This is a genomic window from Mitsuaria sp. GD03876, assembly GCF_029840635.1.
Classification (GTDB): domain Bacteria; phylum Pseudomonadota; class Gammaproteobacteria; order Burkholderiales; family Burkholderiaceae_C; genus Roseateles.
The window spans coordinates 1-57,271 of sequence record NZ_JAOCCU010000038.1 but is presented as its reverse complement, the minus strand read 5'-3'; the positions used below and the strand labels follow the sequence as shown (position 1 = coordinate 57,271).

The window sequence follows — 57,271 nt, the reverse complement described above, 5'->3', positions numbered from 1 at the left end:
TCTCCCGCATCTGGAACAGGCTCAGGTGCAGCGTCAGCATCTGCCCGAGGCCGCCGGCGCCGACCACGCCCAGCACCGTCGCCGCGCGGATGTTGTTCTCCCAGCGGTACAGCGTGTAGCTGAGCAGCTGCGGCGCCGCCTGCGGCAGCGTCGCGAAGGCGAACACCTGCCAGCGCGACGCGCCCGCCCAGCGCAGCGCCTGCGCGGTCTGCGGCGGCGCGTTCTCGAGCGCCTCGGCCATCAGCCGGCCCAGCACGCCGGTCGTGTGCAGCGCCAGCGCCAGCGTGCCCGGCATCGGCCCCAGGCCCGCCGACACCAGCAGGATGGACGCCCACACCAGCTCCGGCACGCTGCGCAGCGCGTTGAGCAGCAACCGCGACGCCCAGCGCAGCGGCCCGGGCGGCCGGCTGGCCAGCAGCGCCACCGCCAGCCCGGCGATCGCCGCCAGCCCGCTGCCGAGCGCCGACATCGCCACCGTCTCCAGCGCGCCCTGCCCGACGCGGCCGAGGAAGGCGGGCGCCAGCTGCGGCGGGAAGAATTCGGCGAGGAAACGGCCCATCTGCGCCAGCGCCTCGGCGCCCAGCAGTTCGCCCCAGCGCAGCGGCAGCGACACGAAACTCGCCACCATCAACGCCAGCAGGCCGAGCAACAGCGCGCGCAGTCCCCAACGCGCCGGCGGCCGCGTCGGCTGGCGCTGGGGGTCGGCGCCGAGGCTGGCCTCGCGGGCGGGCCGCAGCCAGGCGCTGACGCGGTCCGCCAGCGCGACCAGCGCGATGAACACCAGCAGGATGGTCGCGACCTCGGAGCCCGCGAACATCTTGGTCGCGTTGTCCAGTTGCTGGCCCAGGCCGCCAGCGCCGACGAAGCCCAGCACCACCGACGAGCGGATCGCGCATTCCCAGCGGTAGACGGTGTAGCTGACCAGTTCGTCGGCGCAGCCCGGCAGCGTGCCGAACAGCAGCGCCTGCAGCCGGCCGGCGCCGCCGCGCAGCAGCGCCTGCGTCGGCGCGGCGTCGGCGCTCTCGAGGATCTCGGCGTAGACCTTGCCCAGCATGCCGCCGTAGGACAGCGCGATGGCCAGCACGCCGGCGCCGGGCCCCAGGCCGATCACCCGCACCAGCATCAGCGCCCAGACCAGCTCCGGCACCGAGCGCAGCACGACCAGCACCAGCCGCACCACGGCGCGCAACGCCGCCGGCGCGGTGCCCATGCGGCCCGTCAGCGCGGAGACCGACAGCCGCGCCGTCGCCAGCAGCGCCATCGGCACGGCGATCACCCAGGCGAGCGCCAAGCCCACCGTCGCCATCGCCACGGTGCGCCAGGTGTCGGCGGCGAGCATCGAGAGGAACTCGAGGTCCACCCGCGGCGTCAGGAACTGGGCGGCGAAGCGGCCGGTCGCGCGCAGGCTGCGCGGGTCAAGCAGCTCCCAGGGCCGGAACTCGCACCAGACCAGCAGCGGCCACAGCAGCACGAGCAAGGCGACGGCCAGGCCCAGGCGCCGCGTGGCGGCGGGATCGCGGCGCCAGGGTTCAAGGGCGGGATTGGCGCCGCGTGGGCCGCGTGGGCCGCGTGGGCCGCGTGGCCCGGCGGGATCGCCCGGATCGCCCGGCGCGCGGCCGGAGCCGCCGACGGCCCCGTCGCGCCCGCTGAGCGCGCTCATCGGCACATCGCCTGCGGCGGCGCGGCCGGCAGCGGCGCGTCGTCGACCGCGGACGGCGATGCATCCGGCAGGCCGGCGTAGATCTCGTCGAGCTGGCGGGCGCCGAGCTCCGCGGGCGGGCCGTCGTAGACCAGCCGGCCCTCGCGCAGCGCGATCACGCGCGGGAACATCCGGCAGGCCAGGTCGACCTGGTGCAGGCTGCAGACCAGCGTGCGGTCCTGCGCGCGGGCCGCGTCCTGCAGCACCGACAGCACGCGCTGCGCGCGCTGCGGGTCGAGCGCCGACAGCGGTTCGTCGGCCAGCCACAGCCGCGCCTTGGACACCAGCAGCCGCGCGATGGCCACGCGCTGGCGCTCGCCGCCGGAGAGCTGGTCGACGCGCGACCACAGCCGGTCGCCGAGCTCGAGCCGCTCCAGCGCCTCGTGCGCGAGCCGCGCCTGCGCCTCGCTCGGGCTGAACAGCATGCGCAGGCTCTCGCGCATCGAGGCGCCGGGCAGCCGGCCGGCCAGCACCGCGGTGGCGACGCGCTGGCGCGGCGGCAGCGGCGGGTGTTGTGGCGCGAGCATCAACTCGCGGCGCAGCCAGTGGCGGTCGCCGGAGGACAGCGTCCAGGCGTCCTCGCCGACCAGGCGCAGCGCGCCGGCGGCTGGCGGCAGCGCCAGCGCGAGCGCGTGCAGCAGCGAGGTCTTGCCGGCGCCCGAGGCGCCGATCAGCGCGACTTGCTCGCCGGTCTCGATCCGCAGCGACAGCGGCTCGACCAGGGTGCGCGCGCCGGCCTGCAGGCGCAGGCCGTCCAACTCCAGCAAGGGCATCGACGCGGGCTCAGTTCACTTCAACAGGCCGGCGTTCTCGGCGGCGGCCTTGATGCCGGCGTAGTTCTCCGGCTTGGTCGGCACGAACTTCGTCGCGCGCTGCAGCTCGAGGATCTCCTTGCCCTCGGGCGTGGTCGGGCTCAGCTTCAGGAAGGCGGCCTTGAGCTTGTCCTTCATCGCCGCGGGCATGTCGGCGTGGACGCTCCAGTTGTAGTCGTAGTACGGCGGCGTGGTGAAGAACACCTTCACCTCGGCCGGATCGACCTTCTTCTCGGCGACCAGCTTCTCCCAGACGGAGATGTTGAGCGCGCCGGCGTCGACCTTGCCCGAGGCCACGGCGGCGACGGTGGCGTCATGCGCGCCGGAGAACGAGATGCGCTTGAGGTCGGCGTCGGGATTGATCCTGGCGGCCAGCAGGAACGAGCGCGGCATCAGGTGGCCCGAGGTCGAGGACGCGGAGCCGAAGCTCAGCGTCTTGCCCTTGAGGTCCTCGAGCTTGGCGATGCCGGACTTGGCGTCGGTGATGAAGACGGAGCGGAACTTCTCGTCCTCCTCGCGCTGGACCAGCGGGACGATCTTGCCGCCGGCGCGCACGTTGGCCTGGACGAAGGTGAAGCCGCCGAACCAGGCGAGCTCGACCTTCTTGTTGACGACGGCCTCGACGGCGGCGGCGTAGTCGGTGACGGGGGTCCACTCGACCTTGACGCCGAGTTCCTTCTCCAGGTACTTGCCCAGCGGCGCGAACTTGCGCGCGAGCTCGGTCGGCGATTCGTCGGGGATGGCGGTGACGCGCAGGACCTGCGGAGAGGTCTGCGCCTGCGCGACGCCGGCGGCGCCCGCGGCGATCAGCGAGGCGGCGACGATCCCATGCAGCGCACGGCTGACATGCTGGAAGAGGCTGGTCATCGGAGGGCTCCAAAAAGGTTCGCAGTCAAAGAAAGTGCCGCCCCTAGGGCGGCCGCAGGAACCGGCGACGTCGGATCGCCGTGGCGAGCGGCCCGAGGTTGCGCCGAGGCGCGCAGCCGTACTCTCGTACGGCGAGCACCGCAGGCGCAAGATCGGGCCGCGCAGCCGGCGAGCCGATGTTGCTGGCGGAAGGAAATGGGAGTCGAACCCACCCGACGGCGCGTGGCGCCATCCACCGGATTTGAAGTCCGGCCGATCCACCAGGATCGTTTTCCTTCCAGGGATCCTTGCGTGTTCATGCGGCCCGGGCGGCGTCGCCGCTCGCGTCGTCGATGAACAGGCGGCAATCGGCCCGCAGCTTGTGCGCGTCCCCGACGCGCCGCAGCAGGCCGACCTTGTCGAAGAACTCCAGCACCTGGATCGCGCGCTTGCGGCCCAGGCCGCTGCGGTCGCGGAACTCGGCGGCCCGGAGTTCGCCGTCGCCGGCCGAGGCCCGCGCGATCGCGGCCAGGGCCTCGATCGACGGGGGCGCATAGTACAGGTCCTTCACGACCTGGAACAGCTCGCCGCGCTGCGACAACCGCGCCAGCGTCGTGCGCACGAGCGCCTCGGGCTCGGCGGCGGCCTTGGCGAGGTCGCGGGCCCAGGCGCCCTCGACGCTGGCCTCCAGCAGCCGCGGCATCAGCTTCTGCGCCAGCCGCTCGTCCAGCGCCGACAGCTGCACCCCGTGCGCCGGCAGATGCGCGGCGGCGCCGCCGAGCGCGACGCGCGACGACGCGACCAGGCGCTGCACCAGCGCGCGCCACAGCGGCTCGGCCATCCGCGGCGCGGCCAGGCGCCGCCAGCGCGCGAGGTCGGGGCCGAGCTCCTCCGGCTGCTCCTGGTGGTAGCGGGCCAGGCGCTCCAGCGCGACGGCCTCCCACTCGGCGGTGCGCGCGGCGCCGAGCGCCCAGGCCGGACCGTCGGCGCCGGGGACGACTGCCATCGCACCCGCACCCGCCATCGCACCGGCACCCGCACCCGCACTCGCGGCCGCACTCGGACTCGGACTCGCACTGGCACTCGCACTGGCACTCGCACTGGCACTGGCACTCGCACTCGCACTCGCACTCGCACTCGCACTCGCACTCGCGGTCGCACTCGCACTCGCGGTCCCGCCGGCCGCTGCGCTCAGCAGTCCCGCGCGGGCGGACGCCGACACGCCCTGCCCCGCCGCGAAGCGCGCGAGGTCCAGGCCCATCGGCGCCTGCTCGAGCAGGCCCGCGAGGCGCTCAGCGGGCGTCGCCGCGCTCAGGGCGTCCAGTTCGGCCAGGCGCTGCGGCGTGCGCCGGTACCGCGCCGGCGCCTGCGGATCGATCACCGTCCCGCCGGCCAGCGCGCGCGTCGCCGACGCATCGCGCAGCACCACACGGTCGCCGGCCCAGGCACCGATCGGTCGATGCAGCACCAACTGGACGAAGGCCTCGTCCCCGGGCGCGAGCGCGTCCAAGGGCGCGCCGTGTGTCGCGGCGGCCGGCGCGTCCCGTGACACGGCGGATCGCGTCTCTCGCGGCGCGCCGTCGATGCGGCCCAGCACGGCGACCGAGCCGGTCACCTGCTCGGCGCCGAGGTGCACATGCACCGCCGTGCCGCTGCGCAGCGGCTTGGCCTCGTCGGACGACAGCCGCAGCCGCACGTCGAAGCGATCGGTCCACTGCGCGATCTCCGGCGCGGCCAGCCACTGGCCGTGGCGGACCTCGTCCTTCTGGATGCCGACCAGGCCGATGGCCACGCGCTGGCCGGCCGTCGCGCGCTCGGCGGCGGCGTTCTGGGCATGCAGAGAGCGCACCCGGGCGCGAGCCGGCGCCTGGCCCGGCGCGGGCGGCAGCAGGACGAGCTCGTCGCCGACGGCGACCTCGCCCGCATGCGCGGTGCCGGTGCACACCGTGCCCACGCCCGCCAGGCTGAACACGCGGTCGACGGCGAGCCGGAAGCCCTGCCCCGCGACCGCGCGCGGCGGCAGCGCCCGCGCCTGCGCCAGCAGGTGCTCGCGCAGCTCGCGCACGCCCTCGCCGGCCGTCGCGGCGACGTCGAACACCGGCGCGTCCGCCAGCGGCGTGCCGGCCACCAGCGCGCGGATCTCCGCATGACGCCGGGCCCGCAGCGCCTCGTCGGCGCGATCGCATTTCGTCAGCGCCACCGTGCCGCGCGCGATGCCCAGCAGCGACAGCAGCGCCAGATGCTCGCGCGTCTGCGGCATCACGCCGTCGTCGGCGGCGACCAGCAGCAGCGCGTGGTCGATGCCGGTCGCGCCGGACAACATCGTGTGCACCAGCCGCTCGTGCCCGGGCACGTCGACGAAGCCGATGCGCGTCCCCGTGCCCTCGACATCGAGGTAGGCATACCCCAGCGCGATGCTGATGCCACGCCGCTTCTCCTCGGGCAGCCGGTCCGTGTCGACGCCGGTCAGCGCCTTCACGAGCGTCGTCTTCCCGTGGTCGATGTGTCCGGCGGTTCCGACGATCACGCGAGCGCCTCCTTCAGCAGCCCGAGCTGCTCGACGAAGCCGGGTTCCTCGCGCGCCTCGTCCAGGCAGCGCAGGTCCAGCCACAGCTCGTCGGCCTGCACCCGCGCGATGACCGGCAGCGGCAGCGCGCGCAACGCGCCCATCAGCTCGTCGAGCGCGCGCCCGGTCCCCCGCTTGCCTGGCAGCCGCGGCGTCAGCACCAGTCCCGCCGACGGCAGCGTCTCCACCGGCAGCGAGCCCGAGCCGATCTGCCCGCGCATCGCGCTGACGCGCACCGAGAAGCGCGGCGCGACCGCCTGCTCCACGCGCGCCAACAGCCGCTCGGCCTGCGCCTCGATCTGGTCGACCGGCCGCGTCAGCAAGCGCAGCGTCGGCAGGTCGCGCGTCAGCCGGTCCGGCTGCAGGTACAGCCGCAGCGTCGCCTCCAGCGCCGCCAGCGGCAGCTTGGACAGGCGCAGCGCGCGCTTCATCGGGAACTTGCGGATCTTCTGCACCAGGTCCTTGCGGCCGACGATCAACCCCGCCTGCGGCCCGCCCAGCAGCTTGTCGCCGCTGAAGGTCACGACATCGCAACCGTCGGCCAGCATCGCCTGCGGCAGCGGCTCGGCCGGCAGGCCCCACTGCGCCAGGTCCACCAGCGAGCCGCTGCCCAGGTCGGTCATCAGCGGCACGTTCGCCGCCCGCGCGATCGGCGCGAGCTCCGCCTCGCTGACCGCCGCCGTGAAGCCCTGGATCGCGTAGTTGCTGGTGTGGACCTTCAGCAGCAGCGCGGTGTCCGGCCCGATCGCCGCCTGGTAGTCGCGCGCATGGGTGCGGTTGGTCGTGCCGACCTCCACCAGCCGCGCGCCGGCCGCGGCCATCACGTCGGGCATGCGGAAGGCGCCGCCGATCTCCACCAGCTCGCCCCGCGACACGATCGCCGAGCGCCCGCCCGCCAGCGCGGCGATGCCCAGCAGCACCGCGGCGGCGTTGTTGTTGACGACGGTCGCGGCCTCCGCGCCGGTGATCTCGCACAGCAGCGACTCGACCAGGCTGTCGCGATCCCCGCGCTCGCCGCGCGCGAGGTCGAACTCCAGGTTGTTCGGCGAGCCCATGCAGGCGAGCAGGTGCTGCAGCGCCTCGTCCGCGAGCAGCGCGCGGCCCAGGTTGGTGTGCAGCACCGTGCCGGTCAGGTTGATGACCCGGCGCATCCGCGGCGTCAGGCGCTCGACGCAACGCCGTTCGAGCTCGGCCGGCAGGTGTCGCAGCTCATGCGCGCCCAGCGACCCGTCCAGCGCGCGCTTGCGCCATTCGTCCAGCAGCCGGCGCGCCTGCGCGGCGACGAAGGCGTGGCCATGCCGCGCCATCAGGTGCGTCACCTCGGCATCGCGCAGCAGCCGGTCGACGGACGGCAGGTCCTTGGGGGCAGCGGGAGCCGGTGTCGGGACCGGGGAGCCTGCCGTCGGACCATGAACCATGGATGCCTCGGGCTTCATGCTCAGCGCCTTCCCGGATCGGGCGGCGCCGCCGCGCCGGGCGGGTCGCCGGAGGTCTCTCGCGCGGCCTCGGGCTCGCCCAGGACCAGCAGCGGATTGAAGCCCTGGCGCACCAGGCCCAGCTCGCCGACCAGCAGGTCCAGCGTCAGCGTGGCCAGGTCGTCGGCCAGCGGCTCGACCTGCAGGTCCTTCTCCATGTGGACCTGCTTCAAGTAGTGGCCGCAGGTCTCGCAGCACTCGGCCGCGACCGCCTCGGACTTCCGTCCATCGGCGTCGACCAGGCTCTGGAAGCTGATGCCCTTCGTGCCCTGGCAGTGGGTGCACTTGATGCGCACGTAATGCCATTGCGCCGCGCACAGCGAGCAGGCCAGGAAGCGCTGCCCCGACAACTCCGCCGCGATGCGCGTGATCGAGGCCACCGGCCGCGAGCCGCAGCAGGGGCAGACGGTGGGGTCGTCGATCATGCCGAACGGCGCCACGTTCTCGCCCTGGTCGCTGCGGTCGTAGCGCTGCTGCAGCTGCGTCACCAGCCGCGTCCAGTGCAGCTGCAGCGCCGCGGCGACCAGCGGCGCCGCCGCCGGATCGAGCCCCGGCGCGCCGCCGGCCAGCAGCGCGTTGGCCTGCTGCTCCAGCCAGCCGTCGTCGGCGTCGCCGAGCTGCTTCACCAGCTGCCGGGCCGGATCGGGAATCGCCGCCGTGCCGATCAGGCCCAGCAACGCGCGCAACTCCTCGCGCCAGACCGCCTCGCGCGGATGCCGGGTCGCCTCCACCGGCGGCAGCCCGCCGACCATCGCGCCGTTGACCAGCACCTCGTCGGGCAGCCGCAACGCGCGCGGCTGGCTGAACAGCTCATGCTGCGCCTGCGCCAGCGCGGCCACGAACAGCAGGTAGTCCCGCATCGCATGGCCATCGGCGAGCTGGCGCAACCGCAGCGCCCGCTCGGCGAAGACGCCGGGATCGGGCAGCCGCACCGGCGCGGCGCGCGCGCCGGCGTTCACCGCGATCTCCTCCGGCGTCATCATCCGGATCGAGGCGGACGCGGAGGGGGTGGCGGTCGACGCCGGGGTCGAGGGGGAAAAACCGGGAGGGGGACTGGCCGTCATGCGCGGGGACGCTCCTTCGCTGCCTTGTGCCACAGCGGGTGATGGTGCGCGGCCCAGGTGTCGGTGACTGTGCCACGGGTCATCGCCCGGAACGAGCCCTTGACCCAGATCGCGGCGTAGACATGGATGATGATCGTGAGGATCAGGATCGCCGCAGAGGCCGAGTGCAGCACCACCGCCACGCGCCGCATCAGGATGTTCCCGTCGGGGAACCAGGCGTGCCAGAACATGAAGCCGGTGACGAACAGGATCGTCAGCGACACGGCCATGATCCAGAACACCACCTTCTGCCCGGCGTTGTACTTGTGGGCGGGCTGCACGTCCTCCTTGGTGGCGCCGGAGATCATGTCCTTGCTCTGGCGCATCCACTGCGAGTCGGCGTCGGTCCACAGGTTGTCGCGCCACATCTGCGCGGCCAGGAAGGCGAAGGCCACCACCATCAGCACGCCCATGTAGGGATGCAGGATGCGCGCCCACGGCCCGCCGCCGAACAGGTGGCTCAGGAAGTACAGGCTCGGATGGAAGAAGGCCAGCCCCGAGAGCCCGGCGCACAGGAACAGCAGCACGATGAGCCAGTGGTTGATCCGCTGGCTGTCGCGATAGCGTTGCAGCAACATCTCGCTCTCCCGGTGGGTTCAGAGGCCGCCGCCGGCGGGCGGCACGCGCGGATCGCGGGACGCGTCCAGGGGCGGCTCGCCCCGCTTGGCACGCTCGTAGGCCAGTTCCTCGTCGGCGTCGGGCTCGTCGTGCCCGGTCTGCTGCGGCCCGACCTTCATGTAATGGAAGAAGCCGGCCACCGCGGCGCCGATCATCGCGGCCACCGCCAGCGGCTTGGCCGCGCCCTTCCACAGCGACACCAGCGGGCTGATCTGCGGATCCTTGGGCAGGCCGTGATACAGCTGCGGCTGGTCCGCGTGCTGCAGCACGTACATCACGTGCGTGCCGCCGACGCCCTGCGGGTCGTACACGCCCGCGTTCTGGTAGCCGCGCTCCTTCAGGTCGACGATGCGTTCCGAGGCGAACTCATGCATGTCCTCCTTCGAGCCGAAGCGGATCGCCCCGGTCGGGCAGGCCTTCACGCAGGCCGGTTCCAGCCCGACGCCGACCCGGTCCGAGCACAGGCTGCACTTGTAGGCCTTGTTGTCGGCCTTGCTGATGCGCGGCACGTCGAACGGACAGCCGGTCACGCAATTGCCGCAGCCGATGCAGTGCTCGGAGATGAAGTCGACGATGCCGTTCTGGTACTTCACGATCGCGCCCGGCGCGGGACAGCTCTTGAGGCAGCCGGGGTCGTCGCAATGCATGCAGCCGTCCTTGCGGATCAGCCACTCCAGCTTGTTCTCGACGACCTCCACCTCCGAGAAGCGCATCACCGTCCACGACTGCGGCGTCAGGTCGCGCGGGTTGTCGTAGGTGCCGTGCGTGTCGCCGACGTCGTCGCGCAGGTCGTTCCACTGCATGCAGGCGACCTGGCAAGCCTTGCAGCCGATGCACGAGGAGACGTCGATCAGCTTGGCCACCTCCGTCGTCGTGCGCCGCGCGTCGGGACTGGGCAGCGTCGTGGCGGAGCGCTTGGCGATGTCCAGGGATTGCAATGAAGACATGGCGGCGCTCCTCAGGCTTTCTCGATGTTGACGGTGAAGCTCTTGAACTCCGGCGTCTGCGTGTTGGCGTCCCCGACGAACGGGGTCAGCGTGTTCACGAGATAACCGGGCTTGGCCACGCCGACGAAGCCCCAGTGGTTGGGCAGGCCCACCGTGTGGACCCGCTTGCCGCCGACGTCCAGCGACGCCACGCGCTTGGTCACCACCGCCACGGCCTTGATGAAGCCGCGGTTGGAACTGACCTTCACCTGATCGCCATTGGCGATCCCCTTCTCCTTGGCGAGCTCCTCGCCGATCTCCACGAACTGCTGCGGCTGGATCACCGCGCTGGTTCGCACGTTCTTGGTCCAGTAATGGAAGTGCTCGGTGAGCCGGTAGCTCGTGGCCACGTAGGGGAACTTGTCGGGCTTGCCGAACTGCTCCCGGTCGCCCTTGAACACGCGGCCCGCCGGGTTGTTCATCGCCTTGGCGTTGTTCGGGTGCAGCGGGTTCTGCGTCAGCGGCGACTCGAAGGGCTCGTAATGCTCGGGCAGCGGGCCGTCGACCATGCCGCTGGGCGCGAACAGCCGCGCCACGCCCTCGGCGGTCATGATGAAGGGCCGCACCGCGTCCTCGTCGTTCGGGTTCGCGTCCGGACGGATGTCGGGCACGTCCGAGCCGCCCCACTTGTCGGTGAAGCTGACCAGGCGCCGTTTCGGATTCCACGGCTTGCCGGTCGGGTCGCAGGACGCGGCGTTGTAGAGCACGCGCCGGTTCGCCGGCCAGGCCCAGGCCCAGTTCAGCGTCTGGCCGATGCCCCACGGGTCGCTGTTGTCGCGCCGCGCCATCTGGTTGCCGGCCTGCGTCCAGGCGCCGGCGTAGATCCAGCAGCCGCTGGCCGTGCTGCCGTCGTCGCGCAGCAGGCCGAAGCCCGAGAGCTGCTCGCCCGCCTTCTGCAGGACCTTGGTCGGGTCCTTCGGATCGGTCACGTCGGCCAGCGCCTTGCCGTTGTATTCCATCGCCAGCTCCTCGGCCGAGGGGCTGTGCGGGATCTTGTACGGCCAGCTCAGGTTGAGGATCGGATCGGGGAAGGCGCCGCCGTCCTTCTGGTACATCGCCCGCAGGCGCAGGAAGATCTCCGCGATGATCTCGGCGTCGCCCTTGGCCTCGCCCGGAGGCTCGGCGCCCTTCCAGTGCCACTGCAGCCAGCGGCCCGAGTTGGTCAGCGAGCCGTCCTCCTCCGCGAAGCAGGTGCTCGGGAAGCGGAAGACCACCGTCTGGATGTCCTCGCTCTTCACGTCGTTGTGCTCGCCGTAGTTCTTCCAGAACTCGGCGGTCTCGGTGTTGAGCGGGTCGATGATCGCGAGGAACTTCAGCTTGGACAGGCTGTCGACGATCTTCTTCTTGTTGGGGAAGGACCCCACCGGGTTGAAGCCCTGGCAGACGTAGCCGTTGACCTTGCCCTGGCTCATCAGCTCGAAGGCCTGCAGCACGTCGTAGCCCTTGTCCCACTTGGGCAGGTAGTGGAAGGCCCAGTCGTTCTCCTTGGTCGCGTACTTGCCCCACCACGACTTCTGCTGGCTGACGAAGAACTTCGGATAGTTCTGCCAGAAGCTCATCTGGTTGGGCCGCAGCGGCTTGAGCGCCTTGGTCTTGTAGTAGGTCTCGAGGTCCTGCTCCGAGTCCTTGGGCAGCGTCATGTAGCCCGTCAGCGAGGTCGACAGCAGGCCCAGGTCGGTCAGGCCCTGGATGTTGCTGTGGCCGCGCAGCGCGTTCATGCCGCCACCCGGCTGGCCGATGTTGCCCAGCAGCAGCTGCATCAACGCGCCGGTGCGGATGATCTGCGAGCCCTGGCTGTGCTGCGTCCAGCCCAGCGCGTACATCACCGTCATCACCTTGCCGGGGACCGAGGTCTCGGCGATCTGCTTGCAGACCTCCAGGAACTTGTCCTTGGGCGTGCCGGTGATCTCGCTGACCTTCTCCGGCGTGTAGCGCGAGTAATGCTGCTTCATGACGTTGAGCACGCAGCGCGGGTGCTGCATCGTCATGTCGACCTTGGCGAAGCCCTTGTCGTCCATCTCGTAGGCCCAGGACGCGTTGTTGTACGCGCGCTTGGCCTCGTCGTAGCCGGAGAACAGGCCGTCCTCGAACTTGTAGCCCTCATTGATGAGGAAGGTCGCGTTCGTGTAGTTGCGGACGTACTCCGTCTGGATCTTGTTGTTGCTCAGCAGGTAGTTGATGACGCCGCCGAGGAAGGCGATGTCCGAGCCGGCGCGGATCGGCGCGTAGTAATCGCTCATCGCGGCCGAGCGCGTGAAGCGCGGGTCGACGACGATCAGCCGGGCCTTGTTGTGATGCTTGGCCTCGATCACCCACTTGAAGCCGCAGGGATGCGCCTCGGCGGCATTGCCGCCCATGATCAGCACGAGATCGGCGTTCTTGATGTCCACCCAGTGGTTGGTCATCGCGCCGCGTCCGAACGTCGGGGCCAGACTGGCCACCGTCGGTCCGTGTCAAACGCGCGCCTGGTTGTCGAACGCCAGCATCCCCGTCGAGCGCATCGCCTTGTGGGTGATGTAGCCCGATTCGTTCGAGGACGCGGAAGCGCAGATCATGCCGGTCGAGAGCCAGCGGTTGACGGTCTTGCCGTCGGCGTTGGTCGCGATGAAATTGGCGTCGCGGTCGGCCTTGAGCAGCTTGACGAAGCGGTTCATCGCCTCGTCCCAGCTCACCCTCTTCCACTCCTTGGCGCCCGCCTCGCGGATCTCCGGATACTTCAGCCGGTTGGGGCTGTGCACGAAGTCCAGCAGGCCCGCACCCTTCGGGCACAGCGTGCCGCGATTGACCGGGTGGTCCGGGTCGCCTTCGATGTGGATGATCTCCGGGGTGACGTTCTTCGCCTTGTCCCCCAGCGAGTACATGATGATCCCGCAGCCCACCGAGCAGTAGGGACAGGTGTTGCGGGTCTCGGTCGCCCGGGCGAGCTTGAACTGGCGGGTCTCGGCCAGTGCAGCGGTTGGAGAAAATCCCAACGCGACGAGGCTGGAGCCCATGACGGCCGCCCCGCTCACCCGGAAGAAATGCCTCCGGTGCATGTCCATTGCTTGTGCCCTCCTGGGTTCGGCGACGTTGCCGACCTGGGTGAAGTGACGGCCAATTCCCGAACGAGCAAAAAGCCGTTCAGGTATTTCGTCACAAAGGCTGGGCTTTGTCCAATCCGTAGTCACCCTCTCAAGTCCGAGGGAACCACTGGGCGCACAGGGGTGTGGGTTCGGTTTTTTCTGGGGGCGCGGTTTTGTGCGGCGCGGGAGCGTGACACCGAGAAGACCGGTGCCCCCTTGCGCTCAGACGCCTCCGCACGCTCGGCATTCGCTTCAGGGGGCACCGGTCTCCTCGGTGTCCGACACAGTGCTGCACTGCAGCGAAAGGCAGTGCGGGCTGTGGTGGCGTGGGGGTCAGGTGTTCTTCGAGATCGTGATCGTCGGGAACTTCGACGAGTAATCCTTCGCCTGACCCGCCAGCTTCACCGCCACCTTGCGCGCGATCTGCTTGTAGGCCTGTGCGTGCGGTCCATCGGGCTCCGCCACCACCGTCGGCTTGCCGCTGTCGGCCTGCTCGCGGATCGACAGCGCCAGCGGCAGCGAGCCCAGCAGCTCCTGCCCATACTGGTCCGCCATGCGCTGGCCACCGCCGCTGCCGAAGATGTGCTCGGCATGCCCGCAGTTGCTGCAGACGTGGATCGCCATGTTCTCGACGATGCCCAGGATCGGCACGCCGACCTTCTCGAACATCTTCAAGCCCTTCTTCGCATCGATCAGCGCGATGTCCTGCGGCGTCGTCACGATCACCGAACCGCTCACCGGCACCCGCTGCGACAAGGTCAGCTGGATGTCGCCCGTGCCCGGCGGCATGTCGATCACCAGGTAATCCAGGTCGCGCCAGCGCGTCTGGCGCAGCAGTTGCTCCAGCGCCTGCGTCGCCATCGGACCGCGCCAGACCATCGCCTGGTCGTCCTCGACCAGGAAACCGATCGACATCAGTTGCAGGCCATGCGATTCCAGCGGCTCCATCGTCTGGCCGTCGGTGCTCTCCGGCCGGCCATGGACGCCCAGCATCAGCGGCAGGCTGGGGCCGTAGATGTCCGCATCCAGCAGGCCCACCGTCGCGCCCTCGGCCGACAGCGCCAGCGCCAGGTTGGCCGCGGTCGTGCTCTTGCCCACGCCGCCCTTGCCGGACGCCACCGCGATGATGTTCTTCACCCCCGGCAGCAACTGCACGCCGCGCTGCACCGCGTGGGCGACGATCTTCATCGTCACGCCGACGCTGACATTGCCCACGCCCGGCACCGTGCGCGCCGCCGCCACCAGCGCCGCGCGCAGCGCGTCGACCTGGCTCGCGGCGGGATATCCCAGTTCGATGTCGAAGCTCACCGCGTCGCCGGCGACCTTCAGGTTCCGCAGCTGCTTGGTCGACACGAAGTCGCTGCCGGTGTTCGGGTCGACGACCTGCTGCAGGGCCTGCAGCAGTTGGGCTTCTTGGATCTGGGACATGTCGAGGAGGATCGAGCGATCGGAGGAAATTTGGCGGGCAGTCTAGCCGACCGGGCAAAACCCGATATTCGCAGGCGGGAAGCGGGTTCTCAACAAACCCCGCGCGCCAATGACAAAAGGGGTTGCAGCATCGCTGCAACCCCTTCGAGTTGGTGGGCCCTGAAGGATTCGAACCTTCGACCAACGGATTAAGAGTCCGCTGCTCTACCAACTGAGCTAAGAGCCCGAAATTCTTTTCGTTTCGCGTCACCGGAGTGATTTATCGCGAAGCCGAGATTATGTCAGATATTTGGATCTCATTCCACCGATTCCCCTCTGACATCGTTTCGTCTTCCGTGAATCGCACGCGTGTCGCGCGCCGTTCACATCGACGATCCGACAAGGATCGGTTGGTGGGCCCTGAAGGATTCGAACCTTCGACCAACGGATTAAGAGTCCGCTGCTCTACCAACTGAGCTAAGAGCCCCCGAGAAAATCCAAACTGAAGCGGTTTGGTGGGTCGTGCAGGATTCGAACCTGCGACCAACGGATTAAAAGTCCGCTGCTCTACCGACTGAGCTAACGACCCGAAGCCGTGCTTCAAGCAGTGAAGGCCGGGATCCCTTGCGTTTTCCCGACCTCCGCCGCGTCGCTTCGAGGTGTTTGCCCCTCAGCAGAGCCGCAGATTATAGGACGGATTTTTGTGATCGCGCAAGTGCTTTCAAATACCGCGCCACGAGTTCCGCCGCGGCGACCATGCCGAAGCCGGCGGTGACCGCCACGCTCGAGCCATAGCCATGGCAATTCAGGTTGGCGTCGATGTCGCAGGCCTCCACGCCCTCGGGGCGCGTCACCGGCTCGCGCGAGAACACGCAGGTCACGCCCATCGCGCCCTGGCGCGGCGCGGCGTGGAACTTGCGCAGCCGCTGGCGCAGGCTGGCCAGCAGCGGATCGTGCGTGGTCTCGGACAGGTCCAGGATCTCCACCGCCTGCGGCCGGTGCTTGCCGCCGGCCGCGCCGATGCAGACCTGCGGCAGCTTCAGCGCCCTCGCCCACGCGGCGACCTGCGCCTTCGCGCGCACCTGGTCGCAGGCGTCGACGATGCCGTCGACTTGCACGTCGCCGAGCAGGCCGGGCCAGTTGGCCTCGTCCACGAAGTCCTCGATCGTGACGACCTCGCAGCCCGGATGGATGTCGGCGATGCGCTGCTTCAGCGCCTCGGCCTTGGCCATGCCCAGCGTGCTGCCCAGCGCCTGCACCTGGCGGTTGATGTTGGATTCGGCGACGTGGTCCAGGTCGATCAGCACCAGCCGGGCGACGCCCATGCGCGCCAGCGCCTCCACCACCCACGAGCCGACGCCGCCCAGCCCCACGACGCAGAAGCGCGCCGCGCGCAGCCGCGCGTAGTCACGGTCGCCGTGCAGGCGGCGCAGGCCGCCGAAGCGGCGCTCCGCGTCGGCGTCCAGGTCGAGGGGGCCGTGCCCGGTCTCCAGGGTCAAGATCGTTGCGCGCCGAGCGCGTCCTCAGCCGGTCAGCGCAGGCCCGCCGCGCGTTCCTTGGCGGCCTTGGCCGCCTCGCTGCCGGGATAGGCCTTTTGCAGGTCGTCCAGCGTCTTGCGGGCGCTCTTGGTGTCCTTGAGCTCGATCTGGCAGTTGGCGATCGCCAGCAGGCTCTCGGCCGCGCGCGGGTGCTCCGGGTTCGCGGCGACGAAGGCCTTGAAGGTCGCGATCGCACCCTTGTAGTCGCGCTTGCCGTACTGGGCATTGCCCAGCCAGAAGCGCACCGAGTCGGAATAGCCGCTCGCCGGGAAGCGCTGCAGGAACGAGGTGAAGGCGGACACCGCCTCGTTGAAGTCGCCGCGACGGATCAGGCCCATGGCCGCGTCGAACTGGCGCTTCTCTTCCGGATCGGCCTGGAATTCCTTGCCGTCCAGCGACACCTTCTGCGGCTCCAGCGGGCGCAGCCGGTTGTCCAGGGTGGCCGACTGGTCGGTCACCTTGCGTTGGGTCTCGGACAGGTCGCGGGCCAGCTGTTCGTTCTGGCCGCGCAGCTTGGCCAGTTCGGCCTTGAGCCCGTCGATCTGTCCGGACAGGTCCAGCAGACCGCGCCGGGCGGTCTCGAGCTGGGCCTGCAGGTCCGCGGCACGGGCACGCTGCGTCTCCTCGTTCTGAGCCATCTTGGCGCGCAGGTCGAGGATGGCCTTGCGGGCCTCGTCGTCGTCGAACAGCGCCGCCCGCGCGGGGCCGGCGGCGCTCAGCGCCAGGAGGACGCCGACCAGCGTGGCCTTGGCCACGGCGACCGGCGCGAACGGAAGGGAACGGGAGAGTCGCAGCATGCTCATGTCACCGGATTACTTGTCGCGCAGTTCGACGCGACGGTTCTTGGCCCAGGCTTCCTCGTTGTGGCCGGTGTCGGCCGGACGTTCCTTGCCGAAGCTCACCGGCTCGACCTGGTTGGCCGCCACGCCCAGCAGCGTCAGCGACTTGGCGACCGCCTCGGCGCGCTTCTGGCCCAGGGCGAGGTTGTACTCGCGGCCGCCGCGTTCGTCGGCATGGCCTTCCAGGCTCAGCTGCAGCGACTTCTTGTTGTTCAGGCGCTTGGCGTGGTTGTCGATCAGGCCGCGGTACTCGTCCTTGACGATGAAGCTGTCGAAGTCGAAATACACCACGCGCTGGTTGGACACCGCGGCGTCGAGCTGGGCGCCCAGGTCCACCGTCTGGACACGGCTCTGCGCGTTGGCGTTGGGATCGGCCGCCGGGGCCTGCGGCTGGGTCGCGACCGGTTCCTTGGTCTCGACCTTGGCGGGCTCGTCCAGCTTGGTGGAGCTGCAAGCGGACAGGGCAGCCGCGGCCACCAGGCCAAGCATCAGTTTTTCGAATTTCATGGGGATTCGCTCCTATGGGTCAAAGCGGGCGGGGGGAAAGGGGCAGGACGTGGCGGCCGGACTGCGCCGCTGGTGAAGCCGCGGAAAACAGCAATTGTGAATCATCGGCTAACACGTTCGCGGGGCGGAACTCGCTCCGCGAAAGTGGCGCCGGCCTGTCGCGCTCACGGCTCGCACAGGACGGGCGAAGCGCGACGCCAACGTAGGCAAACCGTGTGCCCGACGTCGGCAAGGGCTTTGGATTTCCGGTGGGGTCCAAGGCGGATCAGTTGACGAACGGGCCCCAGGCGGGCTCGCGGATGTCGGACACGCCCGGGGTCGCGAGCTTGGCCTTGACCTTGCCGTCCAGCGTCGTCGTCATCAGCACGTCGCGGCCGCCGGCGCGCGTCGCGTAGACGATCAGCTTGCCGTTGGGGGCGAAGCTCGGGCTCTCGTCGTCGCTGGTGTCGGTGATCTGCTGCACCTGGCCGCTGCCGAGGTCCATCACGCACAGCTTGAAGGTGCCGCCGCCCACGCGCGTGACGTAGGCCATCGTGCGGCCGTCGGGGCTGATCGACGGGCTGATGTTGTAGTTGCCGCTGAAGGTGACCCGCTCCGCGCTGCCGCCGGAGACCGGCATGCGGTAGATCTGCGGTGCGCCGCCGCGGTCGCTGACGAAATAGATCTGCGCGCCGTCGGGCGAGAACGTCGCCTCGGTGTCGATCGCGGAGGTCTGCGTCAGGCGCTTGGCGCCGGAGCCGTCCTTGTTGATCAGGTAGAGCTGCGAGCCGCCCTCGCGCGACAGCGTGACCGCCAGCTGCTGGCCGTTGGGCGAGAACGCCGGCGCGCTGTTGCTGCCGCGGAAGTCGGCGACCTTGCGGCGGCTGCCGGTGCGCAGGTTCTGGATCCAGACCACCGCCTTGCGCGACTCGAAGCTGACGTAGGCGACCTCGTTGCCGTCCGGCGACCAGGCCGGCGAGATGATGGCCTCGGGGCTGTTGAGCACGGTCTGCTCGCCCTCGCCGTCCGCGTCGGCGACGCGCAGCGAGTACCGCGGGCCGGCCTTGTTCACGTAGACCAGGCGCGTGGCGAAGACGCCGCGCTCGCCGGTGAGCTTCTGGTAGATCGTGTCGGCGATCTTGTGCGCGGCCAGGCGCAGGTCGGCCGGCACGACCGGCAGGCTCTCGCTGGCCAGGTCGGTGCCCTTGACGACGTCCCACAGCCGATAGCGCACGTCGAAACGGCCGTCGGCGAGCCGCGCCGCGGACCCCGCCGCCAGCGCGTCGGCGGCGCGGGCGCGCCAGTCGACGAACTGCGGCTGCGAGTTCTCGGACATGCCGGCCTGGCCGGGCACGATGCTGAACTGGCCGCTGCGCTCGAGGTCGGCGCGGATGATCGCCGCCAGCGGCTGGCCGGTGGCCGATTCGTTGCTGAAATCGCTGATCGCGATCGGCACGCGCGTCGCGCCGACGCCGGCGATCTCGACGCGGAATTGCGCGAAGGACGGGAGCGTCAGCCCCGCGGCCAGGCCGCCGAGCAGTCCCCGGCGCGTCAACGCGCCGATGCCTTGAGGAAGAAGAGCGGGGGAGGAGGCGATCGTCTTGGTGCTCATCGGCTTGCGGAACGAATGAAGGCCCGATTGTGCCCGAGGCCCATGCAGGGGTTACGAATCGGCGGGACCCGACGTTACAAAGGGCAAGGCGATCGGCAAGCGGCGCTCCAGCCCCCGGCCAAGTTGAACACCCACCTATTCATGTCATCTACCTCGGCCTGATCCATCAGTTCAGGCCATACCGGCCGTCCCCGCGAATTTCCAAAATCTCCGCTTCGCCCCGCAAGGGGCCGCTGAGCCGATGGAGGCGAGAGGGACCGATGGCTGACTCCAAATCCCCGCTGCGAGACCGCCTGCGCCCCTGGCTGATCGCCCTGGTGTGGCTGTCCTGCGCCGGGCTGTTCAAGGCGGCCTTCGCCGAGCCGTCGCCCGCGGACACCCCGCACGCCGCGCCGGCCTTGATCCTGGTCACGCCGTTCGGGCCGAAAAGCGGGCCCGGCCATGTCGCGCGCACGATGGCGGACGTGTGGGCCGAGCGGACCGGCGCCGCGGTCGAGATCCGCCACCTGCCGGACCGCCAGGGCTACGCCGCCGCGCGCCTGGTGGCCGCGTCGCCGCCCGACGGCCGCGTGCTGCTGCTGACCGTCAGCACGCTGCTGGACCGCCCTCCCCGCCTCGCCGACGACCCCTTCGCGCCGGTCGCCGCGACGGCCTCGGACTTCACGCCGCTGGCCCGTGTCGGTCATCTTCCCTTCGTGACCGCGTTCCCGCCCGGCATGTTCGGACGCTGGGTGACGCTGCCGGCACCGCCCGCGCCAGCGCCCGCCGCGGTCGCGGCCCTGACGCCCGTGGCCTCGCGCGCCGCGGCGATGGTCCCCCGGTCCCTGGCGCCGCTGGACGCGGTACCCGACCACGAGGACTTCCGCGACCTGGTCGCCCGCGACGTCCCCGCCTGGAACGCATTGCTCGCGCCGCCACGCCTGCCCGCCCCGCTGGCAGCCGAACTGCGCGAGACATGGCGGCACGTCCTGGCGGACGCCCGCGTGCGCCTGGCCCTCGCGCAGACCGGCACCGAACTTTGGGAAATTCTTCCGGAGCACACACGATGACCTCGATTTCGTTCAAGCACCTCGTCGCCGCGTCGGCGCATTTCCACCGCCTCGTCCGCGCCCGGTTGGTGACCGACGACGGCCTCGCCCATGCGCAGACCCAGATCCTCGGCGCGGCACGGCTGGCGGGGCTGCTGATGTTCCGCAGTTTCCGCGTCGACACCCAGCGCCTCGCGCCGGGCATGCGCGTCGCCTCCGACGAGGCGCGCCTCCACGGCACGACCCTGCGCGACGTGCTGCTGGCCACGCTGCACCAACTGGGCCACCCGGTGGCGGAGGACGACCTGGACGGCCATTGCCAGACCGCGGCGCTGTCGCGGCTCGCGTTCTTCGAGGTCCACGAGCGTCTTACCCGGCCGGCGCTGTCGTATCTGGAGTTGTCGCCGATGGGCGTGCGCGATGCCGCCGTGGCCGCCGCGACGGCCGCGGCCGGCCTGATCCACGACCACGCGCCTGCGATGCCTGTCCGCCAGGCCGCGGCACTCGCCTGCTTCGGCTTCGAGGAAGGCGTCACGACGGTGCCGTGGCCGCTGGCGCCGACACCGCGCGCCATGCGCCCCCTGGGCGCGACCGCTTTCACGCATCTCGACCTGGCCTGGTAAGGCCGGTCCCTGCGGCGCACCTGCGCCGCGGACTCACATCAGCACGATGTCGTAATGCTCGGTCTGGTTGGTCGGCTCGGCGGTCAACGAGATCGGCTTGCCGATGAAGTCCGACAGCCCCGCCAGATGCTGGCTCTCCTCGTCCAGCAGCATTTCCACGACATTGGCGGCCGCCACGACGCGGAACTCCTTCGGATTGAACTGCCGCGACTCGCGCAGGATCTCTCGCATGATGTCGTAGCAGATGCTGCGGGCGGTCTTGACCTGGCCGCGCGCCTCGCAGGTCGGGCACGGCTCGCAGAGCATGCGGGCCAGTGACTCCCGCGTGCGCTTGCGGGTCAGCTCGACCAATCCCAGTTGCGTGAAGCCGCCGATCGTCACCTTGGTGCGGTCGCGATTGAGCTGCTTGCGGAACTCCTGCAGCACCGAGGTCTTGTGCTCCTCGCGGGTCATGTCGATGAAGTCGACGATGATGATCCCGCCCAGGTTGCGCAGGCGCAGCTGACGCGCGATCGCGCCGGCCGCCTCGAGGTTGGTCTTGAAGATCGTGTCGTCGAAGTTGCGCGCGCCGACGAAGCCGCCGGTGTTGACGTCGATCGTCGTCATCGCCTCGGTCTGGTCGATGATCAGGTAGCCGCCCGACTTCAGGTCGACGCGCCGCGCCAGCGCGCGGGCGATCTCGGCATCGATGTTGTTCAGGTCGAAGATCGGGCGCTCGCCCCGGTACAGCTCCAGCTTCGCGGTCGCCGTCGGCATGTAGGTCTCGCCGAACTGGCGCACGACGTCGTGCTGCAGCGTCGAGTCGATGCGGATCGAGTTGGTCCGCTCGCTGGCCAGGTCGCGCAGCACGCGCTCCACCAGGCTCAGGTCCTGGTACAGCAGGCTGCCCGGCGGCAGCGTCAGCGCCTTGTCGCGGATCGAGGTCCAGGTCTTGCGCAGGTAAGCGATGTCGGCGCCGAGCTCGTCGTCGCTCGCCTCCTCGGCATTGGTGCGCAGGATGAAGCCGCCGGTGTTGCCGTCCTGCACGCCCGCCGATACCAGCGTCTGCATGCGCGCGCGCAGCGCGTCGCGGGCCTCGGGCGAACCGATCTTCTGCGAGATGCCGATGTGGTTGTCCTGCGGCAGGTGCACCAGCAGCCGGCCGGCGATCGAGATCTGCGTCGACAGCCGCGCGCCCTTGGTGCCGATCGGGTCCTTGATCACCTGCACCGTCAAGGCCTGGCCCTCGTAGACGAGGCGCTCGATCGGCACCGCCTGGCCGTTCTCCCCGTGCGGCCCGTGGTGGCCACGGGGCTGGACGCCGTTGAGGTGCAGGTCCGCGACGTGCAGGAAAGCCGCGCGCTCCAGCCCGATGTCGATGAAGGCGGACTGCATGCCCGGCAGCACCCGCGCCACCTTGCCGAGATAGACGTTGCCGACGAGGCCGCGTTCCAGCGTGCGCTCGATGTGCAGTTCCTGCACGGCCCCGTTCTCGACCACGGCCACCCGCGTTTCCTGCGGGGTCCAGTTGATCAGGATGTCTTCCATGTTCTTGTGCTCCAGCGCTCTCGTCAGCCTCGGGGCTGGCGGCAACGCTCGAGTCGCCCTCCGGTTCGCGGCGGTCGGTCCGCGTCGCCGGCTTCAGACGGAGAAGCCGGCCTCCCTCAACAGTTGCGCCGTCTCGAAGAGCGGCAGGCCCATGATGCCCGAATAACTGCCGGCGATGTGCTCGATCCAGGCGGCCGCCTGACTTTGTATCGCATAGGCGCCGGCCTTGCCCATGGGTTCACCCGAAGCCACGTAGGCCTGCAGGCGCGCCGCGCCGATCTCGGCGAATCGCACCTGCGACACGTTGACGGCGCCGAGCACGCGGCCGTCGGGCAGGCCGATGGCGACCGCGGTCAGCACCCGGTGCTCGCGGCCGGACAGGCTGGCGAGCATCGCCAGCGCATGGTCCGCGTCGTCGGGCTTGCCCAGGATCCGCGCGCCGAGCGCCACCGTCGTGTCCGAGCACAACACCGGCGCCGCGGCCAGCCCGCGCGCCTCGCGGCGGCGCAGCGCGGCCTGCAGCTTGGCGGCGGTGACGCGGCTCACGTAGTCGTCGGGCGACTCGCCGTCGACCAGCGCCTCGAGCGCTTCGGCGTCCTCTTCCGCGCCAGGCAGCAGCAATTCATGGCGAACGCCGATCTGCTCGAGCAGCTGGCGGCGGCGCGGGCTCTGCGAGGCGAGGTAGACGAATCCGGGGAAAGGCGCAGTCGACATGGACGGGTCACTCGCGGTGATACGGATGCCCTTCCATGACGGACCAGGCGCGGTAGAGGCCTTCGGCCAGCAGCACGCGGACGAACGCGTGCGGCAGGGTCAGGTCGGACAGGCGCAGCTTCTCGTCGGCGCGCGACTTGAGGCTGTCGTCCAGCCCGTCCGGCCCGCCGATGAAGATCGCGACGTCGCGGCCGTCGCCGCGCCAGGTCTCGAGGCGCTGCGCGAGCTGCTTCGAGGTGACGCGATCGCCGCGTTCGTCGAGCACCACGCGCCGCGCGCCCTTCGGGCAGGCGGCGTCCAGGCGCTGCGCCTCGGCCGCCATCAGTTGCTCGGTGGACTTGCCGGTGGTGCGCGGCTCCGCCTTCACCGCCTTGAGCTCCAGCCGCATCTCGGGCGGGAAGCGCTTGGCGAAATCCTCATAGGCCTCGTCGGCCCAGGCCGGCATCTTCTGGCCGACCGCGCACAGCACCAGGCGCACGGGGTCAGGCCTTGGCCTTGGACTTCGTGCCGGTCTTGACCGTCGTCTTCTTGGCCGCCGGCTTCGCGGCCGCCTTCTTCACCGCGGGCTTGGCCGCGGACTTCGCGGCGGGTTTGGCAGCAGGTTTAGCGGCGGCGACCTTCGGCGACACCTTCTTCACCGCCGGCTTCTTCGAGCCGACCTTCACCGTCTCGATCGGCGCCTTCGTGGCGGCCGGCTTGCGGGCGGTCTTGGCCGCGGGCTTGGCGTCGGCGGACTTGGCCGTCGTCTTCTTCGCGGCGGGCTTGGCCGCCTTGGCTGGCTTGGCCGCCTTGTCGGCGGCCTTGTCCGTCGCCTTCGCGGCGGCGGACTTCTTGCCGGTGGCGCGGGTCGGCGCCTTCTTCGACGCGGAGGCGACCGCCTCGCCGTCGGCCGACTTGGCCTTGGCCGGCTTCTTCGCCGCGGACTTCTTCGCCTTGGGCGCGTCCTCGTCCTCGTCGATCGGCTCGGAGGCCTTCACCAGCTTCGTGCCGCTGTTGCCCAGCTTGAGCTTGACCGGCTTGCCGCCCCAGATTTCCTCGAGGTGGTAGTACTGGCGGATCGCCGGCTGCATCAGATGGACGACGGCCGCGCCGCAGTCCACGATGATCCATTCGCCGTTGTCCTCGCCCTCGGTGCGCATGACCTGCATGCCGCGCTTCTTGACCGTCTCGCGCACGCTGGACGCCAGCGCCTTGGTCTGCCGGTTGCTCGTGCCCGACGCGATGATCACGCGCTCGAACAACGGCGACAAGCGCTCGGTGTCGAAGACCAGGATGTCCTGCGCCTTCACATCCTCCAGACCATCGACGATGGCACGTTCCAGTTTCTTGATGTCCATTCAGTTCTCACTGTAGAGACGGTGCCGGGCAATATACCCCGCCACCTCGTCGCCCACCACGGGCCTCACGTCAGCGCCCTCGGCCGCCAGACGGCGGGCCTCGGTGGATGACCATTGCAGCGCCGGCATCGTCAGCGGGACCAGCCGGTGCGGCCGTTCCAGCAGCGCCGCCGGCGCCCTCACCTCGTCCCGCGCGCGGGCGGCCACCGCCAGTCCCATGCGCTCGACCAGTTCCTCCCAACCGTTCCAGCTCGTGAAGCCGGCCAGTTGGTCCTGTCCCAGGATCAGCCAGAGCGCGTCGTCGGGGCGCTCCTGCTGATACCCGCGCACCGAGTCGAGCGTGTAGCTCGGCCCGACGCGCCTCATCTCGCGATCGTCGAGGACGAAGCGCGCGTCGCCGCCCGGCCCCTCGATCGTCAACCGGACCATCTCGGCCCGGTCCGCGGCGCTCGCCATGCGCCGTCCCGCCTTCTGCCACGGCTGCCCCGCGACGATCCAACGCACCTCGTCCAGGCCCAGCTGGTCGAGCGCCGCGCGCGCCAGCACCAGGTGGGCGCGATGGACCGGATCGAACGACCCGCCGAACCATCCGACCTGTCGCGTGCGGTTCGAATGGCTCTTGCTCACTCGTGACCCTCAGAACCAGAGATGCGTGGGCGGCTCGTCCGCCCAGTCCCGCGGACGCAGGAAGTCGCTGTACAGCCGCGCCTCGGGCGAGCCCTCCTCGGGCGCCCAGTCGTAGCGCCAGCGCGCCACCGGCGGCATCGACATCAGGATCGACTCGGTGCGGCCGCCCGACTGCAGCCCGAACAGCGTGCCGCGGTCGAAGACCAGGTTGAACTCGACATAGCGCCCGCGGCGGTAGGCCTGGAAGTCGCGCTCGCGCTCGCCGTAGGCCAGGCCGTGGCGGCGCTCGACGATCGGCTCGTAGGCCGGCACGAACGCGTCGCCGACCGACTGCAGCATGCCGAAGGCCTGGTCGAAGCCGCCCTCGGCGTGGTCGTCGAAGAAGATGCCGCCGATGCCGCGCGGCTCGTTGCGGTGCTTCAGGTGGAAGTACTCGTCGCACCACTGCTTGAAGCGCGGGTAGAGGTCCGGGCCGTGCGGCTCCAGCGCCGCGCGGCAGGTGCGATGGAAATGCTGCGCGTCGCGCTCGAAGCCGTAGTACGGCGTCAGGTCCATGCCGCCGCCGAACCAGACGACCGGATCGCGGTCCGCCGGCAGCGCCGCGAACATGCGCACGTTCATGTGGACCGTCGGCACGAAGGGATTGTGCGGGTGCAGCACCAGCGACACGCCCATCGCCTCGAACGGCGAGCCCGCCAGCTCGGGCCGGTGCGCGGTGGCCGACGGCGGCAGCACGCGGCCGCGCACATGCGAGAAGTTGACGCCGCCGCGCTCGAAGACGGCGCCGTTCTCGATCAGGCGCACCAGGCCATCGCCCTCGAGGCGGCCGCCGGGTTCGCGCTGCCAGGCATCGACGATGAAGGCCTGGCCATCCAGCCGTTCCAGGGTCGTGACGATCCGCTGCTGCAGGCCGAGCAGGTAGTCGCGCACCAACTGCGTGTTCATCGGGGATCTCCGTCGGAGGCGGTCTCTCGTGCCGCCGTGGGCTGGGGGGCGGTGGGCGCGGCGGGCGCGTTGGGCTTGAGCCGGATCGGACCGGCCTGCTCGGGGTGCTTGCCGCGGCGGCCCTTCAGGATCTCGGCGAACAGCGCGAAGTCCTGGTCGGGATCGCCGCTGACCTCGACGAAGTCGGTGAAGACCACGCGCCGGATGGCGAAGTCGAACGACGCCAGCCCGACCGGCACGCCGGCCTGCACGGCCACGTGGTACGCGCCCGACTTCCAGTGGTCGACGTAGCCGCGCGTGCCTTCGGGCGCGGCGATCAGCCAGAACGGCTCGCCGCGCGCGCGGGCCTCGAGCATCTGGCCGACGGTGTCCCCGACCAGCCCGTTGGCCGAGCGCCGGTTCACCGCCACGCCGCCGATCGCGCGCATCCAGTGGCCGACGAGCGGCAGCTTGAACAGGCTGTCCTTGGCCCAGAAGCGCAGCTGGAAACCGAGGCTCCACTTCGTCAGCACGCCGATCGGGAAGTCCCAGTTCGACGTGTGCGGGTAGACCATCACGACGCCCTGCTTCGCCGGCAGGCCGTGGCAGTCGATGCCCCAGCCGAACAGGCGCATCACGGCGCGCGCCAGCGCGCTGCCGCCGGACATCGGCGTCAGCGGGCCGGTCCAGCGGCGGGGAGCGGAAGGAGCCACGTCAGGTCAGCGCTTGATCGCGCGATGGCCGATGTCCTGGCGGTACTGCTTGCCGTCGAACTGGATCGATTGCGCGGCCTGGTAGGCGCGCTGCTGCGCGTGGCGCACCGCCTCGCCCAGCGCCGTCACGCACAGCACGCGGCCGCCGCTGGTGACCAGCTTGTCGTCCTGCATCGCGGTGCCGGCGTGGAAGACCATCGCGTCCTCGGCGTCCTCGGGCAGGCCGGTGATCGCGTCGCCCTTGCGCGGCGACAGCGGATACCCGCTCGCGGCCATCACCACGCCCAGCGCGGCGCGGCGGTCCCACTGCAGCTCGACCTGGTCGAGCGTGCCGTCGGTGGCGTGCATCAGCACCTCGAACAGGTCGCTCTTGAGCCGCATCATGATCGGCTGCGTCTCGGGGTCGCCCATGCGGGTGTTGAACTCGACGGTGCGCGGCTGGCCCTGCGCGTCGATCATCAGCCCGGCGTACAGGAAGCCGGTGAACGGCGTGCCGTCGCGGGCCATGCCCTGGATCGTCGGCATGACGATCTCGTGCATCACCTTGGCGTGCACGTTGGGCGTGACCACCGGCGCCGGCGAGTACGCGCCCATGCCGCCCGTGTTGGGGCCCTGGTCGGCGTCGAGCAGCCGCTTGTGGTCCTGGCTGGTGGCCAGCGGCAGGACGTTGCGGCCGTCGCACAGCACGATGAAGCTGGCTTCCTCGCCTTCGAGGAACTGCTCGATGACGACGCGCGCGCCGCCCTCGTTGTGCACGACGCCGAGCTTGTTGTCGGCCAGGATCCAGTCGATCGCCTCGTGCGCCTCCTGCAGCGTCATCGCCACGACGACGCCCTTGCCCGCGGCCAGGCCGTCGGCCTTGATGACGATCGGCGCGCCCTGCGCGTCGACGTAGGCATGCGCGGCGGCGGTGTCGCTGAAGGTCTCGTACGCGGCGGTGGGGATGCCGTGGCGCTTCATGAACTCCTTGGCGAAGGCCTTGGAGCTCTCCAGCTGCGCGGCCGCCTTGGTGGGGCCGAAGATGCGCAGCCCGCGGGCGCGGAACTCGTCGACGACGCCGGCGGCCAGGAAGGCCTCGGGGCCGACCACCGTCAGCGCGATCTTCTGCTCGACCGCGAAGTCGGCCAGCGCCTTGACGTCGGTGATCGGGACGTTCTTCAGCAGCGGATCACGCGCGGTGCCGCCGTTGCCGGGGGCCACGAACACCTGCGTGACGCGCTCGCCCTGCGCCAGACGCCAGGCCAGCGCATGCTCGCGGCCGCCATTGCCAAGGACCAGGACCTTCATTCGGACAGGCTCGCGTTGTGATAGACCTCCTGGACGTCGTCCAGGTCCTCGATGATGTCGAGCAGCTTCTGCATGCGCGCGGCCTCGTCGCCGGCCAGGTCGATCGTGTTCTCGGCGCGCATCGTGACTTCGGCGACCTCGGCCTTCAGGCCGGCCGCCTCCAGCGCGTTCTTCACCGCCTCGTAGTCGCCCGGGGCGGTCAGCACCTCGATGGCGCCGTCGTCGTCGGTGATCACGTCCTCGGCGCCGGCTTCCAGCGCCACTTCCATGACCTTGTCCTCGGACGTGCCCGGCGCGAAGACCAGCTGGCCGCAATGCTTGAACTGGAAGGCCACCGAGCCCTCGGTGCCCAGGTTGCCGCCGTACTTGCTGAACGCGTGACGGACCTCGGCGACGGTGCGCACGCGGTTGTCGGTCATGCAGTCCACGATGACCGCGGCGCCGCCGATGCCGTAGCCCTCGTAGCGGATTTCCTCGTAGGTCACGCCGTCGAGGTTGCCGGTGGCCTTGTCGACGTTGCGCTTGATGTTGTCGGCCGGCATGTTGGCGGCCTTGGCCTTCTCGATCGCCAGGCGCAGGCGGGGATTCATGTTGACGTCGGCACCGCCGGCGCGCGCCGAGACGATGATTTCACGCGTCAGACGGGTCCAGATCTTTCCGCGCTTCTCGTCCTGGCGGCCCTTGCGGTGCTGGATGTTGGCCCATTTGGAATGCCCTGCCATGTCCTCGTTCTCCTATGAACGACGGCCCGGAAAAACTCCGGGCCGGCGCTGTTGATGCTTCGTTAGACTGCGATTTTAGCTTTTTGCCTCTGGAGACTTCCGCATGGCCGACCCGATCCTGCTGGCCCGCCACGGCGACATCGAATGTCAGCTGCTGCCGGCGTTGGCCAACCGCCACGGCCTGATCACCGGCGCGACCGGCACCGGCAAGACGATCAGTCTCCAGAAACTGGCCGAATCGTTCAGCCAGATGGGCGTCCCGGTCTTCATGGCGGACGTCAAGGGCGACCTGACCGGCATCTCCCAGGCGGGCGCCCCGTCGACCAAGTTGCTGGCCGTGCTCAAGGAGCGCGGCATCGAGCCGCCCGCGGCGATCGCCTGCCCCACCACGCTGTGGGACGTCTTCGGCGAGCAGGGCCATCCGGTGCGCGCCACCGTCTCCGACATGGGTCCGCTGCTGCTGTCGCGGATGCTGGGCCTGAACGAGACCCAGGCCGGCGTGCTGCAGATGGTGTTCAAGATCGCCGACGACCAGGGCCTGGCGCTGCTGGACCTGAAGGACCTGCGCGCGATGCTGCAGCACGTCGGCGACAACGCCAGCGACTTCACCACCCAGTACGGCAACGTGTCGGCGGCCAGCGTCGGCGCGATCCAGCGCGGGCTGCTGCAGATCGAGGCGCAGGGCGGCGACAAGTTCTTCGGCGAGCCGATGCTCGACATCCACGACTTCATGCAGACGTCGGACGGCCTGGGCGTCATCAACATCCTGGCGGCCGACAAGCTGATGGCGGCGCCGCGGCTGTACGCGACCTTCCTGCTGTGGATGCTGTCGGAGCTGTTCGAGACGCTGCCCGAGGTCGGCGACCTGGACAAGCCCAAGCTGGTGTTCTTCTTCGACGAGGCGCACCTGCTGTTCAAGGACGCGCCGTCGGCGCTGGTCGAGCGCATCGAGCTGGTGGTGCGCCTGGTGCGGTCCAAGGGCGTGGGCGTCTATTTCGTGACGCAGAACCCGCTGGACATCCCGGACACGGTGCTGGGCCAGCTCGGCAACCGGGTGCAGCACGCGCTGCGCGCCTTCACGCCGCGCGACCAGAAGGCGGTCAAGGCCGCCGCCGACACGATGCGGCCGAAGGCGGGCCTGGACATCGCGATGGCGATCACCGAACTGGGCGTCGGCGAGGCGCTGGTCAGCCTGCTCGACGACAAGGGCCGGCCCTGCATCACCGAACGCGTGTTCGTGCTGCCGCCGGGCAGCCAGATCGGCCCGATCACGCCGGAGCAGCGCAAGGCGCTGATCGCCGGCTCGCTGGTCGCGGGCGTGTACGAGAAGCAGGTCGACCGCGAGTCGGCCTATGAAAAGCTGACCGGCCGCGCCGCCGCGACGCCGGCCGCGCAGGAACGCCAGCAGCAGCAGGCACCGGCGTCGCGCGGCGGCTCGATGGCCGACGAGGCGGACAGCGCCTTCCGCACCGGCGGCGGCCGCGCGGCACCCGCGCCGGCGCCGCAGCCCGACCAGGGCGGCGGCATGCTGGACGGCCTGAAGGACGTGCTCTTCGGCAGCACCGGCCCGCGCGGCGGACGCCATGAGGGCCTGGCCGAGACGGCGGCCAAGTCGGCGCTGCGCTCGATCGGCTCGTCGGTGGGCCGCGAGATCGTCCGCGGCGTGCTGGGCAGCTTGCTGGGCGGCGGCTCGAAGCGCCGCCGTTGACGCCCGGCACGCGGGCCCGAGCCCGCGCGCTCGCCACACGAAGCAACGGGGCCCTCGGCCCCGTTGTCGCTTCGTCGCCGCCGGGGTCAAGGCCGGCATCGATGCCGGATCAACGCCGGCCGCGCCCTTGCGGCACGCGCGGAGACAGGGTCGCGGCCCAGGCCGCGATCTCCGGGCCGAGCGCGTCGACCGCCGCCGCCGTCGCCTTCACCGCGCCCTCGGCGTCGGCGCCGGCCGGCTCCGCGCGATCGAACGCGCGTTGCGTGCCGTCCTCGGCGGTCGCCATCACCCGCAGCTGCACCTCGCTGCGCGACGCGCTGCTGAAGTGCTGCAGGCATTCCTCCAGCTCCAGCGTGACGGCGATCGGCGCCGGCGTCTCGGCGCCTGCCGGCACCGGCATCACCGGGGCGCGGGCGATCTGCTGGCGCAGCCGCGCGGCCACCAGCACCGGCAGCGGCGCCGCCCAGCGCGAGTCGCGATAGGCGCGCCGCGCGTAGGGATCGGTGTCGCCCAGCCGGTAGACGATGCCGGTGCTCTGCAGCGTCTCGGGCGCGCTCACCGCCTGCAGGTCGACGCGGCGCGCGAGCGTCGCCTGCGCCGGCCAGGCCGCCGCGGGGCCGAGGTCCATCTGCGTCGGCGCCGGCGCGCGGCTGCCGCAGCCTGCGACGACGAGGGCGGTGAGCGCCAGCGCGCCGATCGTCAGCGCGCGGCGGGCGCGGCCCTCGCGGGGAAAGAGGCGTTCGTCGTTCATTTCTTCGCTCCGGCGTCGAAGCCCGATTCGCCGGGCCCGGGCTCGCCGGGCTTCGGTCCGAGGATCAGGCTCTGCGGCTGGTCGCCGATGCGCTGCGCGGCGCGCTCGAGCGCGCGGGCGGCCTGCGACAGGTCGTCCAGCACCGCGCGCTGGCGCGGCTTGTCGGCCGAGCCGACCAGCGACAGTTCCACGCGGCGCAGCGTGCGCTGCATCTGCACCGCCGCGTCGCCGAGCTGGTCGATCGCCGCGGCCTTGCCCTTGTATTCGTCGGCGAGCTCGCCGCCCTGCTTCGCCAGCGTGTCGATGTTGCCCAGCGTCTGGCGGCCGGCGACGACCAGCCCGTCGGCGTTCTTCACCAGCGAGGGCAGCGCCTGCGCGGTCGGCCGCAGGTCGTGGATCAGCTCGTTCAGGCCGGCCGAGGCCTGGTTCAGCTGCGCCAGCGTCTCGCTGAGCTGCTTCTGGTTGCCCTCGCTGAGCACCTGCTGGACGCGCTCCATCGTCTGCAGCGCGCTGGCCGCCAGCTTCGGGCCGACGTCCTGCAGTTGGTCGAAGAACGACGGCGCCAGGCCGATGCGCCGCGTCTGCAGCACGCTCTGCTTCGGATCGGCCGGCTCGGGGCCGTCGTAGAGATCGATGAACGACAGGCCGGTGATGCCCTGGTAGCCGAGCTTGGCGGTGGTGCCGGCGGCGATCGGGGCGTCGGCGTCGACCTCGATGTCGACCAGGATCTGCTTCGGATCGGCCGGGTCGAAGCGGATCTCGTCGACCTTGCCGACCTGCACGCCGCGCAGCTTCACCGGCGCCTTGACGTTGAGCCCCGGCACGCCCGCGCGCGTCACCACGGTGAAGCTCTGCGTGTCGCCGCGGTCGTCGCGGAACCACAGGATCACCGCCACCAGCGCCGCCCCGAGCAGCAGCACGAACAGGCCGGTGGCCAATGCATGTGCCTTGTTTTCCATGTGCTCGCCCGAAATCCTTTCTTGTCGTCGACGCCGCGGCGCTCAGGCCGCGAGTTCGTCGCGGTGGTGCAGCGCGTCGCGGTAGCTGCGCAGGTTCTCGGCCGCGCAGCGGTCCGCGTGGCCGAGGAAGAAGTTGCGGATGAACGGATGCGACTGCTTGACCACCACCTCCAGCGGCCCGTGCGCGATCAGGTGCTGGTCGGCCAGCACGGCGACCCGGTCCGCGATCGCGAACAGCGTGTCGACGTCGTGGGTGACCATCACCACCGTCAGCGACATCTCCCGCTTGAGGCTCTCGATCAGTTGCACGAAGCCCTTTGAGCTGGCCGGGTCCAGGCCGGCCGTCGGCTCGTCCAGGAACAGCAGCTGCGGATCCATGATCAGCGAGCGCGCCAGCGACACCCGCTTGACCATGCCGCCCGACAGTTCGGCCGGCATCTTGATGCCGTCCTCCGGCTTCAGGCCGACCTGCTGCAGCTTGGTCATCACCAGCTCCGCGATCAGGTCGTCGGGCAGGCTCTTGAGCTCGCGCAGCGGCAGCGCGATGTTGTCGAACACCGTCAGCGCCGAGAACAGCGCGCCCTGCTGGAACAGCACGCCCCAGCGGTGGCGGACCTGCGCCAGGTCGGTGGCCTCGCACTTGCCCAGCTTGTGGCCGAAGATCAGGACCTCGCCCTCGCTCGGGCGCTCCAGGCCGAGCATCAGGCGCAGCAGCGTCGTCTTGCCGCTGCCCGAGCCGCCGATGATGCCCAGCACCTCGCCGGCCGCGACCTCGAGGCTCAGGTCCTTGTGAATGCGCACGCCGCCGAGCACGGTGCCCACGTGGCGCACCTCGATGACCGGATCGCCGGGCCGCAGGTTCAGCTGGGCCTCGGCGACGTCCGCCGAGGAGGGTTCGGTGCAGTCGTTCATCCCTTGATCCCCACGTCCGAGAACATCACCGCGAAGATCGCGTCCACGATGATCACCACGGTGATCGAGGCCACCACCGAGGAGGTGGTCCCGGTCCCGAGGCTTTCGCTGTTCGGCTTGATCCGCAGCCCGAAGTGGCAGGCCGTGAAGGCGATCAACAGGCCGAACACGGCCGATTTCGACAGTCCCAGCCACAGGTTGGCCACCGGCACCGCGGCCGGCAATCCCTGCAGGAACTGCACGTATTCCAGGCCCAGCGTGGCGCGCGCGGCAACCATGCCGCCCAGCAGCACCATCGAGCTGGTCCAGGTCATCACCAGGGGCAACGACAGTGCCAGCGCCACCATCTTGGGCAGCACCAGCCGGATCGTGTGCGAGATGCCCATCACCGACAGCGCGTCCAGTTCCTGCGTCACCCGCATCACGCCGAGCTGGGCGGTCATCGCCGAGCCGCTGCGCCCCGCCACCAGGATCGCCGCGAGCAGCGGGCCGAGCTCCCGCCAGACGCTGATGCCCAGGATGTTGATGACGTAGATGTCGGCCCCGTAGCTCTGCAGCTGCTTGGCGGTCAGGTACGACAGCGTGATGCCCACCAGCACGCCGACCAGCGCGGTGATGCCCAGCGCCTGGGCGCCGCTGCGGTAGATGTGGGCGGAGATGTCCTTCCACGCGATCAGCGTCGGATGGCGCGCCAGCCGGCCGAGGTCGCGCACGACCTGGCCCAGCAGCGCGACCGCGTCCAGCAGGTGGCTGGCGGTGTTGAGCAGGCCCTGGCCGAACTGGCGCACGTTCTGCGCGCGCGGTGGTTTCGCGGGCTTGCCCTGCTTGCTGCCCAGCCGCGCGAACAGCGCCTGGAACATGTCGGACAGCGGCGCCGGCGGCCAGTGCAGGTCCTCCGGCTGGCGCCGGCCCCAGGCCTGCCACAGCAGCAGCGCGCCGGTCGGGTCGAGCCGGCGCACCGCGCTCAGGTCCCAGGAGACATTGGCGGTCGGGATCTCGCCGAGCTCGCCGCGCAACGCCTCCACGCGTTCGCGCAGCGACAGCAGCGTCCAGTCGCCCTCGAGCCGGGCCCGCATGCGGCCGCCGTCGCCGGGTTCGCGCAGCAGGCGCGGCGACGGATCGGCGGCTTCTCGGGATTCCAGCGGGGCGTCCATTGGGGTCAGAGCATAGCCGCGCGAGGCGGCTCCGGTGAACCCGGCGGACAGGAGATCGCCCAGTCAGACAAGGCGCTGTCGCAGCCGCTCCAGGTAGGTGCGGCTGCAGGGCAGCCGGCTGCCGTCGCGCAGCCGCAGGTGGGCGTCGCCGGCCTCGGTCGGCTCGATCGCCTCGATCAACGCCAGCCGCACCAGGTAGCTGCGGTGCACGCGCACGAAGGCGGCCGGATCGAGCCGCTGCTCGAAGGCGCCCAGGCTGCTGCGCAACGGATAGTCATGCTGCTGGCGATGCAGGTTGACGTAGTTGCCGCAGGCCTGCACCCACTCGATCTCCTCCACCGGCAGCAGGAATTCCTTGCCGAGTTTCTTCACCAGCAGGCGCTCCGGGCGGGCGGCTTCGGGTTCGGGATCCCGGTCCGCCGGCGACGCGGGCTCGGGCGACGGCATCGACGACGCCGGCGTCGCCGGATCCCCGGTGGCAGGCGCGGTCGTCGCGGACACGGCCGGCGCGCCCGGCGCCGCGGCGAGCAGGCTCGCCTCGCCCTGCCATCGCCACACGAACAGCCGGTACGCGCCGACGATCAGCAGGATGAAGGCATAGCTGCGGACGTCCTTGAGCGCCTCGTAGGCCAGCTCGACCGGCCAGTTGCCGAAGTCGTATCGCGCGTCCTGGGTGGCGTACGCCAGCTTGCGCAACGCCACCATGCCCAGCACGTGCGCCAGGCTGGTCAGCAGCGCGAACAGCAGATGCCAGGGCAGGTGACGCCGCAGTTGCCCCCAGCGCAGCGGCCGGGTGTCGGCTGCCCGCACCATCCACGGGATCAGGACCATCCAGACGAGCGCGCTGGAGAACTCCCAGACCGCCGGCTCCCAGATCTCGAACGGCAGATGGGCGCGGCGGATGTCGAGGTTGGTGGTGATCGTGTTGGCGGCCGCCGATCCGAGCAGCAGCACGGTCCAGGCCAGGCGCTCGATCCAGCGCCGCCTCTCCAGATAGATCCCCAGCCACTTGTCCTCGGTCATGGCGGCGCAGTGTAGGGGCGCGGACCGCCCCGGGGACGGGGCGGATCGTCACCGCGCGGGGGCGGCTCGTCACATTCCTTCCTCGGCACGGCGACGGGCGACGAAGCTGGCGCCCCATGAACGCCACATCCCCCTTCTCCGCGCCCTCGCCCGCGTCCCGCCTCACCGAGCTGGACTGGCTGCGCGTCCTCGCCTTCGGGCTGCTGATCCTCTATCACTCGGGCATGTTCTACGTGAGCTGGGACTGGCACGTGAAGTCGCCGCGGCTCGTCCCGGCGCTGGAGGCCTGGATGCTGTGGCTGAACCCGTGGCGGATGTCGCTGCTGTTCCTGATCTCGGGCGCCGCGACCGCGTTGATGGCCGAACGTGCCGTCGGCGCCCGTCCCGCCGGCGGCGTTGGCGCCTTGCTCGCCACCCGCAGCAAGCGGCTGCTGTTGCCGCTGCTGTTCGGGATGGCGGTGATCGTGCCGCCGCAGTCCTACCTGGAGGTCGTCGAGAAGCTGGGCTACGGCGGCAGCTATCTGGACTTCCTGACCCTCTACTTCCAGGCGTATCACGGCTTTTGCCGCGGCAATGACTGCCTGCGGCTGCCAACCTGGAACCACCTGTGGTTCCTGCCCTACCTGTGGGCGTACACGGCGGTGGTGCTGGCGATGCTTCGCGTTCCAGCCGCGCGGCGATGGCTGGCCGCCCCGGGCTGGGGGCGGCTCGTGTCGGGCGGCCGGCTGCTGTGGGTGCCGTGGCTGCTGTTCGCGCTGCTGCGCCAGCACCTGCTCGATCGATTCCCGGCGACGCATGACCTCGTCCACGACTGGTACCAGCACGGCGTGTACGTCGGGATGTTCGTGCTCGGCTTCGCGCTGTTCGGAACGCGTGAAGACCGGCACGGCGCCTGGGAGGCCGCGCGGCGGTTGCGCTGGATCGCGCTGGTCGCTTATGTCGTCGTCCACCTGGGCTCGTCGCAGATCACGGACGCCTGGCGCGCGGCGCATGGCGACGACTTCCCCGAGGCGCTGCTGATGGCGCTGCGCGCGCTCAATGCCGGCAAGCAGTGGCTGCCGATCGTGGCGGTGCTGGGCTTCGGTCGCCAGTGGCTGTCCGGGCGCGATTCCCCGCAGTTGCGCTGGCTGACGCTGGCGGTGTTCCCGTTCTATCTCGTTCACCAGACGGCGACGGTCATTGCCGGGCACCTGCTCGCGCCGCTGCAGTGGCCGCTGGCGCTGGAAGCCAGCGCCGTCGTGGCGATCACGGTGGCGGCCTGCGCGATCGCCGCGGGACTGGCGATGCGCATCGACCTGCTTCGCCCCTGGATGGGGCTCGGCCCCAAAGCAAAAAGCCCGGCACCTTGCGGTACCGGGCTTCTTGGTTCTTCTTATTAATGGTCGGGGTGGCGGGATTCGAACTCGCGACCCCTTGCACCCCATGCAAGTGCGCTACCAGGCTGCGCTACACCCCGACGAAGCCTCAGATTCTATACGCAATTTCTGCGCTCAGGCAAGCAAACTCTCTCGAATCGCCATCAATTCATCCCGCACCTGCTCCAGCGTCAGTTTCTCGAGCGTGACGCTGGTGTGCGCGGCACCGTCCGCCACGTCGGCGGCCAGCGCGCGCGCGACCTCGCGGTGCTCGCGGAACTGCTCCAGCTGCGCGGCGGCGATCGCCTCGGCACGGAACTCCTGCGCGCTCGAGCCGGCACCCGCGTGGGTGGTGTCGATCAGTTGATTGCGCGCGCCGCTGATGGTGAAGCCCTGGTCGTAGAGCAGGTCACGGATGCGGCGGATCAGCAGCACTTCATGGTGCTGGTAGTAGCGCCGGTTGCCCCGGCGCTTCATCGGCTTGAGCTGCGTGAATTCCTGTTCCCAATACCGCAGGACATAGGGCTTCACGCCGCACAGCTCGCTCACCTCACCGATGGTGAAGTAGCGCTTGGCGGGAATGGCGGGAAGCTGGACGTCCATGGGGATCAGCGGCTCCGGCGGCGGCGGGAAGGGTCAGACTCTACTCGAAGTCACCACCCGAAGGCGTGTTGCCTTGGACGGCTTCTTTCAATTTGTGACTCGCATGAAACGTCACGACGTTGCGGGCCTTGATGGGGATCGCTTCGCCGGTGCGCGGGTTGCGGCCCGGTCTGGGCGCCTTGCGCCGGATGTTGAAGTTGCCGAAGCCCGACAGCTTCACCTCGCGGCCGCTGGACAGGCTCTGATGAATGATGTCGAAGAAGGCCTCGACCATGTCCTTGGACTCGCGCTTGTTCAGCCCGAGCTTGTCGAACAGCAGCTCCGCCAGCTCGGCCTTGGTCAGCGTGGGCGTCTCCAGGCTGCCGAGCAGCACGCGCGCCTGCTCCTTCAGATCGTCATCGCTCATGTGTCCTCCCCTCCCCTCAGCCCCGCAGACGTGCGCCGAGGCTCTCGCCCAGCGCCGTCACCACCTTCGCCACCGCCTGCTCGATGCGTTCGTCGGTCAGCGTGTTCTCGTCATCGAGCAGCTCCAGGCGCACGGCCAGGCTGCGTTCGCCGGCCTTCAGTTCCGCCGTCGGTTGGGCGGGCTTGAAGACGTCGAACAAACGCGCAGAGCGTACCAGGGCTTCGCCGCTGGATTCGATCGCCCGCATGAGGGAGGCGTAGGTCACTTGCTCATTGACGATCAGCGCCAGATCGCGTTGCACCGCCTGCAGGCGCGGCACGCCCTTGCCCTGCGGCAGCGTGCGCGCCAGCACCGCGTCCAGCGACAGCTCGAACAGCACCGGCGCCGACGGCAGCTCGTAGCCCTGGCGCCACTTCGGATGCAGCTCGCCGACCACGCCGATCGCCTCGCCGTCCAACAGCACGCGCGCGCTGCGGCCCGGATGCAGCGCGGGATGCTCCGCCGCCTCGAAGGTCAGCGCGCGGGGCGCGAACAGCGCTTCCAGGTCGCCCTTCACGTCGAAGAAGTCGACCGCGCGGTCCTTCTGCGCCCACTGCTGCTGGTCCGCCGGGCCCCAGGCCAGGCCGGCCAGGCGCATCGGCTGGTCGATGCCGGCGATCGTGGTGTCGCTTTCCCGCACCGACGCGTCGCGCAGGAACACGCGGCCGATCTCGAACACGCGCACCCGCGGCGCCTTGCGCGACAGGTTGTGGCGCAAGACCTGGACCAGCGAGCCCATCAGCGACGAGCGCATCACCGCCAGCGGCGCGGCGATCGGGTTCAGCAGCTGGATCGGATTGGCGTTGCCGGCGAGCTCCTGCTCCCAGCGCGCCTCGACGAAGCTGAAGTTGATCGTCTCGAAGTAGCCCTGCCCCGCCATCGCGTGGCGCAGCGCATGCGTCGCGCGGCGCGACTCGGTGCGCACCTTGCCCACCACCGGCGCCAGCGGCGGCGTCGACGGCAGCTTCGGATAACCGAGCACGCGGATGACTTCCTCGATCAGGTCTTCCTCGATCTGGAGGTCGAAGCGGAACGACGGCGGCGTCACGGTGATCACGCCCGGCGCGGACGTGAACGGCAGGCCCAGGCGGGTGAAGACGCCTTCGCAATCGGCCTGCGTCAGCGGCATGCCGATGATCTTGGCCGCGCGCTCGACGCGCAGCGCGACCGGCTTGCGCTCGGGCAACTGCGTGGTCTGGTCGTCCATCGGACCCGCCTCGCCGCCGCAGATCGACTGGATCAGCGCCGTGATGCGTTCGATGTGGTCGACGGTGCCGGCCGGATCGACACCGCGCTCGAAGCGATGACCGGCGTCGGTCGAGAAGTTGAAGCGGCGCGAACGTCCCATCACCGCCTTGGGCCACCAGAACGCGGCCTCGACATAGATGTGCTTCGTGTCGTCGGACACGGCGGTGGCGTCGCCGCCCATGATGCCGGCCAGCGACTCGACCTGCTCGCGGTCCGCGATCACGCCGACGCTGCCGTCGACCTCGATGGTGTTGCCGTTCAGCAGCTTGAGCTGCTCGCCGGCCTGGCCCCAACGGACGATCAGCTCGCCGTGGATCTTGTCGAGGTCGAAGATGTGCGACGGACGGCCCAGCTCGAACATCACGTAGTTCGAGATGTCCACCAGCGGCGACACCGAGCGCTGGCCGCAGCGGGCCAGGCGGTCGACCATCCACTGCGGCGTCTTCGCGGTCGTGTCGACGTCGCGGATCACGCGGCCCGAGAAGCGGCCGCACAGGTCGGCGGCCTCGATGCGCACCGGCAGCTTCGCGTCGTTGGCGACGGCGGCGGGCTGGATCTCCGGCGCGATCAGCGGCGCGCCGGTCAGCGCGGCGACCTCGCGCGCGATGCCGTACACGCTCAGCGCGTGCGCCAGGTTCGGCGTCAGCTTCAGCGTGAACAGCGTGTCGTCCAGGTTCAGGTGCTTGCGGATGTCCTCGCCGATCGGCGCGTCGGCGGCCAGCTCGAGCAGGCCGCCATGGTCCTCGGCCAGCTTGAGCTCGCGCGCCGAGCACAGCATGCCGAAGCTCTCGACGCCGCGCAGCTTGCCCTTGCCGATCTTGAACGGCTTGCCGTCCTCGCCCGGCGGCAGCTCGGCGCCGATCGTGGCCAGCGGCACGCGGATGCCGACACGCGCGTTCGGCGCGCCGCAGACGATCTGCAGCAGCTCGGGGCCGCCGGCGTTGACCTTGCACACGCGCAGGCGGTCGGCGTCCGGATGCTGCGCGGCCTCGACGATCTCGGCCACGACGATGCCGTGGAACGGCGGCGCCACCGGGCGCAGTTCCTCGACCTCCAGGCCGGACATCGTCAGCAGCTCGGCCAGTTCTTGCGTGTTCAGCGCGGGATTGCAGAAGGCCCGCAGCCAGCTTTCAGGGAATTGCATGTGTTTCTCTCTTGCTCTCTAGGCGACCGACGACAGGGCTTACTTGAACTGCGACAGGAAGCGCAGGTCGCCGTCGAAGAACAGGCGCAGGTCGTTGACGCCGTAGCGCAGCATGGCCAGGCGGTCGATGCCCGAGCCGAAGGCGAAGCCGATGTAGCGCTCGGGATCGAGGCCCATGTTGCGGATCACCTGCGGATGCACCTGGCCGGAGCCGGAGACCTCCAGCCAGCGGCCCTTGAGCGGCCCGGAGCCGAACATCATGTCGATCTCGGCGCTGGGCTCGGTGAAGGGGAAGTAGCTGGGGCGGAAACGGATCTCCATGTCCGTCGTCTCGAAGAACTGCTGCATGAAGTTCACGTAGACGGACTTGAGGTCCTTGAAGCTGATGTTCTCGCCGACCCACAGGCCCTCGACCTGGTGGAACATCGGCGAATGCGTCGCGTCGCTGTCGACGCGGTAGGTGCGGCCCGGCGCGATCACGCGGATCTCGGGCATCGGCTGGCCGGCGTCGATCAGCGCCTTGTGCCGCTTGACGTGCTGCACCGCGTAGCGGATCTGCATCGGGCTGGTGTGGGTGCGCAAGACATGACCCCCTTCGATGTAGAAGGTGTCGTGCATCGAGCGCGCCGGATGGTCCTCCGGCGTGTTCAGCGCGGTGAAGTTGAACCAGTCGTTCTCGATCTCGGGACCGTCGGCGACGTCGAAGCCCATCGAGCCGAAGATCGCCTCGATCCGCTCCATCGCGCGCGTGATCGGGTGCAGGCCGCCGGTGCCGCGCTGGCGGCCGGGCAAGGTGACGTCCAGCGCCTCGGCCTTGAGCTGCTTGTCGAGCTCGGCGTCCGCCAGCGCCTGGCGGCGCGCGGTCAGCGCGGCCTCGATGCCCTGCTTCAACTGGTTGATCTGCGCGCCGCGGGTCTTCTTCTCCTCGACCGGCAGACTGGCCATGCCCTTCATCAGCTCGGTGACCTGGCCGGTCTTGCCCAGGAATCGGGCCTTGGCGTTCTCCAGGTCAGCGGGAGTCGTGGCGGCGGCGAATTCGCCGGCGGCCTGTTGCAGCAATTGATCGAGGTCGTTCATCGCGGGGCGACTTGGAGGTCGGTGGCGGAATGACGGATGGCGAACATCGCACCACCGCGCCGGAATGAAAAAAGGCCGAACACCTGGGTGTCGGCCTTCGAAAAGCGGCTGCCCCGGGCGACCGGGGCGGCCCGTCCGTCGCGGGCGAGCACCCGCGAGCGGACGATGGCTATCAAGCCAGAGCGGCCTTCACCTTGGCGAAGATGCTGGCAAAGCCAGCAGGATCGTTGACGGCGAGATCGGCCAGGACCTTGCGGTCGATGTCGATCTGGGCCTTCTTCAGGCCGGCCACGAACTTGCTGTAGCTCAGACCCAGGCCACGGCTTGCCGCGTTGATACGGGCAATCCACAGCTGGCGGAACACGCGCTTCTTGGCACGGCGGTCACGGTAGGCGTACTGGCCCGCCTTCATCACCGCCTGCTTGGCGATGCGGAAGACGTTCTTGCGACGACCACGGAAGCCCTTGGCCAGGGCCAGGACCTTCTTGTGACGAGCACGTGCGGTTACACCACGTTTGACGCGAGGCATGTTGTATCTCCTTTACAGCTTTGGATTACAGGCCAGCAGTGGGCAGCATCGCAGCGATGTGGCCCATGTTGGTCTCATGCACGGACGTCGAGCCACGCAGGTGGCGCTTGTTCTTCGTGGTCTTCTTGGTCAGGATGTGGCGCTTGAACGCCTGACCGCGCTTGACGGTGCCACCCGGACGAACGCGAAAACGCTTTTTCGCGCTGCTCTTGGTCTTCATCTTGGGCATGACTGCTCCTTCTATGTGCGTCCCTGCAGGCGACCCCGGATTCCGAAGTACTTGCCTGGCCTGCAGGAGACTAATAAGCCCGCCGACGACCAGATCGGCGGGCTGAAACTGAGGCGGGGCCTGCCGGCCCCGCCAGGATTCTCGCAGATGCTCAGCGCTTCTTCGGCGCGAGCACCATGATCATCTGACGGCCCTCGAGCTTGGGCATGTGCTCCACCACCGCCACGTCCGCCAGTTCATCGCGGATGCGCTCGAGCATGCGCATGCCGATGTCCTGGTGGGTGATCTCGCGGCCGCGGTAGCGCAGCGTGACCTTGCCCTTGTCGCCGTCCTCCGCGATGAAGCGGCGCAGGTTGCGCATCTTGATCTGGTAGTCGCCTTCGTCCGTGCCCGGACGGAACTTGACTTCCTTGACCTCGATGACCTTCTGCTTGGACTTGGCTTCCGCAGCGCGCTTCTGCTCCTGGTACTTGAACTTGCCGTAGTCCATGAGACGGCACACCGGCGGGACGGCCGTGGCGGCAATTTCAACCAGGTCGACGTCCAGGTCACCGGCCATCCGGAGCGCTTCCTGGATCGAGACGATGCCGATGGGCTCGTTCTCGGGCCCATTCAGGCGGACTTCGGAAGCAGTGATTTCGCGGTTCAGGCGGTGCTTGCGCTCCGGAATCGCACGACGGTCAGCAAAAGTAGCGATGGTGGTTACCTTTCGACGGGACCTGGCAGGGGTCCGAAGTGATCAATAAACGCAAAAAGCGCCCGACTCAGGCCTTGTCCGCGATGGCTTGGGAGAGCTTCGAAGCGAAGTCTTCCAGCGACATCACGCCCAGATCCTGGTTGCCTCGGGCGCGCACTGCGACGGCCCCGTTCGCCTTCTCCTTGTCACCGACAACGAGGATGAACGGCACTTTTTGCAGCGAATGCTCGCGGATTTTATACGTGATCTTCTCGTTGCGCAAATCTGCGTGGACCCTAACCCCTTGTTTTTGCAGCGATTTCACAATGCTGGAAACGTAGTCCGATTGGGCATCCGTGATATTGGCCACCACGACCTGCGTCGGGGCCAGCCAGACGGGCAGCGCGCCGGCGTGCTGCTCGATCAGGATGCCGATGAATCGCTCCAGGCTGCCGACGATCGCGCGGTGCAGCATGACCGGCGTCTTGCGCTCGCCGTCCTCGCCGACGTACTCGGCGCCCAGGCGCGCCGGCATCGAGAAATCGACCTGCATCGTCCCGCACTGCCACTGGCGGCCGATCGCGTCCTTGAGCGTGTATTCGATCTTCGGGCCGTAGAAGGCGCCGTCGCCCGGGGCGATGATGAACTCCACGCCGGAGGCGCGCAGCGACTCCATCAGCGCGAACTCGGCCTTGTCCCAGACCTCGTCCGAACCGATGCGCGCCTCGGGGCGCGTCGCGACCTTGTAGATGATGTTGTCGAAGCCGAAGTCCTTGTAGACCTTCTGCAGCAGCGCCGTGTAGGCAACGCACTCGGCCAGGATCTGGTCTTCCGTGCAGAAGATGTGGCCGTCGTCCTGCGTGAAGCCGCGCACGCGCATGATCCCGTGCAGGCCGCCCGTGGGTTCGTTGCGGTGGCACTGGCCGAACTCGCCGAAGCGCAGCGGCAGGTCGCGGTAGCTCTTGATGCCGTGCTTGAAGATCAGGATGTGGCCGGGACAGTTCATCGGCTTGAGCGCGTAGTCGCGCTTCTCCGATTCCGTCGTGAACATGTTGTCGCGGTACTTGTCCCAGTGGCCCGTGGCCTCCCACAGCGTCTTGTCCAGCAGCTGCGGGCCCTTGACCTCCTGGTAGCCGTTGTCGCGGTACACGCGGCGCATGTACTGCTCGACCTCCTGCCAGATCGTCCAGCCCTTGGGATGCCAGAACACGACGCCCGGCGCGTGTTCGTCGATGTGGAACAGCTCCAGGTCCTTGCCCAGCTTGCGATGGTCGCGCTTCTCGGCTTCCTCGAGCATGCGCAGGTAGTTCGCGAGGTCGTCCTTCGTCGCCCAGGCCGTGCCGTAGATGCGCTGCAGCTGCTCGTTGCGGTGGTCGCCGCGCCAGTAGGCGCCGGCCACCTTCATCAGCTTGAAGAACTTCAGCTTGCCCGTGGACGGCACGTGCGGGCCGCGGCACAGGTCCGTGAAGGCGCCTTCGGCGTACAGCGAGACGTCTTCATTGGCCGGGATGCTGGCGATGATCTCGGCCTTGTAGGCCTCGCCGATGCCCTTGAAGTACTGGACGGCCTCGTCGCGCGGCAGCACCGAGCGCACCACCTTCTCGTCCTTCTTCGCGAGCTCGCCCATCTTGGCCTCGATCGCCGCGAGGTCCTCGGGCGTGAACGGGCGCTTGTAGGAGAAGTCGTAATAGAAGCCGTGCTCGATGACCGGGCCGATCGTGACCTGCGCGTCGGGGAACAGCTCCTTGACCGCGTACGCCAGCAAGTGGGCCGTCGAGTGGCGTATCACCTCCAGCCCGTCCGGATCCTTCTCCGTGACGATGGCCAGCGCCGTGTCCTTGTCGATGAGGAAGCTCGTGTCGACGAGCCGGGCGTTCTCGCCCGTGCCGACGCGGCCGGCCAGCGCGGCCTTGGCCAGGCCCGTGCCGATCGACGCGGCCACTTCGGCCACCGTCACCGGTTGCGGGAACTCGCGTTTGCTGCCGTCGGGCAGCTGGATGGAAATGTTCGACATGTTCGTGTGCTCCAGAAAACAAAAAGCGCGGCCGATTGCCGCGCTTCTTCTGGGGTGCTGACTTTTTCCGGACAGCTGATGAAAAGACGTGACGAGCCGCGGCCGCTCAAACCTTCGCAGTGGAGGTGGTAGTCCGCGGTGTCATAACCAATTCGCCTTTCCCGGTCCTTGTTGGAAAAAGAAAATGAAGGTTCCAGTGTAGCTCAGAGCGCCTGGATGTCGAGCGTGGGACGCTCGCACGCGGCCTGGAATTCGTCCCGCAGCCGCTCGCCCTCGCGCACCGCGCGCAGCCAGTCGCGGGCGCGGCCGGGGACGTCGTTCATGTAGCGCTGGAAGTCGTTGCGGTCGGGCAGCTTGCCGTTGGGCAGCGTCTTCACCCACTCGGGGTTGGGCGTGAGCAGCACGACGTTGTCGAGGAAGGCGCTGGCCCGGTGCCGGTGCTTGAGCGCCTTGTCCAGCCAACCCGGAATGACGCTCGCCTGGAAATGCGGATACAGCGCCAGGCCGTCGCCCACCATCGCCGCGTAGTTCAAGTGCAGGTGGTAGTCGGTGATGCCGCCGTCCCAGTAGGCGCCGGCGGGAGCGCCCTCGATGTCGTGCACGGCCTGCAGCCAGAACGGGATCGAGCAGCTCGCCAGCAGGCTGGGCTTGAGGTTGGCGGCGTCCAGCGACACCTGCCGGCTGCGGTAGTCGCCCAGCGGCATCGGCAGCGGGGCGCGCCGGTCGGAAAACACCACCCGCTCCAGCCACGCGCCCATCGCGCGGCGCGACATCGCGTTGGCCGCGAACGCGCCGAGGTAACCGAGCGGCGTGCGCAGCCGCCCTTCCCGGCCGAGGACATGGCGCCCGCGCGAGGTGAACACATGCAGCCGGAAGCGCGGATGGGACAGCACCTCGGCCTCGCGGCCGCCGAAGATCTCGCCGAGCTTGCCGGAGAACGCGCGCGACACCGTCGCGGCGGTCGGGCGCTTGCCGGGCTCCGAGTCGTAGTCCTGGTGCGCGTAGTCGTGGGCGAGGCGCTCGAACTCGGCGCGGGCCTGGGCCGCGTCGCGGGTCAGGCAGGCGGTGGCCATGCGCCAGGCGCCGATCGAGGCCCCCAGCAGGTGGACCTCCTGGCCGCCGGACGGCAGGAACTCGCCGAACAGATGGGCGTCGAGCGCGCTGAGGATCAGCCCCTTCGGGCCACCGGCGGCGCCGGGCACGACGCGCACGTCGGCGGCGCGCAGGCCATGGTCGCGCAGCCGTTGGCGCGCACGGGGTCCGGCGAGGATCTGCAAGGCCTGCATCGGGCGGGTCGTCCTTTCATGGGAAGGCGCCCGACGCGGCCGGTGCGGGGCGTCAGCTCAGAGCTTCATTTCCAGGTTGAGCTGGAACCAGGGCTTCAGGCTGCGGCCGGTGGCGTAGTAGTCCCCGGAGGGATACAGCGTGGTCTCGGCCCGGGCGTCGAGCGGGAACAGATTATTGGCCGAGAAGCGGATCGACGTCTTGGGCGACACCATCCACTGGGCGAAGACGTCCAGGCCGCGGTTGCGGGAGAACTCGCTGCTCTGCTGGTCGGTCTGGCGGACCGTGTAGACCGGCGTGTAGTTCAGGTTGGCGCCGGCGGTGACCGGCACGCTGCTGAAGCGGTAGTCGACGCCGAGGTTGGCGGTCCACGGCTGCTGCTGGTCGAGCCGGTTGTTGTCGCCGTGCACCGCCTTGACTCGCGAGCGGTACACGCTCACCGAGCCGCGCAGGTTCAGCGGCAGCTTCGGATCGAAGACCGACGGGAACAGCTCGCCGGCGCGGCCCTTGAGCTCCATCTCGATGCCCGAGGTCGTCGCGCTCGAGAAATTCGTCGGCCGGATCACGTAGCGCGACACCGGCACCAGCGCGTTGGGCGGGTCCAGCGTCACGACGTTGCGGATCAGCTGGCTGATGTTGCGGTGGAAGGCGCCGATGCTGAAGAGGCTGCCGCCGGTCAGGTACTTCTCGTAGGCGATGTCGAAGCCGGTCGCCAGCTCCGGCTTGAGCGCCGGATTGCCGATGCGGTCGGGATTCAGCTCGTCGTTGAGCTCGCCGCCGGCGGCGTTCGGGTACTTCGAGTTGGGCGTGTAGCGGCCCAGCATCTGGGTCGGCTCCGGCGCCTTGTAGCTGCGCGTCACGCTCGCGCGGATCATGTCGCGGCCCTTCGGGTCGATCTTGTACGTCACGTGCCACAGCGGCGACAGCACGCTCGAGCTGTTGCGGGCGCTGGTGGCGACACCGCGGCTGGTGGTCACGATCTGCTCATGGCGCAGGCCGAAGTAGGTCGACCACTGCGGGTTGATCTCCCACTCGTCCTGGATGAAGAAGGCCTGGCGGCGGATGCGCGCGCCGAAGTTCTCGCCGTTGAGCCCCGGGACCTGCTCGGCGCCGGCGATCGTGGTGACACGGATCTCGTCGCGCTTGCGGAACTCGAAGTCCCAGCCCAGCGTCACCGTGTGCTCCTCGCCCAGGATCTGGCTGTACTTGCCGGCCTGCGTGAAGCTGCGGTCGCGGTTGTCGATCAGCGCATCGACCGGCCGGGCCACCAGCGTGTGGTTCTCGATGTGGTTCTTGGCGAGCTGCACGCCCGCCTTCACTTCCCACTTCTGGGTCTCGCTGAAGCGGTTGTTCCACTGCGTGTTGGCCCGCAGCAGTTGCCAGGTGCCGCGGTTGTCGCCGTCGTCGTCCAGGCGGGTGTTCTTGTACTCGCCGTCCGGCGTCAGGCGGACCGAGTTGTTCCACCAGCCCTTCTGCGCGAAGCCCTGCAGCGACACCGACTCGTCATCGCTGATCTTCCAGTTCGCGCGAGGCGCCGAGTTGAAGGCATGGCCCCAGTTGCGCATCTTCCCGTGCTGGGTCGCGGCGACCGGCTGGTCGTTCACATCGGTGCCGTTGCGCTCGGTGGAGGACTTCATCTCCTGCAACCACTGGAACACCGACACCGGCACGGACACCGAGACGGGACCCAGCTTCTCGCCGAAGGTGAAGGTGCCCGACGGCACCGGGTGGTTGATGTTGTAGCCCGCACCCACGCGCAGGTCACGCTGCGACACGCGCGGCGCTTCCTTCAGGATGATGTTGATCGCGCCGGCAACGGCCTGCGCGCTCTGGTCGGCGCTGGGGCCCTTGGTCACCTCGATGCGCTCGACCTGAGCCGGGTCCAGTTGGTCCAGCTTGAAGCCAGGAGGCGCCGGATCGCCATTGATCAGGATCAGCGTGTAGCCCGAACCCAATCCACGCATCCGAGGCGCGCCGTCCGACACGTTCACCCCCGGCAGGCGCTTGAGCACGTCCGCCACGCTGGTGTCGCCGTAGCGGTCGAGTTCCTCCCGGCCATACACCTGCTTGGCGACCGGAGCCCGGCGGCGCAGGTCCGAATCCGTGTTCCTACCGCTGATCTCCACCCGGTCCAGCCGCTTGCCAGCCGCCGGCTCTCCCCCCACGCCCGGAGGCGCATCCTGCGCCATGGCTGGCAGCAACGGTACGGTCAGGCAAACAAGGGCACAGGACCTGGCGATGGCGTGGGTCTTCAAAGGGGGCTCCCGAGGATTTATGTCGGCACGTGTGGAACACGTCGACTTTTGTCATTGACGGCGAAACGGCGCGCAGAGTAGCCGTACGCCGTTCATTTCGACACCTCAGGTGCGACCAGCCGCGAAAAAATTGGGATCAAACGCGGATCTGGGTCGTGGGTGACGTGGCTCCTTTGCTGGACCGAGCACGATCGAGCCAACCGGGGCCCCTTTCCTCCATGCCTGTGGCCAGCGGCCACAGGCGTTCCCTAGGCACAAACAGTCCTCAGGACTGTTTGTGTCCAAGGGAACTCCCCCTGGCCGGCTTCGCCGGACCATTCCTCCTAATACTTCCGGAAAGGGGCCCCGGTCGGCTCGATCCAGGCGACACCGAGTCCCGCCCAGAAAACCGGAGACGTCGGTCAGCGCTTGAGCTTCGCGAAGGCAGCCGCCATCGCGTTGCCGACAGGGGCCTGGGCGTCGCGGCCGGCCTGCGGGCGATTGCCGCCCTGGCGCTCGTTGCGGCCGGCCGGACGGAAACTGTTGTCCGCCTTGGCGGCGCCGCGCGGCGCTTGCGCGTCCAACTTCATCGTCAGGGAGATGCGCTTGCGGGCCATGTCGACCTCCAGCACCTTCACCTTCACGATATCGCCCGTCTTCACGACCTCGCGAGCATCGTTGACGAACTTGTTGGACAGCTGGCTGACGTGGACCAGGCCGTCCTGGTGCACGCCCAGGTCGACGAAGGCCCCGAACTGCGCGACGTTGGACACCGTGCCCTCCAGCACCATGCCCTCCTTCAGGTCCTTCAGGTCCTCGACACCGTCGTTGAAGCGCGCCACCTTGAAGTCCGGCCGCGGATCGCGACCCGGCTTCTCCAGCTCGCCCAGGATGTCCTTGACCGTGATCGCGCCGAAACGCTCGTCGGCGAAAGCCTCCGGCTTCAGCGTCCGGATCACGTCGGACTTGCCCATCACGTCGCCGATCGGCCGCTCGACCTTCGCCAGGATCCGCTCCACCACCGGATAGGTCTCCGGGTGCACGCCGCTGACATCCAGCGGGTTGTCGCCGTCGCGGATGCGCAGGAAACCGGCCGACTGCTCGAAGGTCTTCGGGCCCAGGCCCGTCACGTCCAGCAGCTGCTGGCGATTGCGGAACGCGCCATTGGCATCGCGCCAGCGCACGATGGCGTTGGCGACGCCGGCCGACAGGCCCGACACCCGCGACAGCAACGGCGCCGACGCGGTGTTCAGGTCGACACCGACCGAGTTCACGCAGTCCTCGACCACCGCGTCCAGCGTGCGCGCCAGCTCGCTCTGGTTGACGTCGTGCTGGTATTGGCCGACGCCGATCGACTTCGGATCGATCTTCACCAGCTCCGCCAGCGGGTCTTGCAGGCGGCGGGCGATCGACACTGCGCCGCGCAGCGACACGTCCAGGTCAGGCAGTTCCTTCGACGCGAATTCGGACGCGGAGTACACCGACGCGCCGGCCTCGCTGACGACGACCTTCTCGATCGCCGTCTCCGGGGACAGCTGCTGGATGCGCTTGATCAGGTCGGCGGCGAGCTTGTCGGTCTCGCGCGATGCGGTGCCGTTGCCGATGGCGATCAGGTTCACGCCGTGGGTCGCGCACAGGCGGCCCAGCGTGTGGATCGAGCCTTCCCAGTCGCGCTTGGGCTCATGCGGGTAGACCGTCGACGTGTCCAGCACGCGGCCGGTGTCGCTGACGATGGCGACCTTCACGCCGGTGCGGATGCCGGGGTCCAGCCCCATGACGACGCGCTTGCCGGCCGGCGCGGCCAGCAGCAGGTCACGCAGGTTCTCGGCGAAGACCTTGGTGGCGACCTTCTCGGCCTCCTCGCGCAGGCGGCCGAAGAGGTCGCGTTCCAGGCTCAGCGAGAGCTTGACCTTCCAGGTCCAGGCGACGGTCTTGCGCAGCAGCTCGTCGGAGGCGCGCTTGGCGTGGCTCCAGCCGAGGTGGCGGGCGATGCGGCCTTCGGCGAGCGAGGGCTGGCCGGGGACGACTTCCTCGTCGAGCGCCAGCTTGGCATCGAGGAACTCCTGCGTGCGGCCGCGGAAGACGGCCAGCGCGCGGTGCGAGGGCACGGTGCGGATCGGCTCGGCGTAGTCGAAGTAGTCGCGGAACTTCGAGATGTCGGGGTTGTTCTCGTCCTTGCCGTCCATCAGCTTGGACTTGAAGAGGCCTTCTTCCCAGAGCCATTCGCGCAGCTTGCCGATGAGCAGGGCGTCCTCGGCCCAGCGCTCGGACAGCAGGTCGCGCACGCCGTCCAGCACCGCGAAGGCGTCGGCGAAGCCGGCATCGGGGTTGAGGAAGGCGGCGGCCTCGGTCATCGGATCGAGCGAGGGATCGGCGAAGAGCTTGTCGGCGAGCGGTTCCAGGCCGGCCTCGCGGGCGATGAGGCCCTTGGTGCGGCGCTTCTGCTTGTAGGGGAGGTAGAGGTCCTCGAGCTCCTGCTTGGTCGGCGCGGCGGCGATGGCGGCGGCGAGTTCGGGCGTGAGCTTGCCTTGTTCCTCGATGCTCTTGAGGACGGCCTCGCGGCGATCCTCGAGTTCGCGCAGGTAGCTCAGGCGGGCTTCGAGTTCGCGCAGCTGGATGTCATCGAGGCCGTCGGTGGCCTCCTTGCGGTAACGCGCGATGAAGGGCACGGTGGCGCCTCCATCGAGCAGTTCCACGGCGGCATTGACCTGGGCGGGCCGGACCTTGAGTTCGGCGGCAATCTGGAGAAGGATCTTGTCCAAAACAGCGACGGCCCGATGGCCGAGAGACGACGAAAGCGCGCGAGTTTAGGCCACGCCACCCGCACGCCAGGAAGCGATGGTGGTGGGTCGGCAGGCGCCGGTGTCCCCCCGAGCGACTTGGGGAGCCTGCGAGTCGTAGGAGCGAGGGGGGATACCGGTGAATGCCGACGGGCTCGGTCTCACGCGGGGAAGGCGCGTTGGAGGATGGCGTCGACGTTGATGCTGCGGGTATCGAGGGTGCCGGCGACGGTGCCCCATTGGGGGTCGAGCCGGCTGCTGACGAAGGCGTCGGCGACAAAGCCAGGCGAGTGCTGGCGCAGCAGCGCGGCCTGCGCGAGGAGCACGAGCCGCGACGCCAAACGGCGGCCGAGGGCTTCGAGCTGATCGGGCGGTGTGGCCAGCAGTCCGCGCAGCGCGTCGAGGTCGGCGCGCAACGCGCGGTCGTCGCCGAAGGCCTCGCCGAGTTCGTCGAGCAACGCCAGGAAGGCTTGAGGGTCCCGCGCGACCGCGCGCATCACGTCCAGGCACATGACGTTGCCGGAGCCTTCCCAGATCGAGTTGACCGGGGCTTCGCGATAGAGCCGGCCCATGATGGCGTCGTCGATGTAGCCGTTGCCGCCGAGGATTTCCATGGCCTCGCCGGTGAGTTCGACCGCGCGCTTGCAGACCCAGAACTTCGCTGCCGGCGTGACGAGTCGCATCCAGGTGCGTTCGGCGGGATCGTCCTGGCGCTCGAAGGCTTGCGCCAGGCGCAGGCTCAGCTGCATGGCGGCCTCGCTCTCGAGCGCGAGGTCCGCCAGCACCGCGCGCATCAGCGGCTGTTCCGCGAGCCGCTTGCCGAAGACCTGGCGATGGCGCGCGTAGTGCAGCGCCTGCGCCAGCGCCTGGCGCAGCATCGCCGCGCTGCCGACGACGCAGTTCAGCCGCGTGTAGGTCGCCATCTCGATGATGGTCGGGATGCCGCGCCCTTCCTCGCCCATCAGCACGCCGTAGGCGTCCTCGAACTCGACCTCGGAGCTGCTGTTGCTGCGGTTGCCGACCTTGTCCTTGAGCCGCTGCACGTTGACGCTGTTCTTCGTCCCGTCGGGCCGCCAGCGCGGCACGAAGAAACATCCCGGCGCCCCGTCCGGCGTCTTGGCCACGACCAGGTGCGCGTCGCACATCGGCGCGGAGAAGAACCACTTGTGGCCGGTGAGGCGGTACTCGCCGCCGCGCCCGCCGATGCCGACCGGCTCGGCGCGCGTCGTGTTGGCGCGCACGTCGGACCCGCCCTGCTTCTCGGTCATCCCCATGCCCAGCCAGATCGATCGCTTCTGCTCGAGCGGCAGGTCGCGGCCGTCGTACGCGGTGCAGAAGAGTTGGTCCCGCAGCCTGTCCCAGAGTTGCGGTTCACGCCGCAGCACCGGGATGCTGGCCTGCGTCATCGTCGCGGGACACAGCGTGCCGGCCTCCACCTGCCCGTGCAGGTAGAAGCCCGCGGCCCACGCGGCCCAGCGGCCGGGGCGCTCGTCGCGGAACGGCATCGCGACTAGGTCGGCCTCGCGGTACATCGCCAGCAACGCGTGCCAGCCGGCATCGAACTCGACGCGGTCGATCCGACGGCCGCGCTTGTCGAAGCTGTCCAGCGTCGGCGTGACGCGATTGATGCGCTCCGCCACCGCGTAGGTCTCGGCGCGGCCGAGCGCGGCCGCGTACTCGCCGAGCCCCGGCACGAAGGCCTCGGCGCCGGCGCGCGCGAGCGCTTCCTTCAGCGCCGGATCGGTCTCGAGCAGCGAATAGCCGCTCAGTTCGTCGACCTGGTTGGTCACCTGGTGCGTCGTGGCCATCGTGGTGGGCTCCCGGGTTTGCCTGTCCATCGGACAGGGGTCGAGGCAGTCTAGAACAGCGCGTCCCCATCGACTATCACGCGCACGCCAGCGGCTGGCGTGCCCAAAAAACAGAGTTGCAAGGGTTACACCCGCTGTCAGTCCTGACAGGTCGATCCGGGCCGTCGAGCCTCTACATTCGCCCAGTCGACCGGCACCACCACACTCGACCTCGGGTCCTCCGAGGCGCCCGGCGACACCTCGGGACGCGGCGCCAGCCGCACCTCCAACAACATCCGATGCGACCCTACCAAGTCGCCAGCGGGGGAGGCCGTTCCCGTTCCATCCGAACGAGCCCGGCCGTTTCTTCGGGAGATCTCACCGATCCATCACGGAAGAAAGAGGCTTATGTTCCACGCATCCACACAGGCATTCATTCAGCGCGCGCTGCGCGCTTCCCTCGTCGCCGCCGCGGCCACCGCCGCCTGCCAGGCGATCGCCGCGGACCGCGTCGTGCTCGACGACACCTCCCCGGTGAACACGCAGATGCGCGCCTCGGGCGCGCTCGCCACCCCGGCCGCCGCGGCGACCGCCCTGGGCCTGGGCGCCGGCGACCTGCAGGCGCTGCGCTCGCAGACCTACCCCAACGGCAAGGTCGTCACGCGTCACCAGCAGTACTACCAGGGCGTCCCGGTCTGGGGCGAAGGCGTCGTCGAGCACCGCGACAACACCGTCGGCGCCTCGCGCTTCTCCGGCAGCCTGCTCAACAACATCCAGGACGACCTGGGCAGCGCGCAGGCGAGCCTGACCTCGCAAGGCGCGCTGGCGCAGGCCAAGGGCGCCATCAACGCCGTGCTGACCGAGAACGAGCAGGCCAAGCTGTACGTCCGGCTCAACGCCAACGGCAAGGCCCAGCTGTTCTACCTGGTGTCCTTCGTGCGCCATGACGCGAAGCAGCCCAGCCGCCCCCACTTCATGATCGACGCCACCACCGGCGCGGTGCTGGAGCGCTGGGAAGGCCTGGCCCACAAGGATGCCACCGGCCCCGGCGGCAACGCCAAGACCGGCCGCTACGAATACGGCACCGACTACCCCGCGCTGAAGGTCACGGACACGTGCCAGATGAACAGCGGCGACGTCATCACCGTCAACCTCAACGGCAGCACCGGCGCGAGCAACACGCCGTTCCAGTTCACCTGCTCGCGCAACGAGTACAAGCAGATCAACGGCGCCTACTCGCCGCTGAACGACGCCCACTTCTTCGGCGGCGTGATCTTCAACATGTACCGCGACTGGTTCAACCTGCGTCCCCTGACCGGCACGCTCTACATGCGGGTGCACTACGGCACCAACTACGAGAACGCGTTCTGGGACGGCACGGCGATGAGCTTCGGCGACGGCAAGTCGACGTTCTATCCGCTGGTGTCGCTGGACGTGTCCGCGCACGAGGTGAGCCACGGCTTCACCGAGCAGAACTCCGGGCTGACCTACTCCGGGCAGTCGGGCGGGATGAACGAGGCCTTCTCCGACATGGCCGGCGAGGCCGCCGAGTACTACCGCAACAACGGCAGCAACGACTGGCTGGTCGGCGCGCAGATCTTCAAGGGCAGCGGCGCGCTGCGCTACTTCGACGATCCGACGCGCGACGGCAGCTCGATCGGCCATGCGTCCAACTACCGCAGCGGCATGGATGTGCACTACTCGAGCGGCGTCTACAACCGCGCGTTCTACCTGCTGGCCACCAAGCCGGGCTGGAACACGCGCAAGGCCTTCGAGGTGATGGTCGACGCCAACCGCCTGTACTGGACCGCCAACAGCACCTTCAACCAGGGCGCCTGCGGCGTGGAGAAGGCCGCGACGGACCGCGGCTACGCGATGGCCGACGTCACCGCGGCCTTCGCCACGGTGGGCGTGAGCTGCTCCGGCACGACGCCGCCCCCGACCGCCACCCCGCTGACCAGCGGCGTGCCGGTGAGCGGCATCTCGCTGGCCAAGGGCGCGACCAAGCTGTACAGCATCAACGTGCCGGCGGGCCGTTCGACGCTGACGATCAAGCTCTCCGGCGGCACGGGCGACGGCGACCTGTACGTCAAGCGCGGTTCCGCGCCGACGACCACGACCTACGACAAGCGCTCGATCGGCTCGACCAACGCCGAGACGATCACCTTCTCGGCGCCGACGGCGGGCACGTACTACGTGCTGCTGAGCGCGTACGCGACGGTCACCAGCACCACGCTGGTCGGCACCTACTGATCCCCAGTTGAAACGCTCCGGCGCGCCGCCCGACCCCTGGTCGTGGCCGCGCGCCGGCTTCGCCATTTCCGGAGAGACACCCATGCGTCAGTTCTTTGCCATCACCGCCCTGAGCCTCGGCCTGGCGGCGCTCACGCCGGCCCATGCCGGGGAGAAGGTCTGGATCAGCCTCGGCGACGCCGCGCTGGTCCAGCTGCAGAAGCACCGGCCGGCGGCGCGCGCCGTCGCCAGCGTCAAGGCCGACGCCGCGCAGGACGCGTCCGCGCTGTCGGCCACCGCCCGACCCGAGGGCATCCACCTGGTCGAGGTGGACGAGGACGCGCTCGCGTCGCTGAGCCATTCGATCCACGAGGAGCTGCGCCGTTGCGGCGGCTACATGTACCACCCGACGCGTGAAGCGGGTCTCGCCTCGCTGCAGCGCCACAGCACGCCGGTCGGCGCGCAGCGGCTGGCCGCGGCGCTGGCGGCGGTGCGGCCGAGCTACGTGATCGACCAGCAGTCGGTGGTGACGCCGATCCTGTCGCAGATGCAGGCGAGCAACATCGGCCAGACGATCGTCGACCTGTCGGCCAACACCAACCGCTACTACACGAGCAGCAGCGGCGTGGCCGCGTCGAACTGGCTCAAGCAGCGCTGGACGACGCTGGCCGGCGGGCGCAGCGACATCACGGTGGAGCAATTCACCCATTCGGGCTGGGCGCAGAAGTCGGTGATCGCGACGATCGCGGGCACCGACAACGGCACCGAGGTGGTGGTGATGGGCGCGCACCTGGACTCGATCAATCAGTCCGGCGGCTCGGGCGAGACGATGCGCGCGCCGGGCGCGGACGACGACGCCTCGGGCGTGGCCAGCCTGACCGAGGTGCTGCGCGCGCTGGTGCAGGCGAACTACAAGCCGCGCCGGACCATCAAGCTGATGGCCTACGCGGCGGAGGAAGTGGGCCTGCGCGGCTCGCAGGACATCGCCAACAGCTTCGCCGCGGCCAACACCAAGGTGGTCGGCGTGCTGCAGCTGGACATGACCAACTACAAGGGCGCGGCCAACGACATCTACATCTTCACGGACTACACCGACAGCGCGCAGAACACCTTCCTGACCAACCTGATCTCGACCTACCAGCCGACGCTGCGGGTGGGGACGGACCGCTGCGGGTATGCGTGCTCGGACCACGCGTCGTGGAACGCCAAGGGGTTCTACGCGAGCATGCCGTTCGAGTCGAGCTTCAGCGCGGACAACCCCAACATCCATACCGCCAACGACACCTACGCGAGCATGGGCAGCCAGGCGGACCACTCGCTGAAGTTCGCGCGGCTGGCCGCGTCGTACGCGGTGGAGCTGGGCAGCGACGGTCCGGGGACGCAGCCGCCGACGGACAAGACGGAGAACTTCAGCGGCAGCCTGACGCGCGGCCAGAGCAAGAGCTTCGGGCCGTTCAAGGTGGCCAACGGCGGCGCGCTGGCGGCCAGCACGACCGGCACCGGCGACATGGACCTGTACGTGCGCAAGGGCGCGGTGCCGACGACGTCGAGCTACACCTGCAAGTCGGACGGGTCGACCGCGACCGAGGGCTGCTCGGTCACGATGACGGCCAATGGGGATGTGTACGTGCTGGTGTATGCCTACTCGGCGGGCAGCTATCAGCTGAAGGTGACGTACAGGCCGCAGTGAGGCCATAGAGGCCATGAGGCCATGAGGCCGTGGGCCGTGAGGCCGTGAGCCTTTGAGCAGGGGAGCGGCTGTTACTCCCCGCGCTCGCAGCTCAGTTGCAGAGTGACGTCGATCGCCTCGTCGGCGCCGAAATCGGTGCCGGCGAGGCACACCCGCCGCGCGACGGCGGCGATGTCCTCGGGCAACGCGTCCACCGTGATCGCCCGCGTCGGCACGGCGAAGCGCTGATAGGCGTTCCTCTGCGTGCTCCTGGTGCGATGCACGTCGGTCCAGTCGTAGACGAAGAGCCCCCGCTCCACGAGCGCGGCGAAGCTCTCCGGGAGTGGAGTCGACGCGGACAGCTTGGCCTCCGCCATGACCGGCAACTCGAGCAATCGGAGCTCGATGTCTTCAGGGTCTCCTGGCGCAGGCGTCAGCGCGACGACCGGCACCGGTCCGACGCCACCGGTGACGAACGCGCCGAGGCACCCATGGCGATCCGAGGCCAGCCAGACGACATCGAAGCTCAGCGGATAAGGTGCGGTCATCGGTTGAAGACTTGGCAAGGGCTCGGTGGCAAGGCTAGCGATCGCGACCATCGATCGCTGGGACGCCTCGCGAGGTCGTCCCTGCGACGCAGGGGCGCCAGCCGCCGCGCATTCTCTTCGAACGGCGTGGCATCCGGCTTGCCGTGTGAAGGCCGACATGGCACGCGCGCCCTCTCCCCTTCGCATCGGCACTGCCGGCTGGAGCCTGCCGCGCGCGGTCGCCGATGCGTTCCCTGGCGACGGCTCGCAGCTCGCGCGGTATGCGCGGGTGTTGAGTTGCACCGAGGTCAACACGACCTTCAGCAAGACGCATCGGCCCGACACGTTCACGCGCTGGGCCGAGCAGACGCCACCGGACT

48 protein-coding genes and 5 tRNA genes (1 of these 53 cut by a window edge) are annotated in these 57,271 nt (G+C 69.4%); 7 read left to right on the top strand and 46 right to left on the bottom strand.

Annotated elements, in window-relative coordinates; translation table 11 throughout:
• The 18 genes from phnE to tolB form a co-directional block, all read right to left on the bottom strand.
• Positions 1–1,660: the 5' portion of a phosphonate ABC transporter, permease protein PhnE gene (gene phnE / locus N5D62_RS21285; RefSeq protein ID WP_279759893.1), read on the bottom strand. Its footprint begins 86 nt before the window's first position; 1,660 of the gene's 1,746 nt are visible here — the first part of the coding sequence; the start codon lies at positions 1,658–1,660; the stop codon falls past the left edge of the window.
• Positions 1,657–2,472: an ATP-binding cassette domain-containing protein gene (locus N5D62_RS21280; RefSeq protein ID WP_279759892.1), complete on the bottom strand. Its 816-nt coding sequence runs from the start codon at positions 2,470–2,472 to the stop codon at positions 1,657–1,659. The genes phnE and N5D62_RS21280 overlap by 4 nt, the downstream gene beginning before the upstream one ends.
• Before the next feature lie 15 nt (positions 2,473–2,487).
• On the bottom strand, positions 2,488–3,378 hold the full coding sequence (locus N5D62_RS21275; RefSeq protein ID WP_279759891.1) for a putative selenate ABC transporter substrate-binding protein: 891 nt from the start codon (positions 3,376–3,378) through the stop codon (positions 2,488–2,490).
• Between the two features lie 183 nt (positions 3,379–3,561).
• Positions 3,562–3,657 (bottom strand) — tRNA-Sec (locus N5D62_RS21270).
• A gap of 16 nt (positions 3,658–3,673) precedes the next feature.
• Complete coding sequence (gene selB, locus N5D62_RS21265; protein ID WP_279759890.1) at positions 3,674–5,884, bottom strand: selenocysteine-specific translation elongation factor; 2,211 nt, start codon at positions 5,882–5,884, stop codon at positions 3,674–3,676.
• Positions 5,881–7,341 (bottom strand): L-seryl-tRNA(Sec) selenium transferase, encoded by a 1,461-nt coding sequence (selA, locus tag N5D62_RS21260; RefSeq protein ID WP_279759889.1) that lies wholly within the window; start codon positions 7,339–7,341, stop codon positions 5,881–5,883. Before selA ends, selB begins: the two co-directional genes overlap by 4 nt.
• A 20-nt stretch (positions 7,342–7,361) precedes the next feature.
• Positions 7,362–8,462 (bottom strand): formate dehydrogenase accessory protein FdhE, encoded by a 1,101-nt coding sequence (gene fdhE / locus N5D62_RS21255; RefSeq protein ID WP_279759888.1) that lies wholly within the window; start codon positions 8,460–8,462, stop codon positions 7,362–7,364.
• Positions 8,459–9,079 (bottom strand): formate dehydrogenase subunit gamma, encoded by a 621-nt coding sequence (locus tag N5D62_RS21250; RefSeq protein ID WP_279759887.1) that lies wholly within the window; start codon positions 9,077–9,079, stop codon positions 8,459–8,461. Before N5D62_RS21250 ends, fdhE begins: the two co-directional genes overlap by 4 nt.
• Before the next feature lie 18 nt (positions 9,080–9,097).
• Entirely contained in the window at positions 9,098–10,066 is a 969-nt protein-coding gene (gene fdxH, locus N5D62_RS21245) for a formate dehydrogenase subunit beta (RefSeq protein WP_279759886.1), read from the bottom strand.
• Positions 10,067–10,077: 11 nt separating this feature from the next.
• Positions 10,078–13,146: a formate dehydrogenase-N subunit alpha gene (fdnG, locus tag N5D62_RS21240; RefSeq protein ID WP_279759885.1), complete on the bottom strand. Its 3,069-nt coding sequence runs from the start codon at positions 13,144–13,146 to the stop codon at positions 10,078–10,080.
• Positions 13,147–13,500: 354 nt separating this feature from the next.
• Positions 13,501–14,595, bottom strand: a complete 1,095-nt coding sequence (apbC, locus tag N5D62_RS21235) for an iron-sulfur cluster carrier protein ApbC (RefSeq protein ID WP_279759884.1) — start codon at positions 14,593–14,595, stop codon at positions 13,501–13,503.
• Between the two features lie 150 nt (positions 14,596–14,745).
• Positions 14,746–14,821, bottom strand: a tRNA-Lys gene (locus tag N5D62_RS21230).
• Between the two features lie 164 nt (positions 14,822–14,985).
• Positions 14,986–15,061 (bottom strand) — tRNA-Lys (locus N5D62_RS21225).
• Positions 15,062–15,087: 26 nt separating this feature from the next.
• Positions 15,088–15,163 (bottom strand) — tRNA-Lys (locus N5D62_RS21220).
• A gap of 97 nt (positions 15,164–15,260) precedes the next feature.
• The gene (locus N5D62_RS21215; RefSeq protein ID WP_279759883.1) at positions 15,261–16,073 is read right to left on the bottom strand and encodes a tRNA threonylcarbamoyladenosine dehydratase; all 813 of its coding nucleotides are present in this window, start codon (positions 16,071–16,073) and stop codon (positions 15,261–15,263) included.
• A gap of 32 nt (positions 16,074–16,105) precedes the next feature.
• A complete protein-coding gene (gene ybgF / locus N5D62_RS21210) occupies positions 16,106–16,915 on the bottom strand; it encodes a tol-pal system protein YbgF (RefSeq protein ID WP_279759882.1) in 810 nt (269 codons plus the stop codon).
• Between the two features lie 9 nt (positions 16,916–16,924).
• On the bottom strand, positions 16,925–17,458 hold the full coding sequence (pal, locus tag N5D62_RS21205; protein WP_279759881.1) for a peptidoglycan-associated lipoprotein Pal: 534 nt from the start codon (positions 17,456–17,458) through the stop codon (positions 16,925–16,927).
• 265 nt (positions 17,459–17,723) lie between these two features.
• Entirely contained in the window at positions 17,724–19,049 is a 1,326-nt protein-coding gene (tolB, locus tag N5D62_RS21200; protein ID WP_279759880.1) for a Tol-Pal system beta propeller repeat protein TolB, read from the bottom strand.
• Between the two features lie 260 nt (positions 19,050–19,309).
• Here tolB and N5D62_RS21195 point away from each other — a divergent pair, with 260 nt between their 5' ends.
• Complete coding sequence (locus tag N5D62_RS21195) at positions 19,310–20,098, top strand: hypothetical protein (RefSeq protein WP_279759879.1); 789 nt, start codon at positions 19,310–19,312, stop codon at positions 20,096–20,098.
• Complete coding sequence (locus N5D62_RS21190) at positions 20,095–20,700, top strand: hypothetical protein (RefSeq protein WP_279759878.1); 606 nt, start codon at positions 20,095–20,097, stop codon at positions 20,698–20,700. The genes N5D62_RS21195 and N5D62_RS21190 overlap by 4 nt, the downstream gene beginning before the upstream one ends.
• A gap of 33 nt (positions 20,701–20,733) precedes the next feature.
• Here N5D62_RS21190 and rng read toward each other — a convergent pair whose 3' ends face one another.
• The 9 genes from rng to N5D62_RS21145 form a co-directional block, all read right to left on the bottom strand.
• Complete coding sequence (gene rng / locus N5D62_RS21185) at positions 20,734–22,227, bottom strand: ribonuclease G (protein WP_279759877.1); 1,494 nt, start codon at positions 22,225–22,227, stop codon at positions 20,734–20,736.
• Positions 22,228–22,320: 93 nt separating this feature from the next.
• Entirely contained in the window at positions 22,321–22,941 is a 621-nt protein-coding gene (locus N5D62_RS21180) for a Maf family protein (protein WP_279759876.1), read from the bottom strand.
• A gap of 7 nt (positions 22,942–22,948) precedes the next feature.
• A complete protein-coding gene (gene rlmH, locus N5D62_RS21175) occupies positions 22,949–23,419 on the bottom strand; it encodes a 23S rRNA (pseudouridine(1915)-N(3))-methyltransferase RlmH (protein ID WP_279759875.1) in 471 nt (156 codons plus the stop codon).
• A gap of 4 nt (positions 23,420–23,423) precedes the next feature.
• A complete protein-coding gene (rsfS, locus tag N5D62_RS21170; RefSeq protein WP_279759874.1) occupies positions 23,424–24,278 on the bottom strand; it encodes a ribosome silencing factor in 855 nt (284 codons plus the stop codon).
• Positions 24,279–24,905 (bottom strand): nicotinate (nicotinamide) nucleotide adenylyltransferase, encoded by a 627-nt coding sequence (gene nadD / locus N5D62_RS21165; protein ID WP_279759873.1) that lies wholly within the window; start codon positions 24,903–24,905, stop codon positions 24,279–24,281.
• Between the two features lie 9 nt (positions 24,906–24,914).
• Positions 24,915–25,850 (bottom strand): oxygen-dependent coproporphyrinogen oxidase, encoded by a 936-nt coding sequence (hemF, locus tag N5D62_RS21160; protein ID WP_279759872.1) that lies wholly within the window; start codon positions 25,848–25,850, stop codon positions 24,915–24,917.
• Complete coding sequence (locus N5D62_RS21155; protein WP_279759871.1) at positions 25,847–26,542, bottom strand: 1-acyl-sn-glycerol-3-phosphate acyltransferase; 696 nt, start codon at positions 26,540–26,542, stop codon at positions 25,847–25,849. The genes hemF and N5D62_RS21155 overlap by 4 nt, the downstream gene beginning before the upstream one ends.
• Before the next feature lie 6 nt (positions 26,543–26,548).
• Entirely contained in the window at positions 26,549–27,829 is a 1,281-nt protein-coding gene (gene purD, locus N5D62_RS21150; RefSeq protein WP_279759870.1) for a phosphoribosylamine--glycine ligase, read from the bottom strand.
• A complete protein-coding gene (locus N5D62_RS21145; protein WP_279759869.1) occupies positions 27,826–28,551 on the bottom strand; it encodes a YebC/PmpR family DNA-binding transcriptional regulator in 726 nt (241 codons plus the stop codon). The genes purD and N5D62_RS21145 overlap by 4 nt, the downstream gene beginning before the upstream one ends.
• Before the next feature lie 103 nt (positions 28,552–28,654).
• Here N5D62_RS21145 and N5D62_RS21140 point away from each other — a divergent pair, with 103 nt between their 5' ends.
• A complete protein-coding gene (locus tag N5D62_RS21140) occupies positions 28,655–30,259 on the top strand; it encodes a helicase HerA-like domain-containing protein (RefSeq protein WP_279759868.1) in 1,605 nt (534 codons plus the stop codon).
• Positions 30,260–30,368: 109 nt separating this feature from the next.
• On the opposite strand, the gene N5D62_RS21135 is transcribed toward N5D62_RS21140, so the two are convergent.
• From N5D62_RS21135 to N5D62_RS21115, 5 genes are all read right to left on the bottom strand, one after another.
• Complete coding sequence (locus tag N5D62_RS21135) at positions 30,369–31,010, bottom strand: ABC-type transport auxiliary lipoprotein family protein (protein WP_279759867.1); 642 nt, start codon at positions 31,008–31,010, stop codon at positions 30,369–30,371.
• Positions 31,007–31,969: an MlaD family protein gene (locus tag N5D62_RS21130; protein WP_279759866.1), complete on the bottom strand. Its 963-nt coding sequence runs from the start codon at positions 31,967–31,969 to the stop codon at positions 31,007–31,009. The genes N5D62_RS21135 and N5D62_RS21130 overlap by 4 nt, the downstream gene beginning before the upstream one ends.
• 42 nt (positions 31,970–32,011) lie before the next feature.
• Positions 32,012–32,881 (bottom strand): ATP-binding cassette domain-containing protein, encoded by an 870-nt coding sequence (locus N5D62_RS21125; RefSeq protein WP_279759865.1) that lies wholly within the window; start codon positions 32,879–32,881, stop codon positions 32,012–32,014.
• The gene (locus tag N5D62_RS21120) at positions 32,878–34,035 is read right to left on the bottom strand and encodes an ABC transporter permease (RefSeq protein WP_279759864.1); all 1,158 of its coding nucleotides are present in this window, start codon (positions 34,033–34,035) and stop codon (positions 32,878–32,880) included. The genes N5D62_RS21125 and N5D62_RS21120 overlap by 4 nt, the downstream gene beginning before the upstream one ends.
• Positions 34,036–34,098: 63 nt before the next feature.
• Positions 34,099–35,058: a LytTR family DNA-binding domain-containing protein gene (locus tag N5D62_RS21115; protein WP_279759863.1), complete on the bottom strand. Its 960-nt coding sequence runs from the start codon at positions 35,056–35,058 to the stop codon at positions 34,099–34,101.
• A 116-nt stretch (positions 35,059–35,174) separates the two neighbouring features.
• Here N5D62_RS21115 and N5D62_RS21110 point away from each other — a divergent pair, with 116 nt between their 5' ends.
• Entirely contained in the window at positions 35,175–36,437 is a 1,263-nt protein-coding gene (locus N5D62_RS21110) for an acyltransferase family protein (RefSeq protein ID WP_279759862.1), read from the top strand.
• On the opposite strand, the gene N5D62_RS21105 is transcribed toward N5D62_RS21110, so the two are convergent.
• From N5D62_RS21105 to N5D62_RS21045, 13 genes are all read right to left on the bottom strand, one after another.
• Positions 36,438–36,514, bottom strand: a tRNA-Pro gene (locus N5D62_RS21105). It abuts the gene before it with no gap.
• 34 nt (positions 36,515–36,548) lie between these two features.
• Positions 36,549–37,016: a MerR family transcriptional regulator gene (locus N5D62_RS21100; RefSeq protein ID WP_279759861.1), complete on the bottom strand. Its 468-nt coding sequence runs from the start codon at positions 37,014–37,016 to the stop codon at positions 36,549–36,551.
• Between the two features lie 40 nt (positions 37,017–37,056).
• On the bottom strand, positions 37,057–37,422 hold the full coding sequence (locus tag N5D62_RS21095; protein ID WP_279759860.1) for an integration host factor subunit alpha: 366 nt from the start codon (positions 37,420–37,422) through the stop codon (positions 37,057–37,059).
• A 16-nt stretch (positions 37,423–37,438) separates the two neighbouring features.
• Positions 37,439–39,853 carry a phenylalanine--tRNA ligase subunit beta gene (pheT, locus tag N5D62_RS21090; protein ID WP_279759859.1) on the bottom strand — a complete coding sequence of 805 codons (2,415 nt, stop codon included), beginning with the start codon at positions 39,851–39,853 and terminating at the stop codon, positions 37,439–37,441.
• A 39-nt stretch (positions 39,854–39,892) separates the two neighbouring features.
• Positions 39,893–40,930 carry a phenylalanine--tRNA ligase subunit alpha gene (gene pheS, locus N5D62_RS21085; RefSeq protein ID WP_279759858.1) on the bottom strand — a complete coding sequence of 346 codons (1,038 nt, stop codon included), beginning with the start codon at positions 40,928–40,930 and terminating at the stop codon, positions 39,893–39,895.
• Positions 40,931–41,102: 172 nt separating this feature from the next.
• Positions 41,103–41,459 (bottom strand): 50S ribosomal protein L20, encoded by a 357-nt coding sequence (gene rplT / locus N5D62_RS21080; RefSeq protein WP_058934277.1) that lies wholly within the window; start codon positions 41,457–41,459, stop codon positions 41,103–41,105.
• Positions 41,460–41,484: 25 nt separating this feature from the next.
• Complete coding sequence (gene rpmI, locus N5D62_RS21075) at positions 41,485–41,688, bottom strand: 50S ribosomal protein L35 (RefSeq protein WP_279759857.1); 204 nt, start codon at positions 41,686–41,688, stop codon at positions 41,485–41,487.
• A gap of 151 nt (positions 41,689–41,839) precedes the next feature.
• Complete coding sequence (infC, locus tag N5D62_RS21070; protein ID WP_279759897.1) at positions 41,840–42,385, bottom strand: translation initiation factor IF-3; 546 nt, start codon at positions 42,383–42,385, stop codon at positions 41,840–41,842.
• A gap of 67 nt (positions 42,386–42,452) precedes the next feature.
• Positions 42,453–44,378, bottom strand: coding sequence for a threonine--tRNA ligase (gene thrS / locus N5D62_RS21065; protein ID WP_279759856.1), 1,926 nt, complete (start codon positions 44,376–44,378; stop codon positions 42,453–42,455).
• 203 nt (positions 44,379–44,581) lie between these two features.
• Entirely contained in the window at positions 44,582–45,664 is a 1,083-nt protein-coding gene (locus tag N5D62_RS21060; protein WP_279759855.1) for a phospholipase, read from the bottom strand.
• A 57-nt stretch (positions 45,665–45,721) separates the two neighbouring features.
• Positions 45,722–47,827, bottom strand: coding sequence for a TonB-dependent receptor (locus N5D62_RS21055; RefSeq protein WP_279759854.1), 2,106 nt, complete (start codon positions 47,825–47,827; stop codon positions 45,722–45,724).
• Between the two features lie 491 nt (positions 47,828–48,318).
• The gene (locus tag N5D62_RS21050) at positions 48,319–50,658 is read right to left on the bottom strand and encodes a Tex family protein (protein WP_279759853.1); all 2,340 of its coding nucleotides are present in this window, start codon (positions 50,656–50,658) and stop codon (positions 48,319–48,321) included.
• 179 nt (positions 50,659–50,837) lie between these two features.
• Positions 50,838–52,484 carry an acyl-CoA dehydrogenase family protein gene (locus tag N5D62_RS21045; protein ID WP_279759852.1) on the bottom strand — a complete coding sequence of 549 codons (1,647 nt, stop codon included), beginning with the start codon at positions 52,482–52,484 and terminating at the stop codon, positions 50,838–50,840.
• A gap of 387 nt (positions 52,485–52,871) precedes the next feature.
• Between N5D62_RS21045 and N5D62_RS21040 the strand changes: the two genes are divergently transcribed.
• Both N5D62_RS21040 and N5D62_RS21035 read left to right on the top strand, forming a co-directional pair.
• On the top strand, positions 52,872–54,716 hold the full coding sequence (locus tag N5D62_RS21040; RefSeq protein WP_279759851.1) for a M4 family metallopeptidase: 1,845 nt from the start codon (positions 52,872–52,874) through the stop codon (positions 54,714–54,716).
• 82 nt (positions 54,717–54,798) lie between these two features.
• A complete protein-coding gene (locus N5D62_RS21035; RefSeq protein WP_279759850.1) occupies positions 54,799–56,385 on the top strand; it encodes a M20/M25/M40 family metallo-hydrolase in 1,587 nt (528 codons plus the stop codon).
• Between the two features lie 71 nt (positions 56,386–56,456).
• Here N5D62_RS21035 and N5D62_RS21030 read toward each other — a convergent pair whose 3' ends face one another.
• The gene (locus tag N5D62_RS21030; RefSeq protein WP_279759849.1) at positions 56,457–56,963 is read right to left on the bottom strand and encodes a hypothetical protein; all 507 of its coding nucleotides are present in this window, start codon (positions 56,961–56,963) and stop codon (positions 56,457–56,459) included.
• A 106-nt stretch (positions 56,964–57,069) separates the two neighbouring features.
• Here N5D62_RS21030 and N5D62_RS21025 point away from each other — a divergent pair.
• On the top strand, positions 57,070–57,271 hold a 202-nt coding region (locus N5D62_RS21025), incomplete at its 3' end, for a DUF72 domain-containing protein (RefSeq protein WP_279759848.1).

Excerpts from the sequence above, each read along its gene's own strand:
- N5D62_RS21280 (WP_279759892.1), bottom strand. The coding sequence starts at position 2,472 with ATGCCCTTGCTGGAGTTGGACGGCCTGCGCCTGCAGGCCGGCGCGCGC.
- N5D62_RS21275 (WP_279759891.1), bottom strand. The coding sequence starts at position 3,378 with ATGACCAGCCTCTTCCAGCATGTCAGCCGTGCGCTGCATGGGATCGTC.
- selA (WP_279759889.1), bottom strand. The coding sequence starts at position 7,341 with ATGGTTCATGGTCCGACGGCAGGCTCCCCGGTCCCGACACCGGCTCCC.
- fdhE (WP_279759888.1), bottom strand. The coding sequence starts at position 8,462 with ATGACGGCCAGTCCCCCTCCCGGTTTTTCCCCCTCGACCCCGGCGTCG.
- N5D62_RS21250 (WP_279759887.1), bottom strand. The coding sequence starts at position 9,079 with ATGTTGCTGCAACGCTATCGCGACAGCCAGCGGATCAACCACTGGCTC.
- fdxH (WP_279759886.1), bottom strand. The coding sequence starts at position 10,066 with ATGTCTTCATTGCAATCCCTGGACATCGCCAAGCGCTCCGCCACGACG.
- apbC (WP_279759884.1), bottom strand. The coding sequence starts at position 14,595 with ATGTCCCAGATCCAAGAAGCCCAACTGCTGCAGGCCCTGCAGCAGGTC.
- ybgF (WP_279759882.1), bottom strand. The coding sequence starts at position 16,915 with ATGAGCATGCTGCGACTCTCCCGTTCCCTTCCGTTCGCGCCGGTCGCC.
- pal (WP_279759881.1), bottom strand. The coding sequence starts at position 17,458 with ATGAAATTCGAAAAACTGATGCTTGGCCTGGTGGCCGCGGCTGCCCTG.
- tolB (WP_279759880.1), bottom strand. The coding sequence starts at position 19,049 with ATGAGCACCAAGACGATCGCCTCCTCCCCCGCTCTTCTTCCTCAAGGC.
- N5D62_RS21195 (WP_279759879.1), top strand. The coding sequence starts at position 19,310 with ATGGCTGACTCCAAATCCCCGCTGCGAGACCGCCTGCGCCCCTGGCTG.
- N5D62_RS21190 (WP_279759878.1), top strand. The coding sequence starts at position 20,095 with ATGACCTCGATTTCGTTCAAGCACCTCGTCGCCGCGTCGGCGCATTTC.
- rng (WP_279759877.1), bottom strand. The coding sequence starts at position 22,227 with ATGGAAGACATCCTGATCAACTGGACCCCGCAGGAAACGCGGGTGGCC.
- N5D62_RS21180 (WP_279759876.1), bottom strand. The coding sequence starts at position 22,941 with ATGTCGACTGCGCCTTTCCCCGGATTCGTCTACCTCGCCTCGCAGAGC.
- rsfS (WP_279759874.1), bottom strand. The coding sequence starts at position 24,278 with ATGGACATCAAGAAACTGGAACGTGCCATCGTCGATGGTCTGGAGGAT.
- hemF (WP_279759872.1), bottom strand. The coding sequence starts at position 25,850 with ATGAACACGCAGTTGGTGCGCGACTACCTGCTCGGCCTGCAGCAGCGG.
- purD (WP_279759870.1), bottom strand. The coding sequence starts at position 27,829 with ATGAAGGTCCTGGTCCTTGGCAATGGCGGCCGCGAGCATGCGCTGGCC.
- N5D62_RS21145 (WP_279759869.1), bottom strand. The coding sequence starts at position 28,551 with ATGGCAGGGCATTCCAAATGGGCCAACATCCAGCACCGCAAGGGCCGC.
- N5D62_RS21140 (WP_279759868.1), top strand. The coding sequence starts at position 28,655 with ATGGCCGACCCGATCCTGCTGGCCCGCCACGGCGACATCGAATGTCAG.
- N5D62_RS21135 (WP_279759867.1), bottom strand. The coding sequence starts at position 31,010 with ATGAACGACGAACGCCTCTTTCCCCGCGAGGGCCGCGCCCGCCGCGCG.
- N5D62_RS21130 (WP_279759866.1), bottom strand. The coding sequence starts at position 31,969 with ATGGAAAACAAGGCACATGCATTGGCCACCGGCCTGTTCGTGCTGCTG.
- N5D62_RS21125 (WP_279759865.1), bottom strand. The coding sequence starts at position 32,881 with ATGAACGACTGCACCGAACCCTCCTCGGCGGACGTCGCCGAGGCCCAG.
- N5D62_RS21120 (WP_279759864.1), bottom strand. The coding sequence starts at position 34,035 with ATGGACGCCCCGCTGGAATCCCGAGAAGCCGCCGATCCGTCGCCGCGC.
- N5D62_RS21115 (WP_279759863.1), bottom strand. The coding sequence starts at position 35,058 with ATGACCGAGGACAAGTGGCTGGGGATCTATCTGGAGAGGCGGCGCTGG.
- N5D62_RS21110 (WP_279759862.1), top strand. The coding sequence starts at position 35,175 with ATGAACGCCACATCCCCCTTCTCCGCGCCCTCGCCCGCGTCCCGCCTC.
- N5D62_RS21100 (WP_279759861.1), bottom strand. The coding sequence starts at position 37,016 with ATGGACGTCCAGCTTCCCGCCATTCCCGCCAAGCGCTACTTCACCATC.
- N5D62_RS21095 (WP_279759860.1), bottom strand. The coding sequence starts at position 37,422 with ATGAGCGATGACGATCTGAAGGAGCAGGCGCGCGTGCTGCTCGGCAGC.
- pheT (WP_279759859.1), bottom strand. The coding sequence starts at position 39,853 with ATGCAATTCCCTGAAAGCTGGCTGCGGGCCTTCTGCAATCCCGCGCTG.
- pheS (WP_279759858.1), bottom strand. The coding sequence starts at position 40,930 with ATGAACGACCTCGATCAATTGCTGCAACAGGCCGCCGGCGAATTCGCC.
- rplT (WP_058934277.1), bottom strand. The coding sequence starts at position 41,459 with ATGCCTCGCGTCAAACGTGGTGTAACCGCACGTGCTCGTCACAAGAAG.
- rpmI (WP_279759857.1), bottom strand. The coding sequence starts at position 41,688 with ATGCCCAAGATGAAGACCAAGAGCAGCGCGAAAAAGCGTTTTCGCGTT.
- thrS (WP_279759856.1), bottom strand. The coding sequence starts at position 44,378 with ATGTCGAACATTTCCATCCAGCTGCCCGACGGCAGCAAACGCGAGTTC.
- N5D62_RS21060 (WP_279759855.1), bottom strand. The coding sequence starts at position 45,664 with ATGCAGGCCTTGCAGATCCTCGCCGGACCCCGTGCGCGCCAACGGCTG.
- N5D62_RS21045 (WP_279759852.1), bottom strand. The coding sequence starts at position 52,484 with ATGGCCACGACGCACCAGGTGACCAACCAGGTCGACGAACTGAGCGGC.
- N5D62_RS21040 (WP_279759851.1), top strand. The coding sequence starts at position 52,872 with ATGTTCCACGCATCCACACAGGCATTCATTCAGCGCGCGCTGCGCGCT.
- N5D62_RS21035 (WP_279759850.1), top strand. The coding sequence starts at position 54,799 with ATGCGTCAGTTCTTTGCCATCACCGCCCTGAGCCTCGGCCTGGCGGCG.
- N5D62_RS21030 (WP_279759849.1), bottom strand. The coding sequence starts at position 56,963 with ATGGTCGCGATCGCTAGCCTTGCCACCGAGCCCTTGCCAAGTCTTCAA.